General features: G+C 71.8%; 50 protein-coding genes, 3 tRNA genes and 1 pseudogene (2 of these 54 cut by a window edge). 24 read left to right on the plus strand and 30 right to left on the minus strand.

The window, feature by feature from the left end; translation table 11 throughout:
• The 8 genes and pseudogenes from dnaE to ACWCRA_RS10845 form a co-directional block, all read left to right on the plus strand.
• Positions 1-1520: the end of a DNA polymerase III subunit alpha gene (gene dnaE, locus ACWCRA_RS10810; RefSeq protein ID WP_451067262.1), read on the plus strand. Its footprint begins 2314 nt before the window's first position; only the last 1520 of its 3834 coding nucleotides appear in the window; its start codon lies beyond the left edge, outside the window; its stop codon occupies positions 1518-1520.
• Between the two features lie 6 nt (positions 1521-1526).
• The gene (locus ACWCRA_RS10815; RefSeq protein ID WP_451067263.1) at positions 1527-2531 is read left to right on the plus strand and encodes a DNA polymerase Y family protein; all 1005 of its coding nucleotides are present in this window, start codon (positions 1527-1529) and stop codon (positions 2529-2531) included.
• A gap of 246 nt (positions 2532-2777) precedes the next feature.
• Positions 2778-3083, plus strand: a complete 306-nt coding sequence (locus ACWCRA_RS10820) for a hypothetical protein (protein WP_351544974.1) — start codon at positions 2778-2780, stop codon at positions 3081-3083.
• A gap of 399 nt (positions 3084-3482) precedes the next feature.
• Positions 3483-4358: pseudogene (locus tag ACWCRA_RS10825) on the plus strand (bifunctional MaoC family dehydratase N-terminal/OB-fold nucleic acid binding domain-containing protein); the annotation flags it as partial.
• Positions 4359-4912: 554 nt separating this feature from the next.
• Positions 4913-6079, plus strand: a complete 1167-nt coding sequence (locus ACWCRA_RS10830) for a lipid-transfer protein (RefSeq protein ID WP_451067264.1) — start codon at positions 4913-4915, stop codon at positions 6077-6079.
• 52 nt (positions 6080-6131) lie between these two features.
• Positions 6132-7274, plus strand: a complete 1143-nt coding sequence (locus tag ACWCRA_RS10835) for a glycoside hydrolase domain-containing protein (RefSeq protein ID WP_451067265.1) — start codon at positions 6132-6134, stop codon at positions 7272-7274.
• A 202-nt stretch (positions 7275-7476) separates the two neighbouring features.
• Positions 7477-8121 (plus strand): SigE family RNA polymerase sigma factor, encoded by a 645-nt coding sequence (locus tag ACWCRA_RS10840; RefSeq protein ID WP_351544968.1) that lies wholly within the window; start codon positions 7477-7479, stop codon positions 8119-8121.
• Between the two features lie 172 nt (positions 8122-8293).
• Positions 8294-9940 (plus strand): long-chain fatty acid--CoA ligase, encoded by a 1647-nt coding sequence (locus ACWCRA_RS10845; RefSeq protein ID WP_351544965.1) that lies wholly within the window; start codon positions 8294-8296, stop codon positions 9938-9940.
• 137 nt (positions 9941-10077) lie between these two features.
• Here ACWCRA_RS10845 and ACWCRA_RS10850 read toward each other — a convergent pair whose 3' ends face one another.
• Complete coding sequence (locus ACWCRA_RS10850) at positions 10078-14430, minus strand: PAS domain-containing protein (RefSeq protein WP_451067266.1); 4353 nt, start codon at positions 14428-14430, stop codon at positions 10078-10080.
• Positions 14431-14601: 171 nt separating this feature from the next.
• A complete protein-coding gene (locus tag ACWCRA_RS10855; protein ID WP_351544961.1) occupies positions 14602-15060 on the minus strand; it encodes an SSI family serine proteinase inhibitor in 459 nt (152 codons plus the stop codon).
• Positions 15061-15379: 319 nt separating this feature from the next.
• Here ACWCRA_RS10855 and ACWCRA_RS10860 point away from each other — a divergent pair.
• Together ACWCRA_RS10860 and ACWCRA_RS10865 are read left to right on the plus strand one after the other, a co-directional pair.
• Positions 15380-15473, plus strand: a tRNA-Ser gene (locus ACWCRA_RS10860).
• A 202-nt stretch (positions 15474-15675) separates the two neighbouring features.
• Positions 15676-15748, plus strand: a tRNA-Arg gene (locus ACWCRA_RS10865).
• 78 nt (positions 15749-15826) lie between these two features.
• On the opposite strand, the gene ACWCRA_RS10870 is transcribed toward ACWCRA_RS10865, so the two are convergent.
• From ACWCRA_RS10870 to ACWCRA_RS10910, 9 genes are all read right to left on the minus strand, one after another.
• On the minus strand, positions 15827-17053 hold the full coding sequence (locus ACWCRA_RS10870) for a site-specific integrase (protein ID WP_451067267.1): 1227 nt from the start codon (positions 17051-17053) through the stop codon (positions 15827-15829).
• Positions 17050-17253 (minus strand): excisionase family DNA-binding protein, encoded by a 204-nt coding sequence (locus ACWCRA_RS10875; RefSeq protein ID WP_451067268.1) that lies wholly within the window; start codon positions 17251-17253, stop codon positions 17050-17052. Before ACWCRA_RS10875 ends, ACWCRA_RS10870 begins: the two co-directional genes overlap by 4 nt.
• Positions 17250-18527 carry a replication initiator gene (locus tag ACWCRA_RS10880; protein WP_451067328.1) on the minus strand — a complete coding sequence of 426 codons (1278 nt, stop codon included), beginning with the start codon at positions 18525-18527 and terminating at the stop codon, positions 17250-17252. The genes ACWCRA_RS10875 and ACWCRA_RS10880 overlap by 4 nt, the downstream gene beginning before the upstream one ends.
• Positions 18528-18690: 163 nt before the next feature.
• Positions 18691-18885: a hypothetical protein gene (locus tag ACWCRA_RS10885; RefSeq protein WP_351548072.1), complete on the minus strand. Its 195-nt coding sequence runs from the start codon at positions 18883-18885 to the stop codon at positions 18691-18693.
• A gap of 12 nt (positions 18886-18897) precedes the next feature.
• A complete protein-coding gene (locus tag ACWCRA_RS10890) occupies positions 18898-19086 on the minus strand; it encodes a mobile element transfer protein (RefSeq protein ID WP_351548069.1) in 189 nt (62 codons plus the stop codon).
• Between the two features lie 11 nt (positions 19087-19097).
• Positions 19098-19664, minus strand: coding sequence for a DUF2637 domain-containing protein (locus ACWCRA_RS10895; protein ID WP_451067269.1), 567 nt, complete (start codon positions 19662-19664; stop codon positions 19098-19100).
• Positions 19665-19683: 19 nt separating this feature from the next.
• The gene (locus tag ACWCRA_RS10900) at positions 19684-21003 is read right to left on the minus strand and encodes an FtsK/SpoIIIE domain-containing protein (RefSeq protein WP_451067270.1); all 1320 of its coding nucleotides are present in this window, start codon (positions 21001-21003) and stop codon (positions 19684-19686) included.
• Positions 21003-21359, minus strand: a complete 357-nt coding sequence (locus ACWCRA_RS10905; RefSeq protein WP_351548061.1) for an SCO3933 family regulatory protein — start codon at positions 21357-21359, stop codon at positions 21003-21005. The genes ACWCRA_RS10900 and ACWCRA_RS10905 overlap by 1 nt, the downstream gene beginning before the upstream one ends.
• A gap of 168 nt (positions 21360-21527) precedes the next feature.
• Positions 21528-22316 (minus strand): GntR family transcriptional regulator, encoded by a 789-nt coding sequence (locus tag ACWCRA_RS10910; RefSeq protein ID WP_351548058.1) that lies wholly within the window; start codon positions 22314-22316, stop codon positions 21528-21530.
• 108 nt (positions 22317-22424) lie between these two features.
• On the opposite strand from ACWCRA_RS10910, the gene ACWCRA_RS10915 reads away from it, so the two are divergent.
• The 8 genes from ACWCRA_RS10915 to ACWCRA_RS10950 all read left to right on the plus strand — a co-directional run bounded on the left by ACWCRA_RS10915 (position 22425) and on the right by ACWCRA_RS10950 (position 32313).
• Positions 22425-22832: an NUDIX hydrolase gene (locus tag ACWCRA_RS10915; RefSeq protein ID WP_351548173.1), complete on the plus strand. Its 408-nt coding sequence runs from the start codon at positions 22425-22427 to the stop codon at positions 22830-22832.
• A 46-nt stretch (positions 22833-22878) separates the two neighbouring features.
• A complete protein-coding gene (locus tag ACWCRA_RS10920) occupies positions 22879-23313 on the plus strand; it encodes an ATP-binding protein (protein ID WP_451067271.1) in 435 nt (144 codons plus the stop codon).
• A gap of 864 nt (positions 23314-24177) precedes the next feature.
• A complete protein-coding gene (locus ACWCRA_RS10925; protein WP_451067272.1) occupies positions 24178-25920 on the plus strand; it encodes an ATP-dependent nuclease in 1743 nt (580 codons plus the stop codon).
• 362 nt (positions 25921-26282) lie between these two features.
• Positions 26283-27374: a DUF1152 domain-containing protein gene (locus ACWCRA_RS10930; RefSeq protein ID WP_451067273.1), complete on the plus strand. Its 1092-nt coding sequence runs from the start codon at positions 26283-26285 to the stop codon at positions 27372-27374.
• Between the two features lie 361 nt (positions 27375-27735).
• Positions 27736-28617 carry a DUF2797 domain-containing protein gene (locus ACWCRA_RS10935; protein ID WP_351544956.1) on the plus strand — a complete coding sequence of 294 codons (882 nt, stop codon included), beginning with the start codon at positions 27736-27738 and terminating at the stop codon, positions 28615-28617.
• Between the two features lie 324 nt (positions 28618-28941).
• Positions 28942-29760 carry a response regulator transcription factor gene (locus tag ACWCRA_RS10940; RefSeq protein ID WP_351544953.1) on the plus strand — a complete coding sequence of 273 codons (819 nt, stop codon included), beginning with the start codon at positions 28942-28944 and terminating at the stop codon, positions 29758-29760.
• A 133-nt stretch (positions 29761-29893) separates the two neighbouring features.
• Positions 29894-31408, plus strand: coding sequence for an MFS transporter (locus ACWCRA_RS10945; protein WP_451067274.1), 1515 nt, complete (start codon positions 29894-29896; stop codon positions 31406-31408).
• Between the two features lie 131 nt (positions 31409-31539).
• On the plus strand, positions 31540-32313 hold the full coding sequence (locus ACWCRA_RS10950) for a TetR/AcrR family transcriptional regulator (protein ID WP_351544947.1): 774 nt from the start codon (positions 31540-31542) through the stop codon (positions 32311-32313).
• A gap of 168 nt (positions 32314-32481) precedes the next feature.
• On the opposite strand, the gene ACWCRA_RS10955 is transcribed toward ACWCRA_RS10950, so the two are convergent.
• A complete protein-coding gene (locus tag ACWCRA_RS10955) occupies positions 32482-34095 on the minus strand; it encodes an MDR family MFS transporter (protein WP_351544944.1) in 1614 nt (537 codons plus the stop codon).
• A gap of 14 nt (positions 34096-34109) precedes the next feature.
• Positions 34110-34562 carry a MarR family winged helix-turn-helix transcriptional regulator gene (locus ACWCRA_RS10960; RefSeq protein WP_351544941.1) on the minus strand — a complete coding sequence of 151 codons (453 nt, stop codon included), beginning with the start codon at positions 34560-34562 and terminating at the stop codon, positions 34110-34112.
• A gap of 187 nt (positions 34563-34749) precedes the next feature.
• On the opposite strand from ACWCRA_RS10960, the gene ACWCRA_RS10965 reads away from it, so the two are divergent.
• Positions 34750-34968: a hypothetical protein gene (locus tag ACWCRA_RS10965; RefSeq protein ID WP_451067275.1), complete on the plus strand. Its 219-nt coding sequence runs from the start codon at positions 34750-34752 to the stop codon at positions 34966-34968.
• Between the two features lie 601 nt (positions 34969-35569).
• Here the strand turns inward: ACWCRA_RS10965 and ACWCRA_RS10970 are convergent.
• From ACWCRA_RS10970 to ACWCRA_RS11005, 8 genes are all read right to left on the minus strand, one after another.
• A complete protein-coding gene (locus ACWCRA_RS10970; RefSeq protein WP_351544935.1) occupies positions 35570-36457 on the minus strand; it encodes an RNA polymerase sigma factor SigF in 888 nt (295 codons plus the stop codon).
• Between the two features lie 236 nt (positions 36458-36693).
• Positions 36694-37677: an RNA polymerase sigma factor SigF gene (locus ACWCRA_RS10975; protein ID WP_451067329.1), complete on the minus strand. Its 984-nt coding sequence runs from the start codon at positions 37675-37677 to the stop codon at positions 36694-36696.
• Between the two features lie 204 nt (positions 37678-37881).
• On the minus strand, positions 37882-38175 hold the full coding sequence (locus ACWCRA_RS10980; protein WP_351544933.1) for a Dabb family protein: 294 nt from the start codon (positions 38173-38175) through the stop codon (positions 37882-37884).
• Positions 38176-38214: 39 nt separating this feature from the next.
• Positions 38215-38379, minus strand: coding sequence for a hypothetical protein (locus tag ACWCRA_RS10985; RefSeq protein ID WP_351544930.1), 165 nt, complete (start codon positions 38377-38379; stop codon positions 38215-38217).
• A gap of 538 nt (positions 38380-38917) precedes the next feature.
• Positions 38918-39002: transfer RNA gene (locus ACWCRA_RS10990), tRNA-Ser, on the minus strand.
• A 10-nt stretch (positions 39003-39012) separates the two neighbouring features.
• Entirely contained in the window at positions 39013-39468 is a 456-nt protein-coding gene (gene tadA, locus ACWCRA_RS10995) for a tRNA adenosine(34) deaminase TadA (protein WP_351545158.1), read from the minus strand.
• A 56-nt stretch (positions 39469-39524) separates the two neighbouring features.
• Positions 39525-40055 carry a tRNA adenosine deaminase-associated protein gene (locus ACWCRA_RS11000; RefSeq protein ID WP_351544927.1) on the minus strand — a complete coding sequence of 177 codons (531 nt, stop codon included), beginning with the start codon at positions 40053-40055 and terminating at the stop codon, positions 39525-39527.
• Positions 40056-40226: 171 nt separating this feature from the next.
• The gene (locus ACWCRA_RS11005; protein ID WP_351544924.1) at positions 40227-40472 is read right to left on the minus strand and encodes a hypothetical protein; all 246 of its coding nucleotides are present in this window, start codon (positions 40470-40472) and stop codon (positions 40227-40229) included.
• 85 nt (positions 40473-40557) lie between these two features.
• On the opposite strand from ACWCRA_RS11005, the gene upp reads away from it, so the two are divergent.
• Positions 40558-41193 carry a uracil phosphoribosyltransferase gene (gene upp, locus ACWCRA_RS11010; protein ID WP_351544921.1) on the plus strand — a complete coding sequence of 212 codons (636 nt, stop codon included), beginning with the start codon at positions 40558-40560 and terminating at the stop codon, positions 41191-41193.
• A 60-nt stretch (positions 41194-41253) separates the two neighbouring features.
• Here the strand turns inward: upp and ACWCRA_RS11015 are convergent, their stop codons facing one another.
• Entirely contained in the window at positions 41254-41877 is a 624-nt protein-coding gene (locus ACWCRA_RS11015) for a LytR C-terminal domain-containing protein (protein WP_351544918.1), read from the minus strand.
• Between the two features lie 104 nt (positions 41878-41981).
• Positions 41982-42278, minus strand: a complete 297-nt coding sequence (locus ACWCRA_RS11020) for a type II toxin-antitoxin system VapB family antitoxin (RefSeq protein WP_003955420.1) — start codon at positions 42276-42278, stop codon at positions 41982-41984.
• 98 nt (positions 42279-42376) lie between these two features.
• On the opposite strand from ACWCRA_RS11020, the gene ACWCRA_RS11025 reads away from it, so the two are divergent.
• The gene (locus ACWCRA_RS11025; RefSeq protein WP_451067276.1) at positions 42377-43936 is read left to right on the plus strand and encodes a helicase HerA-like domain-containing protein; all 1560 of its coding nucleotides are present in this window, start codon (positions 42377-42379) and stop codon (positions 43934-43936) included.
• A 55-nt stretch (positions 43937-43991) separates the two neighbouring features.
• Here ACWCRA_RS11025 and ACWCRA_RS11030 read toward each other — a convergent pair whose 3' ends face one another.
• The 6 genes from ACWCRA_RS11030 to ACWCRA_RS11055 form a co-directional block, all read right to left on the minus strand.
• The gene (locus ACWCRA_RS11030) at positions 43992-45536 is read right to left on the minus strand and encodes a M28 family metallopeptidase (RefSeq protein ID WP_351544912.1); all 1545 of its coding nucleotides are present in this window, start codon (positions 45534-45536) and stop codon (positions 43992-43994) included.
• Between the two features lie 142 nt (positions 45537-45678).
• Positions 45679-46266, minus strand: a complete 588-nt coding sequence (locus ACWCRA_RS11035; protein ID WP_351544909.1) for an HhH-GPD-type base excision DNA repair protein — start codon at positions 46264-46266, stop codon at positions 45679-45681.
• 146 nt (positions 46267-46412) lie between these two features.
• A complete protein-coding gene (locus tag ACWCRA_RS11040; RefSeq protein ID WP_351544907.1) occupies positions 46413-46613 on the minus strand; it encodes a hypothetical protein in 201 nt (66 codons plus the stop codon).
• A 125-nt stretch (positions 46614-46738) separates the two neighbouring features.
• Positions 46739-47416, minus strand: coding sequence for an HNH endonuclease (locus ACWCRA_RS11045; protein ID WP_351544904.1), 678 nt, complete (start codon positions 47414-47416; stop codon positions 46739-46741).
• Between the two features lie 170 nt (positions 47417-47586).
• The gene (locus ACWCRA_RS11050) at positions 47587-49884 is read right to left on the minus strand and encodes a glycosyl hydrolase family 18 protein (protein ID WP_351544901.1); all 2298 of its coding nucleotides are present in this window, start codon (positions 49882-49884) and stop codon (positions 47587-47589) included.
• Between the two features lie 256 nt (positions 49885-50140).
• The gene (locus tag ACWCRA_RS11055; RefSeq protein ID WP_451067277.1) at positions 50141-50809 is read right to left on the minus strand and encodes a TetR/AcrR family transcriptional regulator; all 669 of its coding nucleotides are present in this window, start codon (positions 50807-50809) and stop codon (positions 50141-50143) included.
• A 122-nt stretch (positions 50810-50931) separates the two neighbouring features.
• On the opposite strand from ACWCRA_RS11055, the gene ACWCRA_RS11060 reads away from it, so the two are divergent.
• Positions 50932-51576 (plus strand): DUF1877 family protein, encoded by a 645-nt coding sequence (locus ACWCRA_RS11060; RefSeq protein ID WP_451067278.1) that lies wholly within the window; start codon positions 50932-50934, stop codon positions 51574-51576.
• Between the two features lie 67 nt (positions 51577-51643).
• Here ACWCRA_RS11060 and ACWCRA_RS11065 read toward each other — a convergent pair whose 3' ends face one another.
• Entirely contained in the window at positions 51644-52372 is a 729-nt protein-coding gene (locus tag ACWCRA_RS11065; RefSeq protein WP_351544893.1) for a TetR/AcrR family transcriptional regulator, read from the minus strand.
• A 160-nt stretch (positions 52373-52532) separates the two neighbouring features.
• Between ACWCRA_RS11065 and ACWCRA_RS11070 the strand changes: the two genes are divergently transcribed.
• Both ACWCRA_RS11070 and ACWCRA_RS11075 read left to right on the plus strand, forming a co-directional pair.
• Complete coding sequence (locus ACWCRA_RS11070) at positions 52533-54146, plus strand: MFS transporter (protein ID WP_451067279.1); 1614 nt, start codon at positions 52533-52535, stop codon at positions 54144-54146.
• 950 nt (positions 54147-55096) lie between these two features.
• A protein-coding gene (locus ACWCRA_RS11075) for a CHAT domain-containing protein (RefSeq protein ID WP_451067280.1) crosses the window boundary here: on the plus strand, positions 55097-56953 show its 5' portion. Its footprint extends 2613 nt past the window's final position; only the first 1857 of its 4470 coding nucleotides appear in the window; it begins with the start codon at positions 55097-55099; its stop codon lies beyond the right edge, outside the window.

A 56953-nucleotide genomic window follows, 5' to 3' on the forward strand; every position in this document is an offset into this window, starting at 1 on the left:
GGGCGTACGGGTTCTCCCGTGCCCACGCGGTCGCCTTCGCCGTGCCCGCCCTCCAGTCGGCCTGGCTGAAGGCCCACCATCCGGCGGCCCTCTACGCAGGGCTGCTCGAACACGACCCCGGCATGTGGCCGAAGCGCGTCATCGTCGCCGATGCCCGGCGCCACGGCATCGCCGTGCTCTCCGTCGACATCAACCGCTCCCGCCCCGCCCACACCATCGAACGGGCGCCGGACGGCACCTGGGGTGTGCGGCTGGCGCTGTCCGGGGTGCGCGGCATCAGCGCGGACGAGGTCACCCGTATCGCCGCGGGCCAGCCCTACACCTCGCTCTCCGACTTCTGGCAGCGGGCCCGGCCCGGGCGGCCGACCGCCGAGCGGCTGGCGAACATCGGGGCGATGGACGGGCTGGGGGCTCTGGGGAGCCTGGGAGACCTGGGAGACCTGGAGGCGCCGGGGGCCCGGGGCGGCCCGGGCACCTCGGGCACCCCGGGCCCGCAGAACACGCACACCCCGGGCACGCACACCCCGGGCACGCACACCCCGGGCAGGCACACGCCGGGCAGGCACACCCCGGGCACCCCGGGCCCGCAGAACACGCACACGCCGGGCAGGCACACCCCGGGCAGGCACACCCCGGGCACCCCGGGCCCGCAGAACACGCACACCCCGGGCAGGCACACGCCGGGCACGCCGGGCCCGCGGGACGTGCCGGGCACCTCGGGCGCGCCCGGCGCCCCGGGCCGGCGCGGAGACCGGCCCACCCGGCGGGATCTGCTGCTCCGGATCGCCGAACTCCACCGGCAGCACCGGGGGCGGCCCCTCGACGACGGCCAGCTGCCGATCCAGGGGTACGACCTGCCCACGCACGGCGCCGGGCTGCCGGAGATGACCGGACGGGAGGCGCTCAGCGCCGAACTGGGCGTGCTCGGCATCGATGTGAGCCACCATCTGATGGACCACCACCACCGGCTGCTGCGCGAACTCGGCGCCGTCGACTCCCGGCATCTGGGCGGGGTGCGGGCCGGGGAGACCGTCCTCGTCGCCGGGGTGCGGGCCGCCACCCAGACCCCGCCCATCGCCTCCGGGAAGCGGATCATCTTCGTCACCCTCGACGACGGCTCCGGCATGGTCGATCTCGCCTTCTTCGAGGACAGCCACGAGGCCTGTGCCCATACGGTCTTCCACTCCGGGCTGCTGCTGGTGCGCGGCACCGTGCAGCGCCGGGGCGGACGGCCCGGCGTCGTCGGGTCGATGGTGTGGGACCTGGAGGCGCTCGCGGTCGCCCGCCGCGACGGCGGACCCGAGGCGGTGCGCCGGCTGCTCGGACCCGGCGCGGACCCGGCCCGGGACTCCTCCGTACCGCGGGACCGGGACGGGGTGCGCCGCGGGACCGCGCGGCGGACGATCGCGCGGGAGACCGGGGCGAGCCTGCACCCCTGGGCGGACCTCAGGCCCGCGGGCGCCCCGAACACCCCGGATCTGAGGGCGCTGGGATACACCAGCCCCGGAAGCGCCGGGTGATCCGCGATGACCTCCGCACACCGCCATGTCCTGCGCGTCCAGCTCTTCCTGCCACCGGGCGGGGACCCCGGGCTCCACGCCAGGGTGCTGAGCACCCTGGAGGGGATCACCCCCCGTGTCCAGGCCGTCGAGCCCGACGCCGCCGATCTCGATGTCACCGGCGCGCTGCGGTTCTGGGGCCGGGACGTCCGGGGGATCGGGCAGCTGGTCCAGCTCCGCACGGCCGCCCTCTACGGCCTCCACGACACCACCGTGGGCGCGGGCCCCAACCGGATGATCGCCGCGATGGCGGCCGATGCCACCCCGCCCGGCGGTATGACGGTGATCGGGCACGAACCGAGGGCGGTGGCCGCGTTTCTGCGGCCGAGGCCGGTGGCCGCGCTGTACGGGGTGGGGCCCGCGACGGCGGCCACCCTGGCGGCGTACGGGCTGTACACCATCGGCGCCCTCGCGGACACTCCGCTGCCGACCGTGCAGCGCCTCTTCGGCGCCGCCGTCGGACGGAACCTCCACGAGCGGGCGCACGGGCGGGACCTCCGGCCGGTCACACCCGCTGCGGCGCCCCGGCAGGCCACCGCCGAGCACCGCTTCGACGCCGATGAACTCGACCCCGTCCGGCACCGGCGCGCCCTGCTCGGGCTCGCCGAGCGGCTCGGGGCCGGGCTCCGCGACGAGGCGCGGATCGCGGGGGCGGTGACGCTCACCGTGCGGTACGCGGACGGGTCGACGACCACCCGTACCCGCACCCTCACCGAGCCGACCCACCACTCGGCGGCGCTGGCCCGCAGCGCGTACGGACTGTACGAGCGGCTCGGCCTCCAGCGCGCCCGGGTCCGGCGGTTCACGCTCGGCGCGGAGGGGCTCCGTCCGGCGGCGGAGGCCGTCCGGCAGCTGACCTTCGATCCGCGTGCCGACCGGGCGCTGGCGGTGGAGGCGGTGGCGGACCGGGCACGGGCACGGTACGGACGGGGGGTGCTCGGCCCCGCCACCCTGGCCGGTCCGCCGGGGTGAGGCCCTGGCCGGCCCACCGGGAGAAGCGGGGGGAGAGAGAAGCGGGGGGCGACGGGCGATGCGGAGAGGGCGGGCGGAGGTTTATCGGGGAACGCTCACGCTTGCGGGGGATGGTCGCCTCATGGGTGGTTCGATGGGGAATCGGTGGGCAACTCTGAGGTCGCGACGTCGTGAGCGGCTCCCGGGCGGCCGGCCAACCCCCGGGAGAAGGCCCTGATTTGCCCATCCGGTTCCTGGAGGAAACACATGGCAAGCATCCGTACCGCCCGCGTTCTCGCCGCTGTCGCCGCGCTGCCTCTCACCGTCGCCCTCTTCTCGGGTGCCGCCGCGGCCGACAACGGGGTTCTCTTCGCGGACGACGGATCGAGCACGACGGTGGGTGCGCTCATCGGCGGTGTCGCCGGTGACAACTACGGCACGTCGACCACCAGCCAGCTGCTGACGTCCCCCGGATCGACCGGCCAGAGCAGTGTCGCCGGTGTGAGCGGCTCCGCCTTCACCTTCGTCGACCAGGACAATGTCTCGATCAATTTCACTCCGCTGTGGTGGTGAGGGCCGGCCCGATGGGGGGACTGTCCGAGGGGTGAGCGCAGCCCGCGCGGGGCACTTCGGTGCCCGGCGCGGGCTGCCGCGCGTGGTGGTTCCGGAGCCCCGGCGCGGTCGGCGGCCTTGACACGCCCAAACTGTCTGACGGACAGTCAGAAAGTCTGGGCGGGGCGGGCGGTGGCCTCCGGGACGAGGACCGGGGCTCCTTCGCCGGGGCTTCCTCAGGGAGGGGTGAGCGAGGTGCAGCGGGAGGTCGTCACCACGGCGCGGCTCGGCCGCACGGGGGCCGTGGGCGGTGCGGGGAGTGCGGGGCGCACGGGAAGCGCGGGAAGCGCGGGAAGCGCGGGGAACGCGGGGAACACGGGGAACACGGAGGACGCTGAGGACGCGGGGTTCCGGCGCCGGCTGAAGGCGTACGAAGGGCTTCCGGCCGTCACATCGGCGGTGGGCAAGGACCTGGTCAACGAGCCGATGATCAGGCACTGGTGCGAGGCGATGGGCGACACCGGCCCGGCCTACCGGGGGCCGGACGCCATCGCGCCGCCGACGATGCTCCAGGTCTGGACGATGGGCGGTCTCTCCGGGCACTCGGACGGCGGGACCCCGCAGGACGAGCTGTTCGCCCTGCTGGAAGGGGCGGGGTACACCTCGGTGGTCGCCACCGACTGCGAGCAGGAGTATCCGCGCCCGCTGCGGCCCGGGGACCGGATCACCTACGACGCGGTGATCGAGTCGGTGTCCGGGCGCAAGACCACCAGGCTGGGCGCGGGCCACTTCGTGACCACCCGTATGGACATCCGGGCGGACGGGGAACCGGCCGGCACCCACCGCTTCCGCATCCTGAAGTACGCGCCGGCCGGCCCCCGGGCCCCCGGGCGGAAGGGGCCGGCGCCGCTCCGGCCGCGCCCCGTCGTCAACCGGGACAACGCCGGGTTCTGGGAGGGGGTGGCCGCCCACCGGCTGCTGATCCAGCGCTGCACCGGGTGCGGGGCGCTGCGCTTCCCCTGGCTGCCGGGGTGCGGTGGCTGCGGCTCGGCGGAGTGGGACACGGTCGAGGCGAGCGGTGCGGGCACCGTCCACTCGTATGTGGTGATGCACCACCCGCCCTTCCCCGCCTTCGGCGAGGGGCCGTACGCGGTCGGGCTGATCGAGCTGTCGGAGGGGGTGCGGATGGTCAGCGGTGTGACCGGGGTGCCGTACGACCGGGTGCGGATCGGGATGCCGGTGGAGCTGGAGTTCCTCCGGGTGGACGCGGGGCTGGAGCTTCCGGTCTTCCGGGCCCCCGCCGACCCGGCCCCGGCCCCGGGCCCCGATCCTGACCGGGACTCGGACCCGGACCCCGACTCCGCCCGGACCGCTTCCGTGGCTCCGGCCGCGCAGGGACCCGCGCCCGTACCCGTTCCCGCCCCGGGACCCGTCCCCGCGCCCGTACCCACCCCGGCCGTCGGTGACGAACTGCCCCCGCTGGAGATCCCGGTCACCCGCACCCTGATCGTCGCCGGAGCCATCGCCTCCAGGGACTTCCAGGACGTCCACCACGACGCGGAGCTGGCCCGCCGCAAGGGCTCCCCCGACATCTTCATGAACATCCTGACGACGAACGGCCTGGTCGGCCGGTACATCACCGACTGCCTCGGGGAGCGCGCGCTGCTCCGCCGGGTCGCGATACGGCTGGGCGCGCCCTGCGGGCCGGGGGACACCCTGGTGCTGCGGGGCACGGTGACCTCCGCCGGGGACGGCACCGCCGAGGTGCGGATCACCGGAACCCACGCCCTCGGCACCCATGTGACCGGCACGGTCACGGTGGCCCTCCCGGGCCGGACGGAGGGGACCGGATGAGCCGGAGCCGGAGGGACGGCCTCGGCGGCAGGGCGGCCATCGCCGGTATCGGGGCGACGGAGTTCTCCAAGAACTCCGGCCGCAGCGAGCTGAAGCTCGCCGTGGAGGCGGTCCACGCCGCGCTGGACGACGCCGGTCTCTCCCCCGCCGATGTCGACGGCCTGGTCACCTTCACCATGGACACCAACCCCGAGATCACCCTCGCCCGGGCCGCCGGCATCGGAGAGCTGTCCTTCTTCTCCCGTGTCCACTACGGAGGCGGTGCGGCCTGCGCCACCGTGCAGCAGGCCGCCCTCGCGGTCGCCGCCGGGGTGGCCGATGTGGTCGTCTGCTACCGGGCGTTCAACGAGCGCTCGGGCCACCGCTTCGGCTCCGGGGTCCAGCACCGGGAGCCGTCGGCCGAGGGCGCGGCGCTCGGCTGGGTCCTGCCGTTCGGACTGCTCACCCCGGCCTCCTGGGCGGCGATGGCGGCCCAGCGCTATCTGTACGCCCACGGTCTCACCCCCGAGGCGTTCGGCCCGGTCGCCGTCACCGCCCGCCGGTACGCGGCCCGCAACCCCGCCGCGTACTTCCACGGGAAGCCCATCACCCTCGCCGACCACGCCGCGTCGCGCTGGATCGCCGAGCCGCTGCGGCTGCTGGACTGCTGCCAGGAGACGGACGGCGGCCAGGCCGTGGTCGTCACCCGAGCGGAGCGCGCCCGCGATCTGCGCCGGCCGCCGGCGCTGGTGGTCGCCGCGGCCCAGGGGGCGGGCCGGGCGCAGGAGCAGATGACGAGTTTCTCCCGGGACGACCTGACCGGGCTGCCCGAGACGGCGGTGGTCGCCCGGCAGCTCTGGCGCGGCTCGGGGCTGGCCCCCGCCGACATCGACGTGGGGATTCTCTACGACCACTTCACGCCGTATGTGCTGATGCAGCTGGAGGAGTTCGGTTTCTGCGGGCCGGGGGAGGGCTCGGGGTTCGTGGCGTCGGACGCCCTGCCGCTGAACACCCACGGCGGTCAGCTCGGCGAGGCGTATCTGCACGGGATGAACGGCATAGCGGAGGCCGTCCGGCAGATCCGGGGGACCTCGGTGAACCAGATACCGGACGCGGCCCGGGTCCTGGTCACGGCGGGCACGGGCGTTCCCACGTCCGGGTTGATCCTGGGCGCGGACGGCTGAGTGAGGGGCCGCAGCGCTGGCCGCCCGCCCCTGGCCGACGTTGACTCGGGCCATGCGCACCCGCAGATCGGCCCGGGCCCAGGTCGCCGCGGCCCTCGTCCTCACCGTGCTGCTCGGCCTGCCCGATCTGCTGCTGACCCCGCCCCCGGGACCGGCCCGGCAGGACGCCCGCTTCGCGTCGGCGACCAGCACCCCGCCCGACACCACCGCCGACACGGCCGTGACCTTCCGGGGGCCGGCGTTCGACATCTGCCGGGCCCCGTCCCTCGCCGCCATGAGGGCCTGGCGGAAGTCCTCCCCGTACGGCGCGGTCGGCATCCCCTACGCGGGCCGGGGCCGGGAGTGCGCCGGCCAGCCCCACCTCACCCGGAGCTGGGTCGCCGAGGTGCACCGGATGGGGTGGCGGGTGCTGCCGGTGTTCACCGGGGCGCAGCCCTCCTGCGCCCGCGCGTCCGAGAACGGCACGTCCGAGACCGGCGCGTCCGAGACCGGCGCGTCCGAGACCGGCGCGTCCGAGACCGGCGCGTCCGAGACCGGCCGGTCCGAGACCACTGCGTCCGAGACCACTCCATCCGAGACCAGTGCGTCCGGCACCGGCACGGACACCCCCCACGACACCGGGAAGTCCCGGGAGGACCGGGACGGCGCCCGGGCCGCCGGGGAGGCCGCGGAGGAGGCCGCCGAGGAGGCCCGGCAGGCCCCCGACGCCCGGCGCCCCCGCCACCTCATCGGAGCCGTCCCCGCCGTCCAGGGAGAGCGCGAGGGGAACGAGGCCGTCCGCCGGGCGGCGGCTCTCGGGATGGGCCCGGGCAGCGCGCTCTACATCAGCCTGAAGTCGTACGATCTCGGCGACTCCCCCTGCGTTCGCGCGACCCTCGACTTCATCCGGGCCTGGAACCGGGAAGTACGGCGGCAGGGGTACGTTCCCGGCCTGCACAGCGACGCCGACGCGGGCGTGCGGCACATGGAGCGCGCCCGCCGGGCCGGCGCCGGGGATCTGCCGTCCGCGCTGTGGTTCGCCCGCTGGAACCGCAGGCCGTCGCTGTACGGGGAGCGTGCCCTGCACCCGTACGCCTGGCGGGTGAAGCGCCGCATCCATCAGTACGAAGGCCGGGTCAGCGAGGAGTACGGCGGCCATCGGCTGACCATCGGACGGAACATGACCGACGCCCCCGTGGCCCGTATCCGCGACTGAACCGGTCCCGGCCCGGGCCCGGTCCCGGCCTTCTCCCGGCCCGGCCGGGGTGAGATCAGCCCTGAGAGCGGGGTGATCGCCTCTGAGGGTCTCCTCCACCTTCAGGAGGTGGGGGCGACCCCACCCGTACAACCTGAGGCGGAGACGGCTTCAGGCCCTCCGGCCGATCCGCTTGAGCGGGCCCCGCTCCTAGCGTGGACCCATGACCACGCCAGTCTGCACAAACGCTTCGAGAGCTGCCCTGCCGGTGCCTCCGCCGTACGGTTTCGGGACCGCGACCGGAACCGGGCCCGGGGCCGTGACCAGGGTCGGGGCGGGTGCCGGGACCGATGCCAGATACGCGCCGCACGCCCGCTACTCGTCCTTCTCGTCGTACATGAAGGCGCGGGGACCCGTACTGCTGCGCACCGCGCGCTCGCTCACCGCGAACCCGTGCGACGCGGAGGATCTGCTGCAGACCGCGCTCACCAAGACCTATGTCGCCTGGGAGCGGATCGAGGACCACCGGGCGCTCGACGGCTATGTGCGCCGGGCGCTGCTCAACACCCGGACCTCGCAGTGGCGCAAGCGCAAGGTGGACGAGTTCGCCTGTGACGAGCTGCCCGAGCCGGAGACCGTGCCCTCGCCCGACCCCGCCGAGCAGCAGGTGCTGCACGACGCGATGTGGCGGGCGGTGATGAAGCTGCCGGACCGGCAGCGGGCGATGGTCGTGCTGCGCTACTACGAGGACCTCAGCGAGGCCCAGACCGCCGAGGTGCTCGGGGTGTCGGTCGGCACGGTCAAGAGCGCGGTGTCCCGCGCGCTCGGCAAGCTCCGCGAGGACCCGGAGCTGGCCCCGGTGCGCTGACCCCCGGCGAACCCCGGCCCGTCCGGCGCCCCCCGGCGCGCCCGGCAGGCGGCTGTCACGGCACAGCGCGCGGAATCGTTTGCGCGGCGGGTAGTGACATACCAATCGGTATGGGCGCAGAATCTGCACACCCCTACTGCCACGTAGCGCCAGCGCCCACCGGGAGGACGCCGTGCTGAGCACCATGCAGGATGTACCGCTGACCGTGACCCGCATCCTGCACCACGGGATGACGATCCACGGAAAATCGCAGATCACCACCTGGACGGGCGAGTCCGAGCCACGGCGCCGCAGTTTCGCCGACGTCGGCGAGCGGGCGAATCAGCTGGCGGGTGCCCTGCGGGACGAACTCGGCATCGACGCCGACCAGCGCGTCGCCACCCTCATGTGGAACAACGCCGAGCATGTGGAGGCGTACTTCGCGATCCCCTCCATGGGCGCCGTGCTCCACACCCTGAACCTCCGCCTCCCCGCCGAGCAGCTGGTGTGGATCGTCAACCACGCCGCCGACCGCGCGGTCATCGTCGACGGCACCCTGCTCCCCCTGCTCGCACCGCTGCTGCCGCACCTCCCGACGATCGAGCACATCGTCGTCTCCGGCCCCGGCGACCGCTCGCTGCTCGCCGACACCGAGGCCCGGGTGCACGAGTACGAGGAGCTGATAGCGGGCCGTCCCACCCGCTACGACTGGCCCGAGCTGGACGAACGGTCCGCCGCCGCCATGTGCTACACCTCAGGCACCACCGGGGACCCCAAGGGCGTGGTCTACTCCCACCGCTCGATCTATCTGCACTCCATGCAGGTGAACATGCGCGAGTCGATGGGGCTCGACGACAAGGACACCACGCTGGTGGTGGTCCCCCAGTTCCATGTACAGGCGTGGGGGCTGCCGCACGCCTGCTTCATGACCGGTATCAACCTCCTCATGCCGGACCGTTTCCTCCAGCCCGGGCCGCTCGCCGGGATGATCGAGCGCGAGCGGCCCACACACGCCGCCGCCGTCCCCACCATCTGGCAGGGCCTGCTGGCCGAGGTCCTCGCCAACCCCCGTGACATCTCCTCCATGAAGCAGGTCACCATCGGCGGCTCGGCCTGTCCGCCCGCGCTGATGGAGGCGTACGACAAACTCGGCGTACGGCTCTGTCACGCCTGGGGCATGACCGAGACCTCACCGCTGGGCACGATGGCGCACCCGCCGGGCGGGCTCGCCGCCGAGGAGGAGTGGCCGTACCGCGTCACCCAGGGCCGTTTCCCGGCGAGCGTGGAGGCCCGGCTGATCGGCCCGGCGGGCCGGCCGCTGCCGTGGGACGGCGAGTCGGCCGGGGAGCTGGAGGTGCGCGGCCCGTGGATCGCGGGCGCCTACTACGGGGGCGCGGGCGGCGAGGAGATCCGGCCCGCCGACAAGTTCAGCGCGGACGGCTGGCTGAGGACCGGTGACGTCGGGGTCATCAGCGCCGACGGGTTCCTCACGCTCACCGACCGCGCCAAGGACGTCATCAAGTCCGGCGGGGAGTGGATCTCCAGTGTCGAACTGGAGAACGCGCTGATGGCCCATCCCGAGGTGGCCGAGGCGGCCGTCGTCGCCGTGCCCGACGAGAGGTGGGGCGAGCGCCCGCTGGCCACGGTCGTCCTCACGGAGGGCTCGGCCGCGGACTACGAGACGCTCCGCTCCTTCCTCGCCGAGCGGATCGCCAAGTGGCAGCTGCCGGAGCGGTGGGCGGTGGTTCCGGCGGTGCCGAAGACCAGCGTCGGCAAGTTCGACAAGAAGGTGATCCGGCAGCAGTACGCGGACGGCGAGCTGGACGTCACCCGGCTGTAGCCGGGGGCCGGCCGGCCCCCGGGGTCACCGGGGCCGGCCGGTGCGCTGTCCGGTTCGCTCTTCCGTGCGCTGTTCCGTGCGCTGTTCCGTTGGCTGCCCCGGCCGCTGCCCCGCCCGCTGTCCGGTGCGCTGCCCGGTCAGTTCGTACCGATCTTGGCGAGCAGATCCACGATCCGCGACTGCACCTCACCGCTCGTGGAGCGCTCCGCGAGGAAGAGAACGGTCTCGCCCGAGGAGAGCCGGGGCAGCTCGGCCCGGTTGAGCCCGGCCGAGGTGTAGACGACCAGCGGGGTGCGGTTCAGCCGCCCGTTCGCCCGCAGCCAGTCGATGATCCCGGCGCGGCGGCGGCGCACCTGCATCAGGTCCATCACCACCAGGTTCGGCCGCATCTGCGAGGCGAGCGTCACCGCGTCGGTGTCCGCCCCGGCCCGGGCGACCTGCATGCCGCGCCGCTCCAGGGTCGCGGTGAGCGCGAGCGCGATCTCCTCGTGCTCCTCGATCAGCAGCACCCGGGGCGGGTGCTGCTCGCTGTCGCGCGGGGCCAGCGCCTTGAGCAGGATCGCCGGGTCCGCGCCGTACGCGGCCTCCCGGGTCGCCTGCCCGAGACCGGCCGTCACCAGGACCGGGACCTCGGCCGCCACGGCGGCCTGGCGCAGCGACTGGAGTGCGGTACGGGTGATGGGGCCGGTCAGCGGGTCGACGAAGAGCGCCGCGGGGAACGCGGCGATCTGGGCGTCGACCTCCTCGCGCGAGTGCACGACGACCGGGCGGTAGCCGCGGTCGCTCAGCGCCTGCTGTGTCGAGACGTCGGGGGCGGGCCAGACCAGCAGCCGGCGCGGGTTGTCCAGGGGCTCCGGGGGGAGTTCGTCGTCCACGGGCCGGGGCTGCGGCTGGTTGGACACCTCGACCGCGCCACCGGGGCCGTCCAGCGGCTCGGGCCCCTCGGCGCCCTCGTCGGGCGCGCCTATCGCGTACGCCCGCCCCTCGCCCCGCTCGACGGGAAGCCGAGGCCCCTGGCCGGAACCGGAACCGGAACCGGGACCGGGACCGGCAGGGGTGCCGGGGCCGCCCTGGACCGGGCCGGACTGGGGGTGGGGGCGTGCGGTGGACTCGGGGCGCTCGCCCTCCGACGGGGTGGAGAGCCTGCGGCGCCGCCCGGAACCGAGCGATCCGCCCTGCTGTCCGCCCTGCTGTCCGGCCTGCTGGCTCTGCTGGCCCGCCTGCTGGCCGCCCTGCTGGCTGTTCTGCTGCTCGGCGATCTGCTGACCGAAGGGGACGCCCTGGCCGAGGGTCCGCACGCTGAAGGCCCGCCCGTGCGAGGCATCGGGCGGAAGCGGAGCCTCCGCGGGCAGTGGCTGCGCCACGGGGGCGGCGGGAGCCGGGATCGCGTCCAGCGGCGGGAGCGGCAGGGACACGGAACCGGTCTGCCCGGTCTCGTCCGCCGTCGCCGTCGTCGCGGCCCCGTCCTGGGACTCGGTGCTCTGCGCGCGCCGCCGCCCGGTCGGGGCCGGGTGGGGCTGCGGCGGGGTGTGGTGCTCGGTGCCCGGTTCGGTCCGTACGGGATCGTGCCGGCCCGCCAGGGAGGCATCGGCCGCCCCGGCTCCGGGCGGGACCCGGTCGGCCTCGGCGGGCGGCAGCGCGAACGCGCTCCGAACCCCGGCCTCCTCGGCGGGCGCGGGGGCCAGCGCCCGCCGCGCCCGGCGCCCACCCGCCCGCGCGTCATCGGACGGCCCGGCGGCGAGTTCGGGCATCCCGCCGCCCTGCGCCCGCCGGGCGCCGTGGTCGGGGGAGAGCCCCTGCGGGGGTACGGCGGTCTGCTGCTCGGGTCCGGGACGCGCGCCCGGGTGGGACATCCCCTGCGGCGGCACCGCCTGCTGGACCTGCTGGACCTGCTGGCCTTGCGGTGTTCGCGGTGTCTGCGGCGCTGTCTGCCGGGGGCCGCGCTGCGGGGGTGCCCCCTGGGGTGCGGGACTGTGCGGGGAGACGGACTGCCGGGGCACAGCGGCCTGCCGGCCGGAATCCCCCGGCTGGGGGATTCCGTGCGGGGAGACGGCCTGCGGCGACATGCCCTGCGGGGGCACCGCCCGGGCCGGCGCTCCCTGCTCGGGCGCCACCGGGCCCTGAGGCGAGTCGTCCCGGCCGGGCGCTTCCCCGGGCGGCACCGTCTGGCCGGGTGCCCGGCGCGCGGGCGCGCCCTCGGCCGCCGTGACCACGGCACCCTCGGACGACTCCTCGGCCGGGCTGGGCCGTCCGCGCCTCCGGCCGGTTCCGCCGCCGCCACCCAGGGTGTGCGAGTCCTGTGCCGTACCGCCCGGCTCGTCCGGCTGCGGCTCGCCCTGGCCGGCGGCCCGGCGGCGGCCGGTCGGCTGCGCCGCCGGTGCCTCGGCGGGCGGACCCGCGACGGCGCTCTCCAGGAAGGCGTCGGTGGACCCGCGCCGGGCACGCCGCCGCCCGCCGCCCGCCTCGGGACCGTCCTGGACACCGGAACCATCGGGTGCCTCCGGGGCCACCGGGACCGCCGGGGGCTCCGGGAGGGCCTCGGGCGGGAGCGCGACCGCTCCTGTGCCGCCCCCGGCCACGACCGGAGCCGCTTGTACTGCTTGTACTGCTTGTACTGCTTGTGCTGTCTGAGCGGGCAGGGCGGGGCGCGGCGGCTGTACGGGCCGGGCGGCGGGAGCGGCCACCGGAGCGGCGGTCATCGGAGCGGCGGTCATCGGAGCGGCACCCGGCGCGACACGGACCGCGGGACCGGCTGCCTGGCCGCGCGCGGGACCGGCCGCCCGGCCGAGTGCCGGGCCCCCGGGCTGACCGGCCGGCGGACCGGCCGCCGGGCCGAGCGCCGGGGCCCCGGAGGGCGCCGGAACGGCGACCGCCCCCGACCCCGCCCCGAGCGGCACCTCCAGTACATACGCACTGCCGCTCATCCCCGGCACCTCGTGCGTCTGGAGCACCCCGCTGTGCGCCTCGACGATCCCGCGCACAATCGGCTCGTGCACCGGGTCGCCCCCGGCGAACGGCCCCCGCACCTCGATGCGTACCACCTCACCGCGCTGGGCCGCGGCGACCACCACGGTCGAGTCCACATGCCCGCCGTCGGGCAGCAGCCGGGCCTTGCCGGTGGAATCCACCCCGGCGACATCCGCCGCCAGATGCGCGAGCGCGGTCGCGAGCCGGCCGGGGTCCACCTCCGCCTCGATGGCCGGGGCGTGCACCGCGAACTGCGCCCGTCCCGGGCCGATCAGCTCGACGGCGCCCTCGACCCCGGCCGCGACGACCGCGTCGAGGAGGACCTTGGTCTTGGTGAGCTGCTCCCGGCCGGTGTCGAGCCGCTGGAAGCCGAGGACGTTGTCGATGAGCGTGGTCATCCGGGAGGAGCCGGCGGCCAGATGACGGAGCATCTGGTTGGCCTCGGGCCACAGCTGCCCCGCCGGGTCGGACGCGAGGGTGCCCAGCTCCGCCCGCAGCTCCTCCAGCGGCTCGCGCAGGGACTCGCCGAGCACGGCGGTGAGCTGGTCGTGCCGTCCGGCCAGTTCGAGATAGCGCTCGTCGCGCCCCTCGATCTCGGAGGTGTAGCGCTCGGACTTGTCCGCGAGTTCGGCGGTGTACCGCTCCGTCGTCTCGGCCAGCTCGGCGGTGTACCGCTCCACGGTCTCGGCGAGTTCGGCCGCGTGCTTCCGGGCCAGCTCCTCGCCGGGGCGGCGGTCGGTGAAGGTCATCACCGCGCCGACGAGCTGATCCCCGTCCCGGACCGGGGCGGTGGTCAGATCGACCGGCACCCGGGAGCCGTCCTTCGCCCAGAGCACCTGCGCCCGCACCCGGTGCTTGCGGCCGGACCGCAGCGTGTCCGCGAGCGGCGACTCGGCGTACGGGAAGGGCTTGCCGTCCTCCCGGGAGTGCAGGATCAGCGGGTGCAGCTCCTGCCCGCCGAGGTCGCTGGCCCGGAACCCGAGGATCTGCGCGGCGGCCGGGTTGACCAGGACGACCCGCCCCTCGGTGTCCGTACCGACGACACCCTCGGCGGCGGCCCGCAGAATCATCTCGGTCTGCCGCTGCGAACGCGCCAGCTCCGCTTCCGTGTCCACCGTGCCCGACAGATCGCGGACCACCAGCATCAGCAGCTCGTCGCCGGTGTAGTTGTTGTACGAGTCGTAGGCCTCGCGCCCGTCCTCCAGGCTGGCGCTGGTGACCTCGACGGGGAACTCGCTGCCGTCCGTGCGGCGGGCCGTCATCCGCGTCGGTTTCGTACGGCCGCGCTCGTCGGCGCCCTCGGGACTGCGCATGGACCCCGGGATGAGCCGCGAGTCGAACGCGGGCAGCAGATCGAGAAGCCCGCGTCCGACGAGTGCGGTGCCCGGGGCCTCGAACAGCTCAAGGGCAATGGTGTTGGCGTTGACGACCGTGCCATTGCAATTGACGAGCACGAGGCCGTCGGGGAGAGCGTCGAGTATGGCTGCGAGGCGAGCAGCGCCTCGGGATGGCCTGCTGCTCACAACGACGGTTCCTCCCTGACCTACTGCATGTGCGGACGGCCGGGTTCCCATCTTGCCCCTCGAACCCTCAGCCTGTCACTGAAGGGAGTCTAAGGGCACCGGGTGCGCGCGGGGCGGCGGATGAGGGGGAGCTCATACCGAGGTCCTGTGTATATGCAGTGACCACCGACCTTACGACCTGGTGCTGGGCAGCACCGGCTCCATGGTCTGCCAGCGGGAAATCTCGCAGCCGTCGGTGCGGTTGAAGGTGGCGTCGACCGGCCGGCCGTGCCAGGTTCCGGTCACCCGGGCGGTGGCGGGGCCCCCCGCCTGCTGGGTGCACATCTGCCCCTGGGGCACGGGCGCGAACGGGTCGCTGCCCTCGCGCGCCAGCTGGTCCAGCCGCTCACACGCCCCCTCGGCGGCCGGGTGCGTACCGCCGGCCGGGTCGCACTCCAGCTCGTACCGCCCGTTGGTGCGGGCGTTCCCCGTGTCGGAGACGGTCACGGTCAGCCGGTCCCGCTCCGGCTCGGGGGCGGAGAGCAGCCCCGGCAGCGGGACGGGCAGGGCGGCGGCCCCGGCGACGGGGGCGGCGGCGGAGACGAGCGCGGCGGCGGAGACGGTCGCGGTGAGAACGATGCGGCGCAGCATGGATGCTCCTGGAGCTTGAGGCGGCTTCCGGTCGGTCGTGCCGTGGGGGCCCGGGCCCCCACCGCTTCTAACGCTCCGTGCGCCGGTCCGTTGCGCAACCGGACACCCGCCGATCGGACGCCCTCTCCCTCCGGCCCCTTCCCTCCGGAGCCCTCCCTGCCCTTCCCCGCCCCTTCCCTGCCTCTTCCCCGACCCTTTCCGCCCCGCCGAACGCGCTTTGCCCTGCGGCCCGCGCGCCTAGTACCGTGGGCAGCGATTGGTGGCGCGGCGTTCGACTGTGTCATCATCTGCACACACCACGCGCCCGCGCGGGTGTGCTGGAGGCGTCGCCTAGTCCGGTCTATGGCGCCGCACTGCTAATGCGGTTTGGGTCTTAAAGCCCATCGAGGGTTCAAATCCCTCCGCCTCCGCCAGCTCGATCACGGAAGCCCCGGCCCCTGCGGCCGGGGCTTCCGTGTTTCCCCCGAACGAGTGGCTCCGGCCCTCCGGATCTGCCCCACATCCGAGCTGTTTCCGCAGGTCAGGCGGGGTATGCGGAACGGATTTCGTCTCGCGGCGCAGGTCATGTAATGTTGTTCCCGCAACGCCGACCGGGAAGAAAAGCCCGGGAGACAAGCACTCGTAGCTTAACGGATAGAGCATCTGACTACGGATCAGAAGGTTGCAGGTTCGAATCCTGCCGAGTGCACAGCAGGCCAGAGGCCCCGGAGGAATCCGGGGCCTCTGGTGTTTTCCGCTCGTACAGCAGTGAAGTACAGCAACCGCCTCAGCCGCCGACGCCCACGGCGTCCGACAGCCTGCCGATCGCGGTTCGCACCTCCTCCTCGCTCGCTTCGGCGTAGACCTCCATCGTCATGGCGATCTGTGAATGCCTGAGGATGCGCTGGGCCACCTTCGGGTGGACCTTGAGGGCCACGAGGAGCGAGCTACAGGTGTGCCGGGTGTTCCGGAGCGGGATCACCCGCAGCCTGGCCCGCCGGGCCCGTAGAGCGAACATCCGGGTGAGATTCCCCGGCTCGATCGGGGTGCCGTACCTGGTGGTGAAGATCAGATCATGGGCGTCCTGCCACAGCTCCCCTGCGGCCTTCCGGTCCCCCTGCTGCTGGGCCCGCCGCATCCGGAGCGCCTTGAGACAGAGCGCGGGCAGTGGCAGGAAATCGTCCGACTCCTCCGTCTTGGTCTCCCGGTGGAGAAGCCGCCGCCCGGCCCGCTGGATCTGGTGGTCCACGTACAGCTCGCCGGCCTGGAAGTCGATGGATTTCCAGGTCAGCCCCAGTACCTCGCCGCGCCGCAGCCCGAGGCAGAGCACCAGCGTCCAGGCGGCGAAGAGGTGATCGTCCCGTTCGGCCGCGTCCGTGAGGAAACGGCCCGCTTCGGCGGCCGACCACGGCTTGATCCGCCGGCGGCGAGGCTTGGGCACTTTCACCAGCGAGGCGACGTTCTTGCCGATCTCCTCCTCGGTGACCGCATGGGTCAGTGCCGCCCTCAGCGCGTCGCGGGAGCCCTGGACCACCCGGCGGGACGGATACGCCGCACAGCACTCGCCGACCGCGCAGCACTTCCGGCGGGTCCGCGCCCGCTTGGTGTCCTTGCCCTGAGCGCAGCACTGGCAGATGCCCGCCAGCTTGGCCAGCCACTCTCGGACATCCCGGACCGTGAGCTTGTCGAGCCGCTTCGAACCCAGGTGCGGGGCGATGTAGAGCCGCACATACCCCTCGTACGCGACATATGAAAGCGGGGCGAGGTGGGGCTTCACGATCGATTCGAGCCAGTACCCGAGGAAGGCGGCGACCGTCCGGTGCGTGGTGGCGACCGGGCCCTTTCTGGCCTCTGCGTGGAGCTTGAGCCACTTCTCGTGGACCTCGGTGCGGGTCTTGCCGTAGGCGTACTTCCGGGCCCGTGTGCCGTCCGGCTTGGTCACCCAGACGTAGGCGGCGTAGCCGTTCTTGTACGGATAGATGGAGCCTTCACCATTGCCGCGCTTGCCACTCATGCCGCCCACCTTTCGGTGTCGGCAGTGATCCGCTGAACGTACTCGTCGACCCAGGCAGGAAGGATGCGCCGGTTCCGTCCAACCTTGACGGAACGGATCTCCCCGGTCAGCACGAGCATCTTGGTCTTGGAGAGTCCGAAGCCGAGCATCTCGGCGACCTCGGTGGTCGTATGCCACTTACGTGTGATCACAGTCGTCATCGAGTGGGTTCTCCTTCCGTGCCGAGGGCGGGGGCCAGGGATGCGGCGAGCCATTCCTCTGTGGCGGTGAGGCCGGTTCCGGCGAAGACCCAGTGGGCGAGGACGTGTGTCGTGCCGGTCGGGTGTTCAGTGGGGGTCTGGGCGCGGCGCCAGTCGGCGCGGGCGGTGCGGAGGGCTCCGAGGGTGGTGGAGTAGGTGCGGGATTTGGTGGAGAAGTGGCCGCGGAAGCCGAGCATGTGGGCCCAGGCGCGGAGGCGGAGGTGGTCCAGGTCCTTGCGGGCGCCGAGGGTCCAGGCCGTGCGGATGAGGCGGCGGGCGTGGTCGGAGATATCGAGCTGGGCGAGTTCGGCGGCGAACTTCAGGGGGCGGTCGAGGGCGCCCGTCGCGGTTTCGGCGCCCTTGGTGGCGTACTTGGCGATGTACGCGGCCACGGCCCGGTCGGTCAGTGCCTGTTCGCCGGGGAAGTCGGTGCTGCGGATGGTGCGGACGTCGAGTTGCCGGCCGAAGGCGAAGGAGTGGGCATGGCCGTCGATGGCCGGTCCGTCCACCCTGGCCCTGGCGGTGGCGGCGCGGATGGCGTCGGTGAGCAGATCGGCGGTGGCCCAGGCCGGGGACGGGGTGTGGCCGCCCCCGGGGCCATCGATCCGGATCACGGCGTGGAAGTGGACCGCGCCGCGCCGCTGGTACTCGGCGACCTTGGCGAAGGACACCTTGGCGTGCTCGCGGAGGAGGCGTTGAGGGAGCCCGGCCCGCTTGGCGACTTCCCGGCGGAGGTGGATCGAGAAGCGCCGCCAGAGCAGTCCGGCATGGGCGTTCCAGAGGACGGCGCTCTCGTAGTCGTATGTGTCGGGGTCGAGCGGGGTGCTGAGGAGGGCGTCGTCCTGGTCGTGGCGGGTGCCGCAGCGGCAGGGGCGGTCCGTGCCGGTGGGCCGGTTGTGGACCGGGCCGAAGCCGGGGGCGGTGAAGGTGGCGAAGACCCGGGGGTGGGTGGTGACGGTGTCCGGGGTGCCCTTGCCGCCGCGCAGGCCGGTGGCGATGAGCTGGAAGGTGTCGCGGCGGTAGAGCTCCGCGCAGGCGGGGCAGCGGGTCGTACGCCGGTTGTTGCAGCGGACGAGCAGATGGCCGGCCGGGAGGGCGGACGCGTCGAGGTGGTGGAGGGCGGGGCCGATCTCGCCGGTGCTGGTGTCGACGGCGTACTCCGTGCGGTGGCCGTCGAGCCGGATGGGGTGGAGGCAGCCGCCGAGCCCGGAGAGCTGGCGGAGGATGCCGGGCAGGGTGCCGGCGTTGGCCAGATCGAGGAGTTCGGGGAGCGGGGGCGGTGTGGTGCGGGTGAAGATGGCGTTCTCCTTCTGACTGTTTTGGTTGGGAGGGGAAGGGCCCGGGGCGGTGGATTCTTGGCGGGATCAAGCCGCCCCGGGGCTCAAGATGTCTACTCGTCTAGTCATGTGTGCGGTTGATGACGGACACGCCGGTGCCTGTGCCGGATTTGATGGCAGGGGCGAGGACGGTGTCCGAGAGCCAGAAGCCGAAGAGGGCGATCAGGACGACGACCCAGGTGCGGACGCCGAGGAATTTGACCGCGCCCCAGGCGAAGAGGCCGAGGACGACGACGAGGGGGAGGTTGATGTTCACGGGCGGGCCCTCTCAGCGGATGGGGCAGCGGTGGGTCCGGGCCGCCAGTTCTGCGGCGGCGCGGCTGTCGTAGTCGGCGGAGAAGCCGCAGCGCGGGGCGGTGCAGGCGGCGGTGTGCTGTTCGCGTCCCCGGTGGTCGTACGAGGTGCCGATCTGGACGGGACCGTGCCGGGTGACGTCACGGAAGCGACGAGGGGGCATGGCGGATCTCCTCAGAGCTGGGTGGCGATCGCTTCGGCCATGGGCGCGGGAACGCCGAGCCGGGCGCGGAGTGTCGCGGTGTCGATGGGGCGGCCGGTGCGGGTGCGGTGGTCGGCAGCGATCTTGCGGGCGTGTTCGATCAGGCCGGGCGGGATCGGTACGGCAGGCGTTTCGGGTCGCTCCTCCAGGGCCACGGAGTCCTCTTCGTCCGGCTGCGGTGCGGAGTGGACGAGGAGGGTTCCGCCGAGGAAGGCGACGGCCGGCCAGCCCGCGACGAGGATGCGGAGCCAGGCGGGTACGTCGTCCAGGTCGAGGAGTCCGGCGGTGGCGATGTTCGCGCCGAGCGATGCGGTGAGCGCGATGGCGAACCAGCACCAGCCCGTGGCCTTGGACGGCCCGGTCCGCAGTCGGCGCCAGGCCGCGACGAGCAGCAGATCGACGCTGATCGGGTAGGCCCACGCTTTCCATCCGTCCTGTCCGGCCGCGAGGGCGACATCGTGGATGTGGGCGAAGGAGAGCGCGGCGGCGATGACGGCTTGGACGAGTACCGCGTCGACCCGGGCGAGATGAGCGCGCATGGTGCGGCTCCTTCCGTGATCAGACGGCGGGGCGGAACGGTTTCAGGGCGGGCAGGTCCGGCACCAGGTGCGCGTACTCCCGGCAGGTCCGGGCAGCGTCGCCCAGGGAGAGATACGGGGTACGGATGCGGGACCAGCCGCCGGAGGTGTCACCGGCCACGGCGAGGCCGGGCCGTTCGGGGGCGATGGCGCAGGCGGCCATGACCGCGTCGGGCGCGATGTCGCCGACCGCCATCTTGGCGGAGCCCTCGTCGTTCACCCGGTGGCAGATCCGGCCGGTGAGCTGGGCCCGGAGCATGGTCGCGCCCTTGCCGAGTTCGGCGCCGAAGCGCTGTCCGCAGACTTCCAGATGGATGCCGGCGGCGCGGCCGAGCTGGGCGAGCCGGATGAGCTGGGTGACCATCTCGTCCCGCCGTTCCTCGTCCTTCCGGGTGGCGACGAGGAAGAGTTCCGCCACCTCGTCCACGAAGAGCACGATCGGTACGGGGCGTTCGGGTTCGGGCAGTCCCCAGATGTCGGAGGTGATCTCCTCGTCGGGGGTGTCCTGTGCAATGCCCTGGCGGGTCTTGATCAGGTCGTATCGGTCCTCCATTTCCTGGACGAGTACGGGCAGGAGCGCGGCGGCCTGGTCCGGGTCGGTCGCCAGCGCGGAGAGCCGGGGCGCGAAGGGCACCAGCTCCACGCCGCGCTTGCAGTCGATCCCGACCAGGGCTACGGGCTGTCGGGCGAGTCCGCTGATGAGGTGGCGCAGGAACATGGACTTGCCGGAGAGGGTCGCGCCGAGGGTGAGTCCGTGCGGGACGGTGCGGTAGTCGCGTACGTACGGGGTGGCGTCCTCGCGCAGCGCCACCGGGACCTTGAGAAGCCAGGTCCCGGACTTGCGGGGCATCCGAACCCGGCGCAGTACGTCGTAGCCCACGAGCCGCAGTTCGACCACGCCCGGCTTGACGGTCGAGACGTAGACGGCGTGGACTCCCCAGGCGTGTCTCAGTCGTTCCGCCGAGGCGGTGACGTCGGCGGGTTCCTGGCCGGGGGCGAGGCGGAGCCGGAGCCGTAACCCGGTCGCGGTGGGCCGCAGGAACCCCCGGCGGGGCGGAACCGGCCGTATCTCCCGGCGGCTGGTGGCCCGGGTCACCAGGGCCCGTATCCGGGACGGCGGCACGGTCAGGCCGCACGCCTCCATGGCAGAGCCGTACGAGCCGAGCACCCGGCCGGCGGCGAGCAGCAGCCCGAACGCCGCCCAGTGGACGGCGGGATGCCGGGCCCGGGTGTAGGCGGCCCCACCCACCAGCGCGGCGAGGGGGCCACCCACTTCCAGAAGGATCATCGGGTCCGTCATCAGGACATGTCCCCGAGGGCGGAGGCGAACCCGGCCGGAGTGACGGCGGCGGCGCGGTAGGCGATGCCGTGCCGCTGCTGCCCGTTGAAGACGCTCTCCCAGGGCCGGGCCAGCAGCCCCGGCAGCGAGACGGGCGACCCGAGCGCCAGCCCCTCCGCCACACCGCTCTCCGGGACGGTCACCTTGAGCAGCGCCGATTCCCCCTCCTCGATGTAGACGACGCCGAGGGACATCAACGACTCACCAGTGACGGCGTCCTTGGCGATCTCCCCCGTCTGCCGGTCCTTGACCTTGGGCTCAGGCGCTTCGGTCAGCAGGATGGTGGCGGCGGAGGTCTCCACGCGGATGGTGCGCACAGCATCTTCCTATCTACTCGTCTAGACAAGATGAGAGTCACGGGAGTGATCTCCCGAGGTCGTGGCGATCACCCTGCCACATTACTCAGCCACTCGTCTATACGAGTATCCCTGTTGGGATGTACGAGTAGGGCGAGTTGGCCCCGCGCACCGCGACATCCCCCGCGATCAGGTCGCCGGAAGCTGGTAGTTGAGGACGTACGCGTCGGCCGCCATCACGGTGTCGCAGACCTCCACGGCCCGGCCATCGGTGTCGAACGCGGTACGGATCAGATGGATCACCGGCACGCCGGACGCCAGCCGGAGCGTCTTCACCTCGGTCGGCGAGGGCATCCGGGCGCGGATCTCCTCCTCGAAGTGGTCCAGGCGGTGGCCCAGTTCCTCCAGGCGGGCATAGATGCCGCCGGGGCCGGGGTTGGGTTCGGCGATCCGGGTGCCGCGTGCGATGTCGAGCGGGAGATAGGAGGTGGCGAACTCAACGGGCCGGCCGTCGAGCAGATACCGCCGCCGACGTGCGAGGACACGCCGCACCGAGCCGAGCCGGGTGGAGATGTCCTGACTGGCCTTCTCCTCTTTCACCTCCAGGCCGTCGACCTGGGGATGGCTGCCGGCCGCGTCGGCTTCCACGATGAAGGCGGATTTCCCCTGCTCCCGGTGACGCCGGGCGAACCGGTCCGAGGCGAGCCGTCGCACGGGCGGCCGGGGCCGTACGAACACGCCTTTGCCGTGTTCGGCGTGGACCAGGCCCTCACCCTGGAGGATGGAGAAGGAGTTCCGGACGGTCATCCGGGACACCCCGTAATGCTCGACCAGCTCCGCTTCTGAGGGAAGCTTCTCCCCTTCCTTGAACCGTCCGCGATCAATGGCCTCACGGAGCTGATCGGCGATCTGTCGGAAGACCGCACGATCGCTCGTGGGGTCGAGGTCTCCGAGGAGACCTGAGGAGAGAGACGGCACGCGTACTCCTTTAGGTGTCTAGACGAGTGGGTGACCTTTGTTGCTACGGTGGAGAGCCTAGCCAGCCGAAGGGTCCCGGGAACCGTGAGCACTGAACGCCCGCATTCCGTGAGCGTCGCCGGAGTGATCGTCGACGACCACGGCCGAGCGCTCTTGATCCAGCGCCGCGACAACGGGCACTGGGAACCTCCGGGTGGCGTTCTCGAACCCGAGGAAACCATCCCCGAGGCCCTTCAGCGCGAGGTTCTCGAAGAGACCGGCATCAAGATCGCGCCATCCGCGACCCTCACCGGCATCTACAAGAACATGAACGGCCTGATCGTCTCCATGGTCTTCCGCTGCGAGGCCGCCGACGGCACGCCCACCACCGGAAGTGAGACCTTCGCGCTGCGCTGGGCCACCCGCGAAGAAGTGATCGAACTCGCCGACGAGGCTTACGCGATCCGCGTCACTGACGCACTCGACGCGGCGAACCCGCCAGCCATCCGCGCCCACGATGGCGTGAAACTCGTCTAGCCCGAACCCGCTGCACATGGCGGCCTACCTGCATAAAGGAACTTGTATGCACGAGTATACGAGCACCGCGAAGGTTTGGGGACTCACTTGCCCAGGATTCCCGGAAGAGGTGAGCCGGGCCCGCCGCTGGGCGCAGGACATCCTGAGGAATTCCCCGTTTGCGGACGACGCGGCGGTGATCGTCGCCGAGCTGGGCACGAACGCGATCCTGCACACCGCCAGCGGCCGGGAATCCGGCAGCTTCCATCTGGCACTCGCGGTATCGCCCCAGGTGGTCGCTCTGTCCGTCACGGACGAGGGCGGTACGGGAAGCGCTCCCCGCCTGGAACCCCCGGACGACGAGTCCGAACACGGCCGGGGCCTCGGGATGGTCAGCGAACTCGCCCACCGCGTGATCGTGCACGGCACCTACGGCGGCCACACGGTCACGGCCGAACTTCTCCCCGCCCCGGACACCAGCAGCAGAAGCCACCCATGCTGAACGACCAGTCTTACCCGGGTACTGGTGCGAATGCCGGACCGAACACCTGACCAACCCGCCGGAACCGCCGGCCCTGCCGGCAACCTTCGACGCCCACGACGCCACCCAGGCACTGAACTGGATAGCGGTCACCCTCCACACCATCCAGGACGCCCTGGACCAGCCCGCCACCGAGGCCGCCTCAGCCTGGCTCCACGAAGGCCGCGACGAGTGCCGGCTGACCCCCCTGCGAGGCGCCCCCTACCTCGTGACGATCACCCACGCGACGACCCGCATCACCTGGACCATCCACCCGGTCTTCTACCTACCTATGGCAGGCCGCCGAAGCGCCGACACGCCTTGCTCCCCGACGAGCCCCAACCACCACACCCTGAACTGAGTTACAACTTTCTCTACTGTTTCAAGGCGCCTCGCTCCGCTCGCCGCGCGCGGCCCGGCTCCCCGCCGGGCCCGCCGCTCCTGTCTCCGCCCCGCTCCGGACCCGGCTCCGCCGGCCGCGCAGGGCGACAGCATGCATGAACGGGGGAAACCCTCTGTGGCCGGGGCGGTCGGCTCCACGGCTTTAGGCAGCCACCATGGGGCGAGCCTCCAAGATCGGGGCCCACATCGTGCCATAGCGGGCAGGTCCACAGACCGCCCGATTCGCCAGAAGCTTACGGGCCCCGATCTCTCGCCCCATGGCAGCTCCCGCCCAAAGCCGCTCCACCGGCCTTGAGTCCCCGTGAGGCCAAGACTAGTTCCGGAAGATCGCTAATCCGACTTAGCTTCATTCAAAGCACCCCACTGCCGATCCTGCATCCCATAAGATCACTTTCCAGACGCCCGGGAGAGGCGGTCTCCCCGAAGCTACACAGGGAGGGTGAAATGCTTAAGCAGGTAAAGCTCCGCAATTTCAAAGCTTTCGAGAACTTCTCAATCACACTAAAGGAATTCTCCCTTCTGGTCGGCCCCAATAGTGCCGGGAAAAGCACTATCCTTTCCGCGCTCAAGTTCGCTGAAGCATGCCTTCGAAGCGCTAAAAGGTCAAAGCATTCACTGAATCGTCAACACGGTGGGACTTGGGTTCAGGGATATCCAATTCCACTCAAAGAATTCGAACTCCTCAACGAGAGTGTTCGTCACGAGTTCAGGGAAACGAACGAAACGACTCTGGAGCTGATCTGGGAAAATGGATGCAGGCTACGAGCAGTCTGGCCCAAAGAGGACTACGAAACTGACGGCACTCCCTTTTTCTACCTGCTGGATACAACAGGGCGCACCCCTCGATCTGTAAAGCAGGTGAGAGAGGACTACACTCCAATCGGAATCATTCCAGCACTTACTCCGCTAGAGCATGAGGAGGAGTTCCTTACCGTAGAACACGTCAGGAAGAACCTGACGTCACGGCTCAGCAGCCGTCACTTCAGGAATCAACTGCGAATTCTAAACTCCAGTAGTGACGAGTGGCAGGATTTTCTTGAATTCGCGGAACCATGGATGGGGGGCATGCGTATCTCGGAACCGGTAGTCCAATACGGGCCCGAGTCGAGCATTGACGTCTTCTATACAGAACCGGGAAGCGGTCGAGAAAAAGAACTTGTCTGGGCCGGAGACGGGGTGCAAATTTGGCTTCAACTTCTGCTCCATATTTTCCGCCTCAAGGACTCTCCCACTTTGATCCTCGACGAACCTGAGGTGTTTCTGCACGCCGACCTGCAACGCCGACTTGTGCGATTGATCGATTCGCTCGGAATTCAAGTGGTATTGGCTACTCATTCTGGCGAAGTCCTAGCCGAGGCGGACAGTAAGTCAATCGTATGGATTGACAAATCCAAGCGAAACGCCATTAGGGCTCCCCGTAAGGAGGGAATGGAAACGCTTAGCGCATCCCTTGGAACCGCATTCAACCTTGGCATGGCGAAGGCTCTGCGCGCCAAAGGTATTGTTTTCGTTGAGGGTAAGGATCTGAGAACCTTGCGTATCCTCGCCAAGAATCTCGGATACACGAACATTGTTGCCGATATGGAATTGGCTGTTATTCCAATCAACGGCTACTCGAACTGGAATAGCGCCGAAGCCTTTGGCTGGCTAGTCAAAGACTTCCTGAAAGGCTCAGTCGGTTCGGTCATCATCCTGGATCGCGACTATAGGACGCAGTCCCAGGTTAGCTCGGTCATGGAAAAGCTCACAAAAGCAGGCATCGAATGCCATGTGTGGTCCAAGAAAGAACTTGAAAGCTACCTAATTTCACCGTCCGCGATTTCTCGAATCTCAACTTGCCCCCTTCCTGAAGTGGAGCGAGTCATGGCTGAAATTATGGATTCTATGCAAGGGGATATTTTCGCTAAATTGAATTTTGAACGTCAATCCGTGGAGCGATCGGGCAAGATGCATGAAGTGAAAATCACTGCGGCTACCCTTGCTGAATTTACGCCCCGATGGGCTAAAGTGGAATACAGGCGATCGGTTTGCCCGCCGAAAGAGATCATGTCGCAATTCAATGAGCATCTGCAGAGTAACGGGTATAAGGCTGTCTCGTTTGACGCCCTCGCGAAGTACATTCACCAAGATGAAATTCCTGATGAAATGCTGCAAGTCCTACGCAAGATCAACGCGCTAGCTAGCTGAGTTCGCCCGTACAGCAGCGAAGTACAGCAACTGCAGTAACCACCGACGCGCTGCATTGCACATCTAGGACCTCGGTGAAGCCGGTATGGCCGTCGCTGACCGATCCGGCTAGAGCTACGGATCAGAAGGTTGCAGGTTCGAATCCTGCCGAGTGCACAGCCAGGAAAGGCCCCCGGAGATCGTCCGGGGGCCTTTCGCGTTGCCGGGGTATCCGCGCCCGAGAGGCCGCCCGGGCGCCGTGGGCGTGGGGCGGGTGCGCGTCGGCATGGTCGTTGTGTGCTGCCCTGAGCCGGGGTGGCGCCGGGGGATGCCGGTGCGGCGTGGCAGGCGGGCGGGCGCGTGGGCGGTCGTACGCTGGCCGCGTGACGTGGTTGATCGTGGCGGCCGGCGGAGGGGGTGACGCGGTCGCCGCGTCGATGGTGGGCAGGGCGCTGTACGGGGGCGGGGCGCGGGGGGTGGTCCTCACCTACGCGTGGGACCGGCTGCTCGTCGATCCGGTGCCGGGGCCTCGGGGGCCGGGGGATTTCCGCGGGCTCCGGGAGATGGTCCCCGGGGTCCACGCGGTCACCGCCGAGAGCGTGGCCATCGCCCCCGCCGGCTCCGCCCTCCCCCGGCTCGCGCGGGATCTCCCGGAGACCCTGGCGCTGATCGACCCGCACCACGGGGCCCTGGGCATCGCCCGGCAGCTCGACCGGCTCATCCGCCATCTGGAGCCGGACTCCGTCGATCTGCTGGATGTCGGGGGCGACATCCTCGCCCGGGGCGATGAGCCGGCGCTCCGGAGCCCGCTCGCCGACGCGCTCACCCTGGCGGCCTGCTCGCAGGCCGGAGCGCCCGCGCGGCTGCTGGTCGCCGGGCCGGGGCTGGACGGGGAGCTGGACGCCGGGGAGCTGCGGGGGCTCCTCGGGCGGAACGTCCTCACCCTGGCCCCCGGGCATGTCGAGGCGATCGCCCACGTCCTGGAGTGGCACCCCTCCGAGGCCACCGCCCTGCTCGCCGCCACGGCCCGGGAGCTGCGCGGGCTCTGCGAGATCCGGGGCGCCGGGCTCCCCGTGCCCCTCACCGACGAGGGCCCCACCGTCCACGAAGTCGGCCTCGGCACCGCCCTGGAGCGCAACCGGCCGGCCCGCGCCATCGCCGCCACCACGACGCTCGCTGAGGCGGAACGGCTCACCCGCGACATCTGCGGCTTCTCCGAGATCGACGGCGAACGGGAGAAGGCCGCCCGGCTCGGCACCCGTCCGGCACGGGCACTCGACCCCGCCGCCGCCCTCGCCCGGGTCGCCGACTACGAACACCGCGCCCGCGCCCGGGGCGTCAGCCACACCACCTTCCGCCGCCTCGCCGAGGTCCTCGGGCTCCGCGGCGCCCAACGCGAGCAGCTCAGGGATCTGTTGATCGCCGGTCATCCGGAGCAGTACGCCGCCCCCCTCTGGCACATCCCGCCCCGGTGAGCGGGCGATGGTCTCCGTCCGGACCAGCGCGACCGCGCCGCGCGGAGGACCCGGCCGGTCCTGCCTTCCCCGTGCCGGGCACCACGGCCGGCACCGAAGGGGTCCCGGTGGGAGCGGAGCGCCCCCTCGCGGTGGGGGCGGAGCCCGTCGCGGGGAGTGTGAGAAGACCTGGGGCATAGTTCAGGCCACCGCTCCCATCTGCGGATCTCCCCTCTGGAGTGCGACGCTGTGACGCAGAAGCGCCTGGGGAGACGGCCGGAACCCGATGTACTGGCGCGGGCCGAGGCGGCTGGCTCCGGTACTGTGCCCGTTTTCGGTGGTTGCGGTGGTTGCGGTCACAACTGTGCGCCCGGAGGTGCGTATGACCTGGAGGTGCTCCGGGATCGGCTGGCCCCAGGAGGCGCGGATGGCCGTGCTGCGGTGGGAGGGCGGGCGGGTCAGCCCGCTCATCGCCGGGAGAACCCTGGGGTTCCGGGCGGAGGGCGACCGCGGCTGCGTCGGGGCGCGCGGGAACCCCTGCCCGGTGCGGGCCGTCGTCCCCGCGCGGGCCACGCGGGCGCGGTGCGGCGAGTGCGCGCGGCTGGACCGGGCGCACTCGGTGGCCGCCGACACCATCGCCGACGATCCGCGCACCTACCGTGTCTACCTCGCCTGGTTCGGCCCCGGCATGGTCAAGGCCGGCATCACCGCCGAGGAGCGCGGCCCCGCCCGGCTGCTCGAACAGGGCGCGGTCTGCTTCAGCTGGCTGGGGCGCGGGCCGCTCATGGCCGCCCGGCGGACCGAGGAGCTGCTGCGGAGCGCGCTGGGCATACCGGACCGCGTGCCGTACGCCGACAAGCGCGCCGTCCGCGCCCAGCTCCCGCCGGACCCCCGGGAGCGCTCCGCCGAGATCGCCGGGCTGCACCGGCGCGCCCTCGCGCTCGACGGCTGGGCCGAGACCCTGGAGCCGCTCGGCTTCGCGGCCGTCGACCACAGCGGCGCCTTCGGTCTGGACGGGCTCCCGCCCGCCACCGCCGTCGTACGGGAACTCTCCCCCGGCGGCGCGGTCGCCGGGGAGCTGCTCGCCGTCGCCGGGCCCGATCTGCATCTGCGGACGGCGGACGCCGAGATCGTCGTCCTCGACACCCGGCTGATGTCCGGCTGGTCCCTCATCGGGGCGGACTCCACCGCCGGGGTGTCGGTGCCGACCTCCGCGCTGGGGGTCGAGGCCGGAGGTGCCGGGATGCAGGACGGGCTGTTCTGAGCGAGGCCGGGCGCCTCGCCGTGCTCCGGGCCCCGGGGCGCCCGGTGCTTCGAAGGTGGCCCTCGCCGCGCGCGGCGTCCCCGTCGCCCTCGGGCCGGACCTCCCGGACATCCCCTGTCCGTACGTCCGTCAGCCCCACGCCCTGGAGGGTCCCGGCCCCCGGTGACGGCCGGCCGCCGCGCGGTCCACCGGCACAACGGGGCCCGGCTCGCGGCCCGGTGGCCGGCTCCCGGTACCCGCCCCGGCGGCCCCCGGCCCGGTTTCTCAGTCAATTCACAGCTGGGGGCAAGGCCGTTTTCAGGGCGGGGGCGCAGCCTGTCGGCCATGACCGTGATCTCGCCCCAGGGGCGTACCGAGGTGCTCAGGCCGGACGGGAGAGCTGTCCGGGTGCTCGTCGTGAACGGCGAGGCGGCGCTGAGCGATCTGCTGTCGATGGCCCTGCGTTACGAGGGGTGGGAGGTGCGCGGCGCCGGGGACGGCACGGGGGCGGTGCGCGCCGCACGGGAGTTCCGGCCCGACGCGGTGGTGCTCGATGTGCTGCTGCCCGACATGGACGGGCTGGCCTTCCTCGGCCGGCTGCGGCGCGAGCTGCCGGATGTGCCGGTGCTGCTGCTCACCGGCGGGGACGCCGCCGAGGAGCGGATCGCCGGGTTCACGGCGGGCGGCGACGACTGTGTGACGAAGCCGTTCTCGCTGGAGGAGGTCGTCGCCCGGCTGCGCGGGCTGATCCGGCGCTCGGGTGCCGCGTCCGCGCGGGCAGGGTCGCTGCTCTCCGTGGGTGATCTGACCCTGGACGAGGACAGCCACGAGGTCTGCCGGGGCGGGAAGTCCATCCATCTGACGGCCACCGAGTTCGAGCTGCTGCGGTATCTGATGCGCAACCCCCGGCGGGTGCTCAGCAAGGCGCAGATCCTCGACCGGGTCTGGTCGTACGACTTCGGCGGGCAGGCCAATGTGGTCGAGCTGTATGTCTCGTATCTGCGGAAGAAGATCGACGCGGGGCGGCCACCCATGATCCACACCCGGCGCGGGGCGGGGTATCTGATCAAGCCGGGGGAGGGCGCGCCCCGGGAGGCGCCGTCGCGCAACCGCCGGCCGGTGGGCGGGCCGGCGCGAGGACCGGTCGGCGGGCCGGTCGGGTGAGGCGGGAAGGGCCGGTGGAGTGAGGGCGGAAGGGCCGGTGGGGTGAGGGCGGCCGATATTCGCTCTACAGCGTAGAGCTGATCCTTGTACGGTGTACGAGCACACGCCTCGTACGCCGTATAAGGAGCTGCCCATGACGGCCGCCGCCACGACCACCGAACCGGAGCTGATCCCCGCCGGCCGCCACCCCCAGCGCTGGCTGATCCTCGGGGTGATCTGTCTCGCCCAGCTCACCGTGCTGCTCGACAACACGATCCTCAGCGTCGCCATCCCCTCCCTCAACCGTGAGCTGGACGCCTCCGCCACCGACATCCAGTGGATGATCAACGCCTACTCGCTGGTCCAGTCGGGTCTGCTGCTCACCGCGGGGAACGCCGCCGACCGCTACGGCCGCAAGAAGCTGCTGATGGCCGGGCTCGTGCTCTTCGGCGCCGGCTCGCTCGCGGCCGGGCTCGCCCAGTCGTCGGCGCAGCTGATCGCCGCGCGGGCGGGGATGGGGGTGGGCGGCGCGCTGCTGATGACCACCATCCTCGCGGTCATCGTCCAGGTCTTCGACGACAGCGAGCGGGTCAAGGCCATCGCCCTCTGGTCGACCGTCACCTCCCTGGGCTTCGCCGCCGGGCCGCTGATCGGCGGGATCATGCTCGACCACTTCTGGTGGGGCGCGATCTTCCTCATCAACCTCCCGGTCGCGGCACTCGCGCTGGTCGCGGTGGCCGTCCTCGTACCGGAGTCCAAGAATCCGCAGGGTGAGCGGCCGGATCTGCCGGGCGCGCTGCTCTCCACCGTCGGTATGACGGCCGTGGTGTACGCGATCATCTCCGGGCCCGAACACGGCTGGACCTCCCCGGAGGTGCTGGCCTCGGCGCTCGTCGGTATCGCGGTGCTGGGTGCGTTCACCCTGTGGGAGCTGAGGACTCCGTATCCGATGCTGGATATGCACTTCTTCCGGAACCGGCGGTTCATCGGGGCCGTCGCGGGCTCGATCCTGGTCGCGTTCGGCATGGGCGGCTCGCTCTTCCTGCTGACCCAGCACCTTCAGTTCGTGCTCGGGTACGGGCCGCTGGACGCGGGTCTGCGCACGGCTCCGCTGGCGCTCACCATCGTCGCCCTCAACCTCACCGGGTTCGGCCCCCGGCTGCTGCCGAAGTTCGGCACCCCGCTGACGATCGCGATCGGCATGGGTCTGGTCTCCGCCGGACTCGCCTCGATCGCGCTGCTCGGCGGGGAGAGCTACGGCGGGATGTTCCTCGGGCTCGTGGTGATGGGCGCCGGTATCGCGCTGTCGATGCCCGCCATGGCCAACGCGATCATGAGCGCGATCCCGAAGGAGAAGGCCGGGGTGGGGGCCGGGGTCAACGGCACTCTCGCGGAGTTCGGCAATGGGCTCGGGGTCGCCGTGCTCGGTGCCGTACTGAACTCCCGGTTCGCCGCGCTCGTGCCCAGTGTGATCGGCGCGGCCTCGCTGCCGGCGGCTCTCGCGGCGGCGGACGGCGCCGCCGAACGGGAGCGGATCTCGGAAGCCTTCGCCTCCGGCCTGGAGACGAGCCAGCTCGTCGGGGCGGTGGCGGTGCTGGCCGGCGGTCTGCTGGCGGCGCTGCTGCTGCGGCGGGCGGAGAATGCGGAACCGGCCGGTCAGGCGGCATAGCATCGGACGGACGGACGCGACCGGAGTGCCGGCTCCGCCGGACGCCGGCGCATCCGGTCGGTCGTCCGGCCGGACGACGGTCTGTCCGTCTGTCCGTCTGCCCGAGGGGCTACCGCTGAGGAGGGTGCGCGATGGTGAGTGCGGCCGACCGTGTGAAGGGTCCCGCCCGGACCAGTGTGTGGCTGGAGGACCGGACCGGCCGGGTCCGCAGGTCGCCGGCCCAGGCCGCCGGGCTGGACCGCGAGAGGATCGTCGAGGCGACGGTGCGGCTGCTGGACGCCGAGGGCGCCGCCAAGTTCTCGATGCGGCGGCTGGCGGCGGAGCTGGATGTCACCGCGATGTCCGTCTACTGGTACGTCGACACCAAGGACGACCTGCTGGAACTGGCGCTGGACGCGGCCTTCGGCTCGATCTCGCTGCCGGAGACGGGTGAGAGCGAGGCGGGGCGGTGGCGGGAGCAGCTCCGCGCGCTGGCGACGGAGTACCGCACGATGCTGGTGCGGCACCCCTGGGTCTCGCCGCTGGTGGGGTCCTTCCTCAACATCGGCCCGAACTCGCTGAGGTTCTCGCTCGCGGCGCAGCAGGTGATGCGGAACACCGGGCTGCCGTCGCACGGGCAGTTGGGCGGGCTGTCGGCGGTGTTTCAGTTCGTGTACGGGTTCGGCACGATCGAGGGGCACTTCATCGCGCGCTGCGATTCGGCGGGGCTGACGCAGGACGAGTACTACCGCGAGGCGATGGGGAGTGTGACCGCCGATCCGGCGCTGGGGGACTATCTCAGCAGCTCCGAGGAGATCATGGACGCGCGGGGCGGGGACACGGTGGAGGAGAGCCGGGAGCGGGACTTCGGGTACGCGCTGGATCTGCTGGTGGCGGGGATCGAGGCGATGGTGGCTCGCAGGTAGGGGGCCCCCGCCCCGCCCCGGCCCCGCCCCGCCGCCCCCCGGCCCCGCCCCGCCCCGCCGCGCCGCCGCAGAGTGAGGCGCGGGGTCCCGCGTGGGTGCGGGCCCCGCGTGGTGCGGATCGCCGTGGTGCGGGGTCCCGCGTGCCCGGCAAGATCCGGAAGAGACGACCTAGGCGGAGCGACCGGCCGGCGACGCCTTCTCCCGTACCGCGTCGCCCCTGAGCGCGACCTCCCGGATGAAGACCGTCACCACACACGCCACCAGCGCGAAGGGCGCCGAGTAGAGGAAGACATCCGCCACCCCGTTCCCGTACGCGCTCTCCATCACCGCGCGCACCGGCTCCGGCAGCGCCGCCAGATCGGGGATGCCGCCCCCGGCGGCGCCTCCGTCGCCCAGGGCGGCGGCCTCCGGGCCGAGCCTCGCCATGCCGTCCTCGACATAGTGGCCGACACGGGTCCCCAGCACCGCGCCCAGCGCGGAGACGCCGATGGCGCCGCCGAGGGAGCGGAAGAAGACCACGACGGACGAGGCGGCGCCCAGGTCCTCGGGCGCGACCTGGTTCTGGGTGCAGAGCACCAGGTTCTGCATCATCATGCCGAGCCCGAGCCCCAGGACCGCCATGGACGAGGCGAGGTACCAGACCGGGGTGTCGTGCCGGATGACCCCCAGCAGCGCGAGACCCGCCGTCGTCAGCGCGCCGCCGACGACCAGCCAGGCCTTCCAGCGTCCCGTCCTGGTGATGATCAGACCGGAGGCCGTGGAGGAGAGGAAGAGCCCCGCGATCATCGGGATCGTCATCACCCCGGACATCGTCGGGGACAGCCCCCGCGCCAGCTGGAAGTACTGGCTGAAGAAGACCGTGCCCGCGAACATCGCGACACCGACGAAGAGCGAGGCCACCGACGCCAGGGTGATGGTCCGGTTCCGGAACAGCCGCAGCGGAATGATCGGGTCGCTCGCCCGCGCCTCGGTGACCAGGAAGCCCGCGCCGAGCGCGACCGCCCCGCCGACCAGGGCGAGGGTCTGCCAGGACGCCCACGCGTAGCTGTCCCCGGCGAAGGTCACCCACACCAGCAGCAGCGACACCGCCGCGCTGATCAGCAGCGCGCCCGTCCAGTCGACCCTGACCCGCCTCCTGACCACCGGCAGCTTCAGCGTCTTCTGGAGCACCACCAGCGCGAGCAGCGCGAACGGCACTCCGACATAGAAGCACCAGCGCCAGCCGAGCCACTCGGTGTCCGTGATCACCCCGCCCAGCAGCGGTCCGCCGACCGTCGCGACCGCGAAGGTGGCCCCGAGATAGCCGCTGTAACGGCCGCGCTCCCGGGGCGAGATCATCGCCGCCATGATCACCTGCGCGAGGGCGGTGAGACCGCCGACCCCGATCCCCTGGACCACCCGGCAGGCGATCAGCATCCCGGTGCTCTGCGCGAGCCCCGCCACCACCGACCCCGCCACATAGATCAGCAGGGCTATCTGCACCAGCAGCTTCTTGCTGAAGAGATCCGCGAGCTTGCCCCACAGCGGGGTGGTCGCCGTCATCGACAACAGCGCCGATGTGACCACCCAGGTGTAGGCGCTCTGACCGCCGCCGAGGTCGCCGATGATCCGGGGCAGGGCGTTGGAGACGATGGTGGACGACAGGATGGCGACGAACATGCCGAGCAGCAGCCCGGACAGCGCCTTCATGATCTGCCGGTGGGTCATGGGGGCGTCGCCGGCCTCGGGGGATGGCCCGGCCAGGCCGTCGCCGCGCACACCGGTGGGCGTGGTGGTCGCCATGGGTGGTCCTTCTCCTATCGTTGGTCCTCGGGGAGCGTGCGGCAGTCCCCGAAGGAGTCGCGCAGCCGGTCGAGCATGGTGATGAGCCGGCCGACGTCGTCGTCGGACCAGTCGTGGAGATTGCGGGCGAAGACCTCCGAGGTGCGCCGGTGCAGTTCGGCGATCATGTCCCGGCCCGCCGGGGTGAGCCGCAGCAGACGGGAGCGCCGGTCCTCGGGGTCCAAGGCCCGCTCGACCCAGCCGCGTTCGACGACATGGGCCACATGTCTGCTGGTCACCGACATGTCGATGGCGAGCAGATCGGCGAGCCGGCTCATCCGCATCTCGCCGTGGCGGGCGAGGAGGGCGAGCACGGCGGCGGCGCCGGAGGGGCACTCGACGGGCAGCCGGCGGGCGAGGGTGCGCCGGATGCCGCTGATGGCGCTGATCTGTCGGGCCAGTTCCGCGTACTGACTCTGTGCGGCCATGGCCGAGCCCTCCCCATCCTGTTGTTGCTTAGGGCAACCATAGATTCAGTTGGTTGCTGAAGGCAAACGAAAAGGCGGGCGATGGTGGTAAAGGAAGGCCAAAGCCCCCGAGACCGGAGCCGGGGCGCGCCCGGTGGGCCGTGCCCGGGGTTGGGCGCCGCACCCGGGTTCGCTAGGGTCGTGCCCCATGGCACACAACCCCCATGCGCCCCAGGGCCAGAACCCCCAGGGCAACAACGACCCTTCCGGCAGTACCCAGATGTTCCGCGCGTTCGTCGACGAGGGCGCTCCCCAGGGCCGCCGTCAGGCCACCGCCGCGCAGTCGGGACCCAAGGCAGGCGTGATCATCGCCGTCATCGCGGTGGTCGCGGTCCTCGGCGCGGTGGCCTGGCTCGCCCTGGCGTAACCACACCCGCGCGACAGTCCGCGCGGGGTCCGGCGGGAGTGCCGGGCGGCGACGCGGACGGTGTACGACTCGGTCCGCGCCGATCCGGCGGTGATCCGGCGGCGATCGGCGCGGGGCGGGGGACCGGTGGGATCTCGGCCGCCGGCCGGCCGGCCGGCCGGCCCGGGTGCGCGCCGATGAGGTGCGTACGGATGGGGCCGTCCCCGAAGTCACCTGTGCGGCACCGGTGGTGCGGAGCCCCGGCCTCACCTTCGCGTACCCGCCCGTCTGCCCCGTGCCGTGCGGACGGGGCGGGTGCCCTCGACTGCCACAGGCACAGGCACAGGCACAGGCATGGCTGTGCGCGGCCGTGGCGTGGCGCCGGGCCGGGTTTGAACGTCCAGCGGCACACCGGCGCGACCGCGCGCCGCTCGGCGGTACGGCCGTGGGTGCGCCGCCGGCTCCCCGGCCTTCCGCGCCCACCGCCGCGCGCCCGTCCCGAGCACCGCTTCCGTACGCGGTCAGCGCCCCGCTCGGGCAGAGCGCCGCCACCGCTGTGGCCTCCGGCCAGGGAGCCGATGGGCCGTCAACAAGAAGCGCCGGACGGGCGGTCGACCCGCGATCAGTCCGCGATCAGTCCGTCCCGGAGCTGGGCGAGGGTCCGGGTCAGCAGCCGGGAGACATGCATCTGGGAGATGCCGACCTCCTCGCCGATCTGTGACTGCGTCATATTGGCGAAGAATCGCAGCATGATGATCTGGCGCTCCCTGGGCGGGAGTTTGGCCAGCAGCGGCTTGAGGGACTCGCGGTACTCCACGCCCTCCAGCGCCGTGTCCTCGTAACCCAGGCGGTCGGCGAGGGAGCCCTCGCCTCCGTCGTCCTCGGGGGACGGGGAGTCCAGCGAGGAGGCGGTGTAGGCGTTGCCCACGGCGAGGCCGTCCACGACCTCCTCCTCGGACACGCCCAGCACGGCGGCGAGTTCGGGAACGGTCGGCGAGCGGTCCAGCCGCTGCGCCAGCTCGTCGCTGGCCTTGGTGAGCGCGAGCCGCAGCTCCTGGAGGCGGCGCGGCACCCGCACCGACCACGAGGTGTCGCGGAAGAACCGCTTGATCTCGCCCACGACGGTCGGCATCGCGAACGTCGGGAACTCCACGCCCCGTTCGCAGTCGAAACGGTCGATCGCCTTGATCAGGCCGATGGTGCCGACCTGGACGATGTCCTCCATCGGCTCGTTGCGGCTGCGGAAGCGGGCTGCCGCATAGCGCACCAGCGGAAGATTCAGCTCGATCAGAGTGTCGCGCACATAGGTGCGCTCCGGGCTGTCGACGCTCTCGCCGGTCTCCGCAGCCTGCGCGGTGTTCGCGGCGTCCAGCGCGCGCAGCCGCAGGAACAGCGAACGGGAGAGAGTGCGGGTGTCGATGGCCTCCGAGCTGTCAGGTGTGACAGGTGCGGGTGCGCTCGGTACGGGCGTGAGCGTGAGCACCTTCGAGCTGCCCTGTTCTACGGACATGCCACCCCCTTGAGGTCGCGTACGGTCGCGGTGGCCGCGACCAACGGAGGAACGCAGCCTGCACCTGAAATACCGGTCACAAGGCTGCGGCAAACGCGTCACCGGCAGAATGTCACATGTCGGCAACACGCCGAAGAGATTTGTCGACACTTCTTGAGGGGATCATCGCAGGAAGCAGGGGGTGCGCGGGGGTTGGGCCCGTGCAAAAACAATCAGATGGGGTATACCCGTTCCAGCTACGCTTCGATCCTGTTTGCGGATCGCAATCGGGCGAAGCTGCGGGCAAGGAGCCTTGACACATGCATCTGTGAGACGCCGAGTTCCTGGCTGATCTGCGACTGCGTCAGATTGCTGTAGTAACGGAGCATCAGAATCCGCTGCTCCCGCTCGGGCAGCTGCACGAGCAGATGGCGTACGAGGTCCCGGTGCTCGACGCCCGCCAGCGCGGGGTCCTCGTAACCGAGCCGGTCGAGCAGCCCCGGCAGCCCGTCGCCCTCCTGGGCGGCCTCCAGCGAGGTGGCGTGGTACGAGCGCCCGGCCTCGATGCAGGCGAGCACCTCGTCCTCGCCGATCTTGAGCCGCTCGGCGATCTCGGCGGTGGTCGGGAGCCGGCCGTGGGCGGTGGTCAGGTCCTCGGTCGCCCCATTGACCTGGACCCACAGCTCGTGCAGCCGCCGGGGGACGTGCACGGTGCGCACATTGTCGCGGAAGTATCGTTTGATCTCGCCGACGACCGTGGGCATCGCGAAGGTGGGGAACTGGACCCCCCGGTCCGGGTCGAAGCGGTCGATGGCGTTGATCAGGCCGATGGTGCCGACCTGGACCACGTCCTCCATCGGCTCGTTGCGGCTGCGGAAGCGGGCCGCCGCGTACCGCACCAGGGGCAGATTCGCCTCGATCAGCGCCCCGCGCACCCGGGTGTGCTCCGGGGTGCCGGGCTCCAGATGCTTCAGCTCGCCGAAGAGCACCTGGGTGAGGGCGCGGGTGTCGGCGCCTCGGCCGCCGGGGCGGAGAGGGGGGCCGGCGGCGGGGTCGAGAGGGTCGGGGGCGCCGGTGTCGGTGAGAACGTCCGGGTCGGTGAGTACGCCGGTGCCGGCCCCGCCGGGGGTGTCGTCCGGCGGGTCGCCGCCGGGCTTCCCCGGCCCGCCGGGCACCGCGGCCGGGGGATCGTCCGTGCGTTCGTTCTGGGGCAGCGCTTCAGGCGCGGTACTGGCCGGCACGTACGCCACCCCTTTGCGGTCATCTACGGTCAACTCATCAATCAAAAGCGGTCATAGCATCACAAGACATGTCCACTGTGTGCAAGCACCAGATAACACCGTGTTGAAGGCAAGTTGGGGTTCAAACCTCAAAAAGCCCCTTGCCGCAGGGGCAAGGGGCCGTGCCGGACGCTGTACGGGAAGGGGGAGCGCGGGGTCCGGGGGTCAGAACTCGTAGTCGGCGATCACCCAGCTGGCGAACTCCCGCCACTGTCCGGCCGCCGCCTGATGGGCCGGATGCTCGATATAGCGCTTCAGCGCGTCCTGATCGGCCACGGCGGAGTTGATCGCGAAGTCATGGGCGATGGGCCGGTCGCTGATGTTCCAGCCGCACTCCCAGAACTCCAGCCCGGGCACGAGACCGTCCAGCTCCTGGAAGGCCCTCGCCCCGGCGATCACCCGGGGCTCGTCGCGCGAGACGCCCTCGTGGAGCTTGAAGAGGACCAGATGACGGATCACAGGGGGCTCCTCACCGGGGGCGGCCGGGGCCCGCCGGGTCTAGTTGACCAGCTCGGTCATGAAGTCGCCGACGCTGTTGGCGGCGCTCGATATGCCCTCGAACCCTATCTGGACCAGGTCGGCGGCCTTCTCCGGGGAATTGATGATCGTGTACAGCACAAAGATGATCAGGATGTAGAGAGCGATCGTCCTCGCCTGGGCCATGTGCCTCGTCCTCCCCGATGATCCCGTGTGGCTCCCCTGGGACCTGTGGACCCGTGATCTCTCGGTGATCGTTGGAGAGTCGCGGAAGTCTAACCGAGCCTTTAAGGACCAAGGGCCCGGAGATGCGGGCCGTTTGCCGTCGGGGTGCGCGGTCGCGGGGGCGGACGATGGAGACGGCCCGCAGGGATCTGGCAGGAATGCCGGCGGGCCCCGGAGACCGGCCCCGCCCCGCGCGGCCCACCCCGCCGCACGTTCCCCCGACTGCGGCACCCGGGCCGGCGGACCGGTCTCCCTCACCGGGGGGAGCGGCCTCCCCCGATTCCGCTTCCCCCGACCCGGCGCGAAGAAGCCCCGGCCACCCCGGTGGCCGGGGCTTCCTCATGGGCCCGGCGCGCGCCCGGGCCGATGAGGAGCCCGGCCCCGGGCGGCGGGAGAAGCCCCGTCCCCGGACGGGAAGAGTCCCGGTCCCGGGCAGTGGCAAGGGCCTCGGGCAGCAGGAAGGGCCCCGGTGCGACGCACCGGGGCCCTTCATCAAGAGCGGTAGCGGAGGGATTTGAACCCTCGGTGAGTTTCCCCACACTCGCTTTCGAGGCGAGCTCCTTCGGCCGCTCGGACACGCTACCGGGAGAGAGCTTAGCCCAAGGTGGGCCGTGCTCTGAAATCCGTATCCCGGAAGAACGCGGTGAGCTGCTCCGCGCACTCCCGTTCCAGGACTCCCTGGACGACCTCGGGGCGGTGGTTGAGGCGGCGGTCCCGTACGACGTCCCAGAGGGAGCCCGCCGCGCCGGCCTTCTCGTCGCGGGCGCCGTAGACCACCCGGTCCAGCCGGGACTGGGTGATCGCTCCCGCGCACATCGTGCACGGCTCCAGCGTCACCACCAGGGTGCAGCCGGTCAGGCGCCAGCCGCCGAGCCGCTCGGCGGCCCGGCGGATCGCCAGGACCTCGGCGTGCCCGGTGGGGTCGCCGGTCAGTTCGCGTTCGTTGTGGCCGGTGGCGAGGAGGGCGCCGGACCGGTCGAGCACGACGGCGCCGACCGGCACATCGCCGGACAGCGCCGCCCGCCCGGCCTCCGCCAGAGCGAGGCGCATCGACGCCTCCCACGGGTCCCGTACGGGATCGCCCGCCCCGGATGGTGCCTCGGTCACTAGCGAGCGGTCTCCAGCACATCGGCGGCGCCCACGGCGTCCGCGATCTCCAGCAGCGCGTCCGTGTCCAGTGTCAGCAGCTCCTTCTGCGAGAGGCCGAGGTCGGCGAGGATGTCGCGGTCGCCGAGCGGCGCCGCGGGTACCGAGTCGGCGGTGGGGTCCGGGTCGTCGTCGGCGTCGTCCGCCGGCGGCTCGCCGTCCTCCGTACCGTCGAGGTCGAGTGCGTCCAGTTCGTCGGCGGGGTCGCCATCGTCCCGGCCGAGCAGTTCATTGGTGAGGATCTCCCCGTAGGAGGAGCGGGCGGCTGCCGCCGCGTCCGAGACGAAGATACGAGGGTCCTCCTCGCCCTCCACCCGGACGATCCCGAACCAGGAGTCCTCCTGCTCGATGAAGAGGAGCACCGTGTCCTCGTCGAGCGAGGCCTCGCGGGCCAGGTCCGCCAGATCCGACAGGGTCTCCACATCGTCGAGCTCTGTGTCGCTCGCTTCCCACCCGTCATGAGTGCGCGCGAGCAGTGCGGCGAAGTACACCGTGACTCTCCCACTGATCAGAGGTGTGACGACTGGGCGGCGCGCTGATGCGTGCGTCGCCCACTCGGAATCGTGGCAGAAACCCGGGCTTTGCGAGAGGTCTTCCGTCGTTGCGTCGGCCATCAGTTCTCAGCCGGTGGTTTCTCGTGGAACCGCCGATCGGGGGAACGGCTACCAGCGGAAGGTGCGCATACGCATCTGCTGGCGCATGCGCGCCGCCCGTGCCCGCCGGGGCTGGACGCGGTCCCGGAGGGCCTTGGCCTCGTTCAGCTCTCGGAGGAAATGGGCGCGGCGCCTGCGGCGCTCCGCCTCGTCCTCACTCTCCTGCGCGCTCTGCGCCCCTGGGCTTTCCCGGGCGCGCTCCACGGCGCGTTGCGCCTGCTCGCGCTCCTGTTCGGGATGCTCGGGTTCCGGCATCGGGCACACCACCCCACGGCTGGACGTCTGCCTCCACCTTCCCTCCAGAGGCTGCCTTGATGCGAGCCGGGCTACTGTTGACGGCATGCGGATCCATGTCGTCGACCACCCGCTGGTGGCGCACAAACTCACCACACTGCGCGACCGGCGCACCGACTCCCCGACCTTCCGGCGGCTCGCCGACGAACTGGTCACACTCCTCGCCTACGAGGCGACCAGGGATGTGCGCACCGAGCAGGTGGACATCGACACCCCGGTGGTCCGTACGACCGGGGTGAAGCTGTCGCACCCGCGCCCGCTGGTGGTGCCGATCCTGCGCGCCGGGCTCGGGATGCTCGACGGGATGGTGCGGCTGCTGCCGACCGCGGAGGTCGGCTTCCTCGGGATGATCCGCAACGAGGAGACGCTGGAGGCGTCGACCTACGCGACGCGGATGCCGGAGGATCTGTCCGGGCGCCAGGTGTACGTCCTGGACCCGATGCTGGCGACCGGGGGGACGCTGGTCGCGGCGATCCGCGAGCTGATCAAGCGCGGGGCGGACGATGTGACGGCCGTGGTGCTGCTGGCGGCGCCGGAAGGGGTCGAGGTCATGGAGCGGGAGTTGGCCGGCGCGCCGGTGACGGTGGTGACGGCGGCCGTGGACGAGAGGCTGAACGAGCAGGGGTACATCGTGCCCGGGCTCGGGGACGCGGGGGACCGGATGTACGGCACCGCGGAGTAGCGGCCTCCGGCTCGGACCGCCCCTCCCCGCCCTCCCCCGCGCCGCGCGGGGGAGGGCGGCTCAGCATTTGCGCTTGACCGGCGGGGGCGGGTTCACCAGGGTGGTGAGGGCGCGGTCCGCCGCGGGCTTGGGGGAGAGGGTGGTGAAGGCCGACCCGAGGATCAGATCCACATCCTTCGTCCTGCGGGTGTCCGTCTTGGTCGTGGCGCCCTTCACCTGGGTGCCCAGGACCAGGAACGGGCCCTTCGCCGACGTCGGCGCGCCCAGCAGCAGCCCCGCGCCCTTCACCTTCTTGTCGTAGGCCGCCGGCGCGTTCCCCACCTTCCCGATGGTGAACCCGCGCTTCTTCAGCTCCTCCGCCGCCGCCTTCGCCAGCCCTCCGCGCGGGGTGGCGTTGTAGACGTTCACCGTCACCTGCCGGGGGCCGAGCTTCACGGGTGGCGCCGCCGAGGTCTTCGGGGCCGGCTTGCAGTCCGCGGCGCGGGCCGCGGACGCCTTCTTCTCGTCGCCGGTGAAGACATCGATGAGCTGCACCGTTCCCCAGCCGGCCAGCCCCAGCGCGACCGTCGCGGCGATCAGCGCCGTCACGATTCTGCGGCGCTTGCGTGGGCGTCGCATCCGCGGGTACGTGTCGCCCGTGACGCGGTACTTTCCGCCCATGCCGGGAGGAGTCAGCATGCTCATGGGCGCAGCGTAGTGCGGCCCGGGGGTCGTGCCTACAAGATGATCAATCGATTGCGCCCGTACGGTCCCCGAATGAGCCCGAAAGGGTCAGTCGAAGGACCTGCTCAGCCCAGTTCGAGAACGCGCGCGTGCAGCACCTGGCGCTGCTGGAGCGCCGCGCGCACCGCGCGGTGCAGGCCGTCCTCCAGATAGAGGTCGCCCTGCCACTTCACGACATGCGCGAAGAGGTCGCCGTAGAAGGTGGAGTCCTCGGCGAGCAGCGTCTCCAGATCGAGCTGGCCCTTGGTGGTCACCAGCTGATCGAGACGGACCGGGCGCGGCGCCACATCAGCCCACTGCCGGGTGCTTTCCCGGCCATGGTCGGGATAAGGCCGTCCGTTTCCGATGCGCTTGAAGATCACACGGAAAGCCTACCGGGCGAGCACCTCCGGGCGCAGCCTCGGCGACCGAGTGCGATCCTGGGCAAAACTCCTCAGATACGGAGAATCAGGGGTCCTTCATGTCCGAGAGCATGCCGCCGCCCGCGCAGGAAATCGCCTCGGGATACGCCATCGAAGGGCCCGCGCTCGAACTCGGGGCCCTGCTGTGGGACGGGCGGTGTCTGCCCGGCGCCCCGATCCGGATTCCGCTGGCGATGCTCAACCGGCACGGGCTGGTCGCCGGGGCCACGGGCACCGGCAAGACCAAGACCCTCCAGCTGATCGCCGAACAGCTCTCGGCGAACGGGGTGCCGGTCTTCCTCGCCGACATCAAGGGCGATGTCTCGGGCATCTCCGCCCCCGGCCGCCCCGGCGACCGGGTCGCCGCCCGCGCCGGTCAGGTCGGACAGGAGTGGGTGGCGCAGGGGTTCCCGGCGGAGTTCTTCAGTCTGGGCGGGATCGGCCCGGGCATCCCGATCCGGGCGACGGTGACCGACTTCGGGCCCGTGCTCCTCTCCAAGGTGCTCCAGCTCAACCGGACCCAGGAGCAGTCGCTCGGGCTGATCTTCCACTACGCCGATGCCAAGGGGCTCGAACTGCTGGACCTCAAGGACCTCCGGGCGGTGGTCGCCTTTCTGGTCTCCGACGAGGGGAGGGCCGAGCTGACCGGGATCGGCGGACTCTCCGCCGCCACCGCCGGGGTGATCCTCCGTTCGCTCACCGCCTTCGAGCAGCAGGGCGCGGCGGAGTTCTTCGGGGAGCCGGAGTTCGACACGGGCGAGCTGCTGCGGACCGCGCCGGACGGGCGCGGTCTGGTCTCGGTGCTGGAGCTGGCGGCGGTGCGGGACAAGCCGCAGCTCTTCTCGACGTTTCTGATGTGGCTGCTGGCGGATCTCTTCCACGATCTGCCGGAGGCGGGCGATCTGGACCAGCCGAAGCTGGTCTTCTTCCTCGACGAGGCGCATCTGCTCTTCACGGGCGCCTCGCCGGCGTTTCTGGAGTCGATCACCCAGACCGTGCGGCTGATTCGCTCGAAAGGGGTCGGGGTGTTCTTTGTGACCCAGACGCCCCGGGATGTGCCGTCCGAGGTGCTGGCGCAGCTCGGCAACCGGGTGCAGCACGCGCTGCGGGCGTTCACCCCGGAGGACGACAAGGCCCTGAAGGCGACGGTGCGGACCTTCCCGAACTCGGCGTACGACCTGGAGGAGGTGCTCACCGCGCTCGGCACGGGCGAGGCGGTGATCACCGTGCTGAGCGAGTCGGGCGCCCCGACCCCGGTGGCGGCGACCCGGCTGCGGGCGCCGCAGTCGCTGATGGGGCCGGTCGAGGCGGAGGCGCTGGAGTCCGCGGTGCGGGCCTCGCCGCTGTACGGGCGGTACGCCCAGGCCGTGGACCGCGAGTCCGCCTACGAGAAGTTGAGCGGGAGGGAGGACCGGGAGAACCGGGAGAACCGGGAGGGGAAGGAGGGGAAGGACGGGAAGGGGGAGGAGGGAGAAGGGGCCGCGGCCCCGAGCCAGGGGTCCCTGGTGCGGCAGGTCGTGGGCAGCGGGGTCTTCCGCTCCCTGGCCCGCTCGGTCGGCACCCAGATCGGGCGGGAGATCACCCGCTCCCTCTTCGGCACCACCCGCCGGCGGAGATAGCGCCGGCCGCCGGCCCCGCACCCCGGAGGGCGGGGGACCGGCGGCCGGGTGCGCTCTACTCGAACACGTCCTCGTGGCCCTCGTGCAGACCGCCGCCGCTGCCCGTGCCCGGCTCCGTCGGAACCGAGTTCACCGGCTTCCGCAGCGAGCTGATGTCGTGCGCGTAGGTGCCCGCGGCGTTCGCGATGACCCCGATGTTCACCTTGAACGCGGTCAGGTTGACGTTCTTGATGTCATCGCCCTTGGCGTGGTAGTTCGGGTCGTACGCCAGCCCGGCCGTACCGCCGAACTTCGCCGCCTGCTGCGCCGACTTGACGCCCTCGGCGCCCGTGAAGGTGCCGCCCGAGGGGATGCCGACCTCGATGAAGGGGCCGTAGTCCGAGCGGCCGGAGAAGTCCGTGCCCTCGTGCGGGGTGTCCTTCGAGTCGAGGAACTCGTTGATGTCGCGCTCCAGCTGCGCCGAGCCCTCGGGGCCGGGGCCCGCGCCCACGCCGTCGGAGTTGTCGCCGTCGTAGACGAAGAGTCCGTAGTTCGGCGAGGCGATCATGTCGAAGTTCAGATAGAGCTTGATCTCCTTCTTGCCGAGGGAGCTGAGGCCCGCGACATACGCCTCCGAGCCGAGCAGCCCGTTCTCCTCGGCGCCCCACCAGGCGAAGCGGACCTTGTTGGCCGGACGGTTCTCGGCCTTGGCCAGCTCCTGGGCGACTTCGAGCAGACCGGCCGAGCCGGAGCCGTTGTCGTTGATGCCGGGGCCCTCGGCCACGGAGTCCAGGTGGGCGCCGAGCATCACGGTGTTCGCCGCGTTGCCGTGGCGGGTCTCCGCGATCACGTTCCGGGTGATCCGCTTCTCCTGGAGCTGGCGGATCTCGAAGGAGACGTTCACCGGGCCGCCGGCCAGGTCGGCGAGGAGCTTCTCGCCCTCGGCCTGGGTGACTCCGCCGGTGGGTATCCTGGCCGCGGCCACGTCGCCGAGGGTGCCGCCCATCGCACCGGCGGTGTTGTTGTAGACGATGGCGCCGATCGCGCCCGCGCCGGCCGCCTGGGCCTGCTTCTCGGCGAAGGTGCAGCCGCCGCGCTTGATCAGCGCGATCTTCCCGGTGAAGGTGCCGGAGGCGTAGTCGGTGGCCTCACAGCCGGTGGTCGCGTCCGCCGGTACCGCCGCCAGATCGGCCTTGACGCCGCCGACCGGGGTGGACTTGGTGTAGGTCATCGCGTTGATCGTGATGTCCCTGGCGTTCGGCGAGACCACGGAGAGCTTCTGCGCGAGCGTCTGGGTGTAGCTGAACTCGAAGGGCTCGTAACGGACGTTGTATCCGTACTTCTTCAGCTGCTGGTAGACATACGCGGCCGAGGCGTCGTACCCGAGGGTGCCGGCGGCCCGGTTGCCGCCCGCCGAGTCGGCTATCTGCTGGAACTTCTTCAGGTGGTTGTGCGCGTCCTGCACGGACGCCTTCGAGACCAGCTTCTTCGCCAGTTTCGCCGCCTGCCGACCGGCATCGTCCCGGTGGGCGGCGGAGGGGGAGGCGGATGCCAGCAGGAGCGGGGTCGCAAGTGCGGCGGCGGCCAGGGTGGCCACGGCTCTGCGCCGGGTTGCCTTCACAGAGTTCCTTCCCGGTGTGGACAAGTTGAAGGGAAGTTAGCGAGACCGCGACCACTATGGGAACGCCTGTGCCCCAACTCACCTCTCAGTTCATGAGATCGACATTCCAAACCCCGGAACGTCCGATTCGGCCAGCCGTATTTCAGCCGTCCTTGGCCGTTTTTGCCGCTCTTTTCATCTCTTGTTTGTGAGCGCGTACTTTTGCGAGCGACTCGGGCCCGGTGATGTCGGCGGCCGAGCGGTACGAACCGCTCTCGCCGTAGGCGCCCGCCGCCTCGCGCCATCCCCGGGGCCGAACCCCGTACCGCTTGCCCAGCAGGGCGAGGAAGATCCGGGCCTTCTGCTCCCCGAACCCGGGCAGTGCCTTCAGCCGCGCCAGCAGCTCCGTACCGTCGTCGACACCGGTCCAGACCGCGCGGGGGTCGCCGCCGTACTCGTCCACCAGGTACTGGCAGAGCGTCTGCACCCGCTTGGCCATGCTGCCCGGGTAGCGGTGGACCGCGGGTTTCTCCTTCAGCAGGCCGGCGAAGGCCTCCGGGTCGTACGCCGCGATCTCGGCGGCGTCGAGATCGTCGCGGCCCATGCGCCGGGCGATGGTGTACGGGCCGGAGAACGCCCACTCCATGGGGACCTGCTGGTCGAGCAGCATCCCGACGACCGCGGCGAGCGGGCTGCGGCCGAGCAGCTCATCGGCTTCCGGCTGCTGGGCGAGGTGCATCTCGGGACTCATATTCCGATGATCACCCGAGGTCGGGTCCGCCGCCAGTGAGCCGCCGGGGGCGCGCCCCGGGGACCCGCGCGGGGCCCGCGGCGGACCGGCACGCGGAAGGCCCCCTCCGCCACGGTGGCGGAGAGGGCCTTCCGGCGGCCGGGGCCCTAGTCGTAGACGTAGGTCTCGCCGAACACCGCCGCGTGCTCCAGCACGTCCTCCAGCGGGTCGTCGATCTGTCCGATGGAGATCAGCGTCACTCCATTGTGCGAGTCCGTGTGGGTCTCGTCCGCGGCCGCGGTGCCGACGGGGAGTACGGCTGCCAGCACCGCCGCACCCAGCAGCGTCAGGGTGATCTTGGCCTTCATGTCGATATCGCCCGCCTGTTCATCCCTGTTCGTCGCGTATCTGTCGGCCGGTATAACTATCCGACCGGCTCCCAGGACACGGCCTCAAACCTCACCGAGGGTCATTCACCCGTTCGGCCGAACGGTCATACCTGGGGAGCGGGGTGGTAGATCACCACCGTGGTCTCGCAGGAGTTGTCCGCGAAGAGTTTCAGGGTCTCCAGCTCCGCCTTGTCGGCGGTCAGCCCCCAGCGCAGCTTGGTGCCGACCCAGTCGCCGAGGTAGCGGCAGATGGCGCCGGCCTCCGGCGGCAGCCAGTCGGTGATGTCCTGGCCGTCCTTCTCCTTCTGGGACCGGACCGTCACCGCCGCCAGTGTGGCCGGGGCGTCCTGGTCGTTGGCGTAGGCCTCCCGGCGGGCCGTCGTCCACTCGGACGCGCCCGAGCCCCAGGCCTCCGCGAGCGGGACGACATGGTCCACGGTGACGCTGGCGGGCTTGGTGACCGACTGGTTGTCGTAGTACGAGACCCACCGGCCGCCCGACAGGGAGCAGCCGGGCCCGACCGAGGGCTCGTCGACCGCCTCCGCGAGCAGCACCTCCTGGCGGGTGGAGCAGCCGTCGGTGGCGTCCCGGCCGGCGTTCCAGTGCGGGAAGGCGGCCGCGCCGCGGCCGCCGTGGTACGCCTCGGCCTCGACGAGGACCGAGATGGCGTCCTCCAGCTGGCGGACCTCCGCCGGGGCGGCGGTGCCGGCGGACGCGGAGGTGAGGAGCGGGACGAGGGCGAGGGCGAGTGCGCTCAAGGTCATGCCGATTCTTCTGGTCATGGCGTCAATTCCTACTGGGCAACGGGACCTTTTCTGCATGGGGGGCGCGCCCATTCCACTCGTACGAGCGGATTATCCGCCTGATATGACCGCCGGGTTCACGGACTCTTCGCACACGGAACCTGGGGGCGGTACGGCGCAGACCGCACCGTACCGCCCCGCCGGCGCTCCTACGGGAGACCCGTGTGCAGCGAATTCATCAGAGTTCCGTTCGGGGTGTCACCCGAAAGTTCCCAGACCATCGCGCCGAGCAGCCCCTTCGACTTGATCCAGTCGGTCTTCTTCCCGATGGACCAGGTGTCGTCGAAACTCCACCACGTTCCATTCGCACCCGTGTATCCATAGGTGGAAATGGACTGTTCGTCATGGTGGACGGTCATATTCGGGTAGCTGCTGATCATATTCTGATAGCCCCGAATTCCGGCCTCCTCGGCGAACTGCCCCGGCGCGGCGCCGTTCGCCGTCTGCCACTCGCCGTTGACCCCGGCGGCTCCGGGGGCGACCTCCTTCCAGCCCCTGCCGTAGAAGGGGAAGCCGACGGTCAGCTTCCGGGGGTTGACCCCGGCGTCGGTGTAGGCCTTGACCGCCCGCTCCACGCTGAAGTCGAAGGGGTACGGGTCCTGGGCGTCCCGGTGCAGATTGGCCTGGTGGCCGGTGCGGGCCGGCTCCCAGGAGTTGTCGCTGCCCGCGCCGTGGAAGTCGTACCCCTGGACATTGGCGAAGTCGAGATAGTCGAAGATCTTCGTCAGGTCCCAGCCGGCCTCGATCTTCGCCGGGTCGGCGGGGGTGAAGGCGGTCAGCAGCCGGTGCTCGCCGCCCAGCGCGTCGAGCTGCTTGCGGAACTCGGCGAGCAGCGCGGTCAGATTGGCCTTGTCCGCCGCCTTCCAGTGATTGCCCGGGTGGCCCTCGGCGCCCGGCCACTCCCAGTCGATGTCGATGCCGTCGAAGACCCCGGCACCGGTGCCGGGTCCGCCGGCGCCGTTGTAGACCGGCAGATTGCCCTTGATCCACACATCGACGCAGGACTTGACGAACTTCTCCCGGGAGGCGGGCGTGGCCGCCGCGTCCGAGAAGAACTTCGAGAAGGTCCAGCCGCCGAGCGAGACCACGACCTTCAGATGCGGGTGCTTGGCCTTGAGCTTCTTGATCTGGTTGAAGTTGCCCCGCAGCTTGCCCCAGCCGTCGTCGGCGACGCCGTCGACCGACTGCGCGGCCGAGAACGGGCGGGCGTAGTCCGCGTCGGCGTCCCCGGCGCCGGTGCCCTCGTCCGGGTCCTGGGGGTTGCCGGAGACGCCCTTGGTGACCCCGGCCTGGCAGGTCAGATTGACCGGGTCGATGTTCTCGAAGGCGTAGTTGATGACATTCAGCTTCGCGGCGGAGCCGGAGGTGTCGATGTTCTTCACGAAGTACTGGCGCCCGTACAGGCCCCACTGGATGAAGTAGCCGACCTTGTAGTGCTTCCCGGGGCCTGCCACGTCGTCGGTGGTGACGGAGAGCGCGTTGGAGGCGGGGGAGGCGTTGTCGGCGGTGTCCCGTGCCTTGACCGTGAAGGTGTACGCGGTGGCCGGGGAGAGGCCGTCGACGGTGGCGCTGGTGGTGGTGACGGTCTTGACCAGGGTCGCGGCCCGGTAGACGTCATAGGCCGCCACGGCCACATTGTCGGTGGCGGCGTTCCAGGCGAGGCTCACGGTGGAGGCGGTCTTCCCGGTGGAGCGCAGTGAGCCCGGGGCCGTCGGCGGTACGGGGTCGGTCGCCGGGTCCACGGTCCGCACGGTGAACGGCGGGCTCGCCGCCCCCGTGTTGCCCCGGGTGTCCTTGGCGCGGACGGTGAAGGTGTACTCCGCCGCCGGGTTCAGGCCGGTCACCGTGGTGCCGGTGGTGGCGGTGCTGGTCACCACGGAGCCGCCGCTCAGCACGTCGTAGGAGGCGACCGGGTAGTCACCGGCCGTCGCCGGGGTCCAGGCCAGGGCGACCGTGCGGGCCGTGACGCCGGTGGCGCGCGGGGTGCCGGGCGCGCCGGGCGGGTTGTCGGGGGTGCCGTCGCACTTGTCCCCGTTGACCGTGCAGCCCCTGGGCTCGGAGATGGGTCCGGTGGCGGTGAACCAGTAACTCCAGGGCTCGGTGGTGCCGTTCGCGGGGACGGTCCCGTTGTAGTAGGCGTTCTTCACGGTCACCCGGGAGCCGCTGACGCTCGCCTCGCCGTGGTAGTGGCCGCTGAGCGTGACCCCGGCGGGGAGGTCGAAGGCCAGGGTCCAGCCGTTGACGGGGGTGGCGGCGCTGTTGCGGATGGTGAAGGTGCCCTTCCACCAGGAGCCGTTGTTCTGGGAGGCGAAGGTGGCGGTGAGGCTGCCCGCCGCCCGGGCCTGGGGGGCCAGGCCGGTGAGGGCGGCGAGGGGCAGCAGCAGTACGGCGAGGAGGGCGGCGATCCGTTGCCGCGGTCGGAGTCTTCCGTGACGTCGGTTGAACATGGCGCTCCCTGAGGGGGTAGGGGCGGTGGCCGTGCTCACTCCGTGCTCGGTGCGTTCGGTGCGTTCGGTGCGCTGTGCTGGGTTGCCGGTGCGCGGTGCGGTGCGCGGTGTGCCGGCCGGTGGTGCGTGGGGTGGGCCGGCGGCCGGTCATGTTTGGGCGTACATGACAACCTTCGAAGCTACTTGGTCCGGACCAATTCGCAAGGGGGGCGGAGGCCCGGATTCCCGCAGCGGGGTCCCCGGGGCAGGGGGGCGGTCAGACGCCGGTGGCGTACCGGCTGAGAAAGGTGTCCACCCCGCCGACGAGCAGCCGCTCGGTCAGATCGTCGTCCATGGTCGCGCCGTACTGGCCGAAGACCACATGGGGGTGGACCAGCAGCGCGTACAGCTGAAGCGTCGCCACCTCCAGGTCCGGGATCTCCAGCCGGCCCCGTGCGGCGAGTTCGCGCAGCGCGCCCGCGACCGCCGGGTGGTGGCCGGTGGGGCTCTGGTGCCGCCAGGCGCGCCCCAGCTCCGGGAAGCGGTGGGGCGCGGCGGCGACGAGGTTGCGCAGGGTGGTGACCTCGTGGTCGGCGCGGACGGCGCGGACCCAGGCGCGGGCGGCCACGACGAGGGCCGCGCGGAGGTCGTCGGCGTCGGCGAGCCGGTCCAGCGCGGCCGGCGAGCCATCGTCCCCGGTGTCGACATGCTCGTCGAGCGCCCCCGCGACCACGGCGGTGACCAGGGCTTCCTTGCTGCCGAAGTGGTTGTAGACGGTGACCTTGGAGACCTGGGCCGCGGCGGCGATGGCGTCCATCCCCACCCCGAACCCCTCCCGCAGGAAGAGCGCCCGGGCGGCCGTGACGATGGCCTGCCGCTTGCGCTCGGCGCGCGGGCCGCTGGGGCCGTCGCCGCGGGGGCGCGGGGCGGTGCTGTCGGGGGTCATGGGGCCGAGCCTAGCCGACCAACTGAACTGTACAGTTGAGTTCACCTGTACTGAACTGTACGGTACAGGTGTGCTCCGGCCCCCTCGGCCCGGCCGCACCGACCGACCCCGGAGGACCACCCATGCCCCGCGCCGCCGGACACCTCGCCGCGACCACCCCGGGACCGCCGGAGCGCCGTCCGCCCGCCGATTCCCCCCGCCGGTCCGCGCCCGGCGGCGCCGCGTCGCTCGTCCGGGATCTCTCCCTCGGGATGCTCGCATCGGTCGCCTCCGGCGGGGGCGGGCTCGGGTCCGCGGGGCTCGGCGCGCCCGGACTGGGCCGGCACTTCGCGGTGGAGGCGGCTGAGGCGGAGTGGCTGGAGCGCGCCGGGGACGGCGCGGTGGTGGCGTACATCGACCGCGCCGACGCGTGCGCGCGGGGCGGTGGCCGGGTGGTGGACACCGACCGGGCGTGGGGGACGCTGCACCGGTGTCTGGCGCTCGGGGGGCCCGGCCCCCTGGCGTACACCGTGCTCGGCGGGCGGGTGCTGACCGGCCCGGCGGCGCCGTGGCTCGCGGTCCTGGCCGGTCCCGACCGGGTCGCCGAGGCCGCCCGGGCGCTCGCCCCGCTCGACCGGGGGTGGCTGTGGCGGCGGTATCTCGCGCTGGGGGCGCCGGACGGCGGGCCGTGCTTCCCGTACCTCTGGGAGCGGCTGGTGGCGGTGCGCCGCTTCCACGCGCGGGCGGCGGGGGCCGGGCGGGCGGTGCTGTTCACCGCCGACAGATGACGCGCGCCGGGCGCGGCGCCCGTCACGGCTCCGGGCCCGCCGTCCGGCCCGCTGTCCGGCGCCCGGTTCAGGCGCCGCGCCGGGACTCCAGACCGTCGAGAACGCAGTCGAGACCCCGGCCGAAGGCGGCTTCGGGACCGGGCCGCGCGGTCGCCGCCCGCGCCTCGTGCCGGGCCCGCAGCCGGGGGTGGTGCCGTACGGCGGCCTCCGCGGCCGGCCACATGCCCGCCAGCCACTCCTCCTCGCCGCGGCCGTCGCGGGCCAGCGTCGTCAGCCAGGCCGCCTCGCTCATCGTCGTCCCGAGCACATAGGCGAAGACCGTGTCCATCGCGCAGTCGGCCTCCTCCGGGCCGAACCCCGCGCTCTCCAGCAGGGCGAGCATCCGCTCGGACACCCGCAGCAGCTGGGGGCCGAGGAACGCGCCCGCGAACGCGCCGAGGACCGAGGCGGTCCACGGGTGCCGCAGCACGGCCGCCCGCATGCTGTGCGCGGAGTGCGCCACCGCGGCGCGCCAGCCGTCGGGGCCGATCGTCCCCGGCACCTCGATCTCGCCGTAGACCTCGTCCACGACCAGCTCGATCAGTTCGTCCTTGTTGGCGACGTGCGTGTACATCGACGTCGCCCCGGCGTTCAGCCGGGTGCCCAGCTTCCGCATGCTCAGCGCGTCGACGCCCTCGGCGTCCAGCAGGGCGATGGCCTCGGCCACGATCTGCTCCCGGCTCAGCGCGGGCTGCTCCCGCCGCTGTCGCCGCGGACGGGTCCACACGGACGGAAACGGCTGGTCCTCGGCCGGCATACGGCCTCCCTCTCTCCGGAGTGACACTGCCGGGGCCCAGCGTAACGCAGTTCCGCACAGTGTTCGGTCTTGCGTACAACGTTCCGTCTCCGTACAGTGTGCGGAGAAGCGCACGGCGTACCGCACTCCGTCATCCGTGCCCCGTCCGAGAGGTTCAGCGATGGATTCGACGCAGGCCACGAGTTCGAGCGAGTCCCGCGATTCATGGGACCCGGGGTACGCGGCGACGCGCCGCGACCCGAAGCGCTGGCTCATCCTGGTGGTGCTCTGCCTCAGCACCCTGGTGCTGGTCATCGACAACATGGTGCTCACCGTCGCGGTGCCGCCGATCGTCGAGGATCTGGACGCCACCGGCCAGGACATCCAGTGGATCATCGACTCGTACATCCTGGTCTTCGCCGGACTGCTGCTGACCTCGGGAAGCCTCTCCGACCGCTACGGCCGGCGGAGAGTGATGATCATCGGTCTCGCGCTCTTCGGCGCGGCGTCCGTGGTCGCCACGGTCGCCGGCAGCCCCGCCGAACTGATCGCCGCGCGGGTGCTGATGGGGATCGGCGGCGCGCTGGTCATGCCGAGCACCCTCTCCATCCTCATCACCGTCTTCGACGAGGACGAGCGGCCCAAGGCGATCGCCGCCTGGAGCGCGGTGGCGATGGTCGGCCTGGTCGGCGGGCCGGTGCTCGGCGGTGCGCTGATAGCCCACTTCTGGTGGGGCGCGGTCTTCCTGATCAACGTTCCGATCGCGCTGCTCGCCATCGTCGCCGCGCTGGTGCTGATGCCGGAGTCCAAGGGGCCGTGGCGCAAGGCCGACCCCGTCGGCATGGTGCTCTCCATGGCCGGGATGACCGCGCTGGTGTGGACGATCATCGAGCTGCCCCAGCAGGGGATCGGCCACCCCGCCACCCTGATCCCGCTGGCCGTGGCCGTGGCCGCGCTGGCCGGGTTCGCCGTCTGGGAGTCCCGCACCCCGCACCCGATGGTGCCGCTCTCGCTCTTCCGCGACCGGGTCTTCACCGGGGCGAGCTTCTCGCTGGTGCTGCTGACCTTCGCCAACGGCGGGCTGATGCTGGTGCTGACCCAGTACCTCCAGTTCGTGCTGGGCTACACCCCCACCGAGACCGGTCTCGCCTTCGCCCCGATGGCTGTGGCGGTCATCGTCTTCAACACCATCGGCGCGGCGCTGGTGAACCGGACCGGCAACCGGTTCATGGCGGTCGCCGGACTGGTGGTCACCGCCGCCGGGTTCGGGGTGCTGGCCACCCTCTCGGCGGGTGACGGGCTCGCGGTGCTCACCGGCGCGATGGTGCTGATGGGTGTCGGCGGCGGACTGGCGATGCCCGCGACGATCGGTGCGCTGATGGGCGCGGTGCCCGCCGAGCACGCCGGGGTCGGCTCGGCGCTCAACGACACCATCCAGCAGGCGGGTGCCGCGCTGGGCGTGGCGATCCTGGGCGCGGTCCTCTCCGGCACCTACAGCGCCGAGATGTCCGGCTCGGCCTCCGGCGCCGCCCGCGAGTCGATCGCCGAGGCCCTGGCCCTGGGGGACAGTGCCCTGGCTGAGACCGCCCGGTCCGCCTTCACCACGGCGATGTCCCACAGCTTCCTGGCGGGAGCCGCCGGCGTGGTCGGCGCCGCGGTGGCCGCCCTGCTGCTGATGCGCGACCGCGGGGGCGCGGCCGGCGAGGGGGCGGCGCCGGCTGGGGGCGCCGGGGAGACCGGGGGACCCGGGGGACCCGGGGAGGCCGGGGAGCGGGAGCGGGCCGCGGCCGGCTGAGGGCCGGGGGCTGCCCCGGGGAGCCCGGGGAGCCGGGTGGAGCCGGTGAAGGCTCGCGGGAGCCGCCGGATGGGCCGCCGGCCCGCCGGGGCCGGGAGGGCGGGGTCGCGCACCCTGCCCTCCCGGCCCCGGCGGGCCTTGTGCCGTGTGGCGGGTCCGCGTTGGTTTCGGGGCGCGGTGCGGTGCGTGCCGGGTCCGCTGGGCCCGGCCTTGCGCCGTGCGGCTGGTCGGTGCCGCATCCGCTGTGCCTGCCCGGGTCGTTGTGCCCGCCCTCGCGGCGTGTCGCGGGTCCGCGTCGACTGTGCGGCGCCGGGGGCGCCGGGTCCGCCGCATCCGCCGTGCCCTCTGTGCCTGCTGTGCCCTCTGTGCCCGCAGGGCCCGTTGTGTCCGGCCTCGCGCTGTGCGGCTGGGCCGCGCCGACTGCGCGGTGCCGGGTCTGCTGGGGCCGCCGCATCCGCCGGGTCTGCCGCGCATGGTGTGCCTGCTGTGTCCGCCGGGGCCGTCGTGCCCGGCCTTGTGCCGTGCGGTGGGTCCGCGTTGGTTGCGCGGCGCGGTGCGTGCCGGGTCCGCCGGGCCCGCGGTGCGTGCCGGGTCCGCTGGGCCCGGCCTTGTGCCGTGCGGCTGGTCGGTGTCGGCTGCGCGGTGCCGCATTCACCCGGCCCGTCGGGGCTGTTGTGTCCGGCCTCGCGCTGTGCGGCTGGGCCGCGCCGACTGCGCGGTGCCGGGTCCGCCGGGTCCGCCGCATCCGCTGTGCCCGCCGGCGTCCCGGCGTCCCGGCCGCCCGGGCCGCCCGGCCCGTAACACCCCTCACCCGGAACGGAGATTGCCCCCGCTCCCGGGCGATTGCGGGACGGCTTCCGGTTGGTTTCCGGCGAAGACGGCAATCACCTCCTGCGTGGCCGGAAAGCGGCCCATGATGGGGAGGCCGTCGTGTGTCGGAGGGGGAGTCCATGAGCCGGAGCGAGGGGATCGCGGAGCTGAACATCCGGGCCGCGCGGGTCGCGGCCGAGGCCGGGGCCTGGGCGAACTACGCCAAGTCGGTCCAGGCCGCGGCGGCACCGGCGAGGACATGGAGTCCGGAGCCCACCCCGGACGCCCCGGAGGCGGCGCGGACCGCGGACCCCGCGGCGACCCCGGTGGGCGTCGGGCCGCCCGACCCGGCGGACCGGGACCGTCTGATCGCCGAACTGGACGCGCTGGAGGGCGAACTGGCCGCCGGCCGGCCGGACGGGGACCCGGTGCTCGCCACCGTCCGGGCCCGGCTCGGCGGCCTGTACGTCCTGCGCTACCTCAACCACCACCGGGCCGACGACCGGTCCCGGGGGCTCCGGGTGCTGCGCGCGGCCCGGGAGTCCGGGGAGCTGGTCCCGAAGGAGCTGATCGCCGTCGAGACGGGCCTGGCCGCACTGCTGCTGCCGCCCATCGCGTTCAACGGGCTCGACGGCACCCTGCCCCGGCTGCTGGAGATGGTCGAGATGGGCCGTCAGGCCGAGCTGAGGGGCTCGGACTTCGACCGTGATCTGACCGAGCTGGGCGAGATCCTGCGCGGGCTGCTGCCGAGGATGCCGGACCACCCCGAGGCCGAGCGCATGGCGCGGCTGGCCGACTGGATCGACACCCGCCCGAAGGCAGGGGAGCGCGAGGACCTGGCGGGGCTGGCCGACACGGCCCGGCTGATGCTCGCCGGCACCCCGTACGAGGCGGAGTACCAGCGCCTCCTGGACGCCGCCCTGATGCTGGCGGGCGGCGACCGCCCCCCTGGCGAGGGCCCCCGGGAGTCCCTCGTACCGCCCCCGCCGCAGGACGGGCGGCCCGCCGGGGAGGAGGACCCCGCGGCCATGGTCGCGCGGACGGTCCTCAGCCTGGAGGCCTTCGCCCCCGGACTCATCCGGCGGGAGGAGCTGGACGCCCTCGCCACGGAGGTCGGCGACCGGCCCGGGGCCGACGAGGCGGACACGATGACCGCGGCGCTGGCCCGGATGATGCAGGGACTGCGCACCGGGGCCCCCGGGGATCTGGAGGAGGCGGCGCGGCTGATGAAGGGCCCCCCGGACGGCGGGGCGACGGAGTGGCTCCCCGCGATGGCCGGTCTGTTCTCGCCCGGTCTGCTCTCCGCCGCCGCCCTGACGGGCGGCAGCCTCTCCGACCGGGATCAGCAGATCGCCCGGCTCGACGCGCTGCTCGCGGACCCCGCCGCCGTGCTCGACACCTCCTTCGCCTCCGGGCCGGCCCGTGAGTTCCTCCTGATCAACCAGTGTCTGCGGATTCAGCTGCGGGCCGAGCAGGCGGGCCGCGACGACGATGTGCCCGCGATGGAGGGGCTGCTGGACGAACTGCTCGACCTCCAGGAGGAGGTCGACGCCGACTCGGACTGGTACTTCCTGGTGTGCTTCACCCTCGGCACCGTCCATCTGTATCTGGCCCGGATGGAAGGGGTGCTGGGGCCGCTGCGCACCGCCGCCGCCTACTTCCAGGAGACGCTGGAGGGGGCGCGGATTCCGCCGATGCTCCGGCCCCTGCTGGAGGTCTCCTGGCTGCCCATCGTGCTGCTCTCCTCCCTCTTCGACCCCGATCCCGTGCGGCTGACCGAGGGGCTGGAGCGGGCCCGTGCCACGCTGCGGTCCCCCGCCCTCGTGGCCGACCAGCATGTGCGGACCCGGCTGGTGATGGCCACCGCGCTGGAGACCCTGTACCGGAAGACCGGTGACCCCTCCCACCAGGAGGAGCAGATCGCGGAGCTGGAGCGGGCCAGGGGCGAACTCGGCGAGGGCCACAGCCCGGACGCCGCGCAGCAGGTGCTCTGGTCG

Source organism: Streptomyces sp. NPDC001889, assembly GCF_053594535.1.

Coding starts and splice junctions, on each gene's coding strand:
- ACWCRA_RS11015 (WP_351544918.1), bottom strand. CDS start 41,877: ATGAGCATGCTGACTCCTCCCGGCATGGGCGGAAAGTACCGCGTCACG.
- ACWCRA_RS11035 (WP_351544909.1), bottom strand. CDS start 46,266: ATGAGTCCCGAGATGCACCTCGCCCAGCAGCCGGAAGCCGATGAGCTG.
- ACWCRA_RS10960 (WP_351544941.1), bottom strand. CDS start 34,562: ATGGCCGCACAGAGTCAGTACGCGGAACTGGCCCGACAGATCAGCGCC.
- upp (WP_351544921.1), top strand. CDS start 40,558: ATGCGGATCCATGTCGTCGACCACCCGCTGGTGGCGCACAAACTCACC.
- ACWCRA_RS10950 (WP_351544947.1), top strand. CDS start 31,540: ATGGTGAGTGCGGCCGACCGTGTGAAGGGTCCCGCCCGGACCAGTGTG.
- ACWCRA_RS11070 (WP_451067279.1), top strand. CDS start 52,533: ATGGATTCGACGCAGGCCACGAGTTCGAGCGAGTCCCGCGATTCATGG.
- ACWCRA_RS10955 (WP_351544944.1), bottom strand. CDS start 34,095: ATGGCGACCACCACGCCCACCGGTGTGCGCGGCGACGGCCTGGCCGGG.
- ACWCRA_RS10970 (WP_351544935.1), bottom strand. CDS start 36,457: ATGTCCGTAGAACAGGGCAGCTCGAAGGTGCTCACGCTCACGCCCGTA.
- ACWCRA_RS10985 (WP_351544930.1), bottom strand. CDS start 38,379: ATGGCCCAGGCGAGGACGATCGCTCTCTACATCCTGATCATCTTTGTG.
- ACWCRA_RS11005 (WP_351544924.1), bottom strand. CDS start 40,472: ATGCCGGAACCCGAGCATCCCGAACAGGAGCGCGAGCAGGCGCAACGC.
- ACWCRA_RS11025 (WP_451067276.1), top strand. CDS start 42,377: ATGTCCGAGAGCATGCCGCCGCCCGCGCAGGAAATCGCCTCGGGATAC.
- ACWCRA_RS10820 (WP_351544974.1), top strand. CDS start 2,778: ATGGCAAGCATCCGTACCGCCCGCGTTCTCGCCGCTGTCGCCGCGCTG.
- ACWCRA_RS10945 (WP_451067274.1), top strand. CDS start 29,894: ATGACGGCCGCCGCCACGACCACCGAACCGGAGCTGATCCCCGCCGGC.
- ACWCRA_RS10920 (WP_451067271.1), top strand. CDS start 22,879: ATGCACGAGTATACGAGCACCGCGAAGGTTTGGGGACTCACTTGCCCA.
- ACWCRA_RS10830 (WP_451067264.1), top strand. CDS start 4,913: ATGAGCCGGAGCCGGAGGGACGGCCTCGGCGGCAGGGCGGCCATCGCC.
- ACWCRA_RS10870 (WP_451067267.1), bottom strand. CDS start 17,053: ATGAGTGGCAAGCGCGGCAATGGTGAAGGCTCCATCTATCCGTACAAG.
- ACWCRA_RS11060 (WP_451067278.1), top strand. CDS start 50,932: ATGCCCCGCGCCGCCGGACACCTCGCCGCGACCACCCCGGGACCGCCG.
- ACWCRA_RS11055 (WP_451067277.1), bottom strand. CDS start 50,809: ATGACCCCCGACAGCACCGCCCCGCGCCCCCGCGGCGACGGCCCCAGC.
- ACWCRA_RS10900 (WP_451067270.1), bottom strand. CDS start 21,003: ATGACGGACCCGATGATCCTTCTGGAAGTGGGTGGCCCCCTCGCCGCG.
- ACWCRA_RS11065 (WP_351544893.1), bottom strand. CDS start 52,372: ATGCCGGCCGAGGACCAGCCGTTTCCGTCCGTGTGGACCCGTCCGCGG.
- tadA (WP_351545158.1), bottom strand. CDS start 39,468: ATGCGCCTCGCTCTGGCGGAGGCCGGGCGGGCGGCGCTGTCCGGCGAT.
- ACWCRA_RS11050 (WP_351544901.1), bottom strand. CDS start 49,884: ATGTTCAACCGACGTCACGGAAGACTCCGACCGCGGCAACGGATCGCC.
- ACWCRA_RS11040 (WP_351544907.1), bottom strand. CDS start 46,613: ATGAAGGCCAAGATCACCCTGACGCTGCTGGGTGCGGCGGTGCTGGCA.
- ACWCRA_RS10855 (WP_351544961.1), bottom strand. CDS start 15,060: ATGCTGCGCCGCATCGTTCTCACCGCGACCGTCTCCGCCGCCGCGCTC.
- ACWCRA_RS10840 (WP_351544968.1), top strand. CDS start 7,477: ATGACCACGCCAGTCTGCACAAACGCTTCGAGAGCTGCCCTGCCGGTG.
- ACWCRA_RS10940 (WP_351544953.1), top strand. CDS start 28,942: ATGACCGTGATCTCGCCCCAGGGGCGTACCGAGGTGCTCAGGCCGGAC.
- ACWCRA_RS10895 (WP_451067269.1), bottom strand. CDS start 19,664: ATGCGCGCTCATCTCGCCCGGGTCGACGCGGTACTCGTCCAAGCCGTC.
- ACWCRA_RS10935 (WP_351544956.1), top strand. CDS start 27,736: ATGACCTGGAGGTGCTCCGGGATCGGCTGGCCCCAGGAGGCGCGGATG.
- ACWCRA_RS10875 (WP_451067268.1), bottom strand. CDS start 17,253: ATGACGACTGTGATCACACGTAAGTGGCATACGACCACCGAGGTCGCC.
- ACWCRA_RS10890 (WP_351548069.1), bottom strand. CDS start 19,086: ATGCCCCCTCGTCGCTTCCGTGACGTCACCCGGCACGGTCCCGTCCAG.
- ACWCRA_RS10925 (WP_451067272.1), top strand. CDS start 24,178: ATGCTTAAGCAGGTAAAGCTCCGCAATTTCAAAGCTTTCGAGAACTTC.
- ACWCRA_RS11045 (WP_351544904.1), bottom strand. CDS start 47,416: ATGACCAGAAGAATCGGCATGACCTTGAGCGCACTCGCCCTCGCCCTC.
- ACWCRA_RS10835 (WP_451067265.1), top strand. CDS start 6,132: ATGCGCACCCGCAGATCGGCCCGGGCCCAGGTCGCCGCGGCCCTCGTC.
- ACWCRA_RS10965 (WP_451067275.1), top strand. CDS start 34,750: ATGGCACACAACCCCCATGCGCCCCAGGGCCAGAACCCCCAGGGCAAC.
- ACWCRA_RS10815 (WP_451067263.1), top strand. CDS start 1,527: ATGACCTCCGCACACCGCCATGTCCTGCGCGTCCAGCTCTTCCTGCCA.